We start from the raw sequence: 54,260 nt of genomic DNA, 5'->3' as shown, positions 1-54,260 counted from the left end.
GTCGGCTGCTCCCATGGTCCACCACTGCCCCACGATCCCCCGGACCGTCTCTCGCGGCGGGTCTTCGGCCAGCAGCAGGAAGCTGTCCCGCAGGTCCTTCTCCGGGACCGGTGCCTCTCCGCCCCGTCTCTTCAGGCGGCCGAGCAGCCGCCGCACGGCGAACAGCGCCCGGACGATCGGCCCCCACCCCTCGCCGCCGGCCTGCTCCATCTCCTGCCACGCCGACCACACCGTGTCCAACGGGGCCGGGATGACCGTCTGGTGCCGGGAGCCGAAGTCCGGGCGGGGAACGAACGTACCTGCAAGTCCACTCATACCTGTGACTCTACATTTGTAGAGTGCATGGGGCCGGGCGTTCGGCAAAGTCAGCGCGGACCCGCCTGGATCAGGGAATGGGGTGGAGGAAGTCTGGGGTCCTGCGCGTCGGCAGATCGCGTCCCGGCCGAGCTGACCTCGTGGCCCCGCGGAGGCTTCTTGGGGTCATCTCGACATGACCCCGACCCTTCCCGCACCGTCCGAGCCGTCGACACCGCTCAGCTCCTGGTCCTGCTCCAAGAGGCCGCCATGCACGGCTTCAGCCAGCGACTTCCGGTCGACCGGCTCCAAGAGCACCTCGCCGCAGAGGCGACGCACTACCTGTTCTCCACGCTCGTGCAGCGGCTCACGCACCGTCCCGAGGTGCTGCTCCAGGGGATGTGCCAGCAGCTGCTGACCGTCAGCACCGGCGAACAGATATGGGGTCTCCTCGACGTCCTTCCCGGCACCTTCGACAAGATCCCGGAGACCCTGGACACAGCTCCAAGGCTGACATCGCCCAGCGCATGGAGCGAGCACAGGCCCTGCGTGAGTGGGCAGGGCCCGGCGACCAACGCCTGGCCGTCACGGCCGGCGCGCAGGGCAGGGTTCAGTCGCCCCAGCCTCCCCACGGCCTCCGACAGGCGCAGGTCGACCCGGGCAGGGCTGTTCGGATAGATCTGGACCATGGACGAACCTTTCGAGTCGCTTCTGCCCACTACGGAACGGGCCCTGTTGCACCGTATGGCCATCGCTCAGTCCGAGGGCCGCGTCCCCTCCCTGATCGGGGCGGTGACTCGGGACGGACGTCCCGTCTGGCGCGGCTCGCGAAGCAGTACGGAGGGCCATACGCCCGACGCCGACACCCAGTACCGCATCGGATCCCTCACCAAGATCTTTACCGCCGTGCTGGTAATGCGGTTGAGGGACGAAGGGCTGCTGGAGCTGGACGATTCGCTGGAGAAGCACCTCCAGGGCACCGGTGTCGGTCAGGTCACCATTGCCCAACTGCTCTGCCACGGCGCGGGGCTGGCCGCCGAGAGCCCCGCCCCGTGGTGGGAGCGCACACCGGGCACGCTTCGGCCCGAGCTGAGCGATGTACTGGGAGAGCAGCCTCTCCGGCACTCCCCTGGCCGACGCCACCACTACTCCAACCCCGGCTACACACTGCTCGGTTCCCTGGTCGAGGCGGTCCGGGGAGAACGCTGGGAGGACGCGCTCCGGCGTGAAATCCTTGAACCGCTGGGCATGAGCCGTACAACAACCCGGCCACGGGCTCCCCATGCCCAAGGGTGGGCGGTGCACCCCTGGGCGGATGTGATGATGCCCGAGCCCATGGAGGATCTGGGTCTGATGGCACCGGCCGGACAGCTCTGGTCGACCGTCACGGACCTCTGCAGGTTTGCCGGTTTTCTCGCCGAGGGGGATGACCGTGTGCTGGATTCGGATTCCCTGCGGGAGATGCGGACGCCCTCCGTGCCGCCGGAGGCCGGGGAATGGGACAGCGGATATGGGCTGGGCCTTCAACTCGTACGCAAGGACGGACGCACGCTCGTTGGCCACACGGGGTCGCTCCCGGGGTTTCTCGCCTGTCTGTGGATGAGCGTGGATGAGCGTGTCGCTGCGGTGGTGCTCGCCAACGCCACCTCGGGGCCGCTCACCTCCGTTGTGGCCGCAGACCTTGTAGGCATCGTGGCCGACGCCGAGCCGCCCTTTCCCGAGCCCTGGCGTCCGATGGCGGAGTTCGATGAAGAACTGCTGCACCTGGTGGGGCTCTGGTACTGGGGCACGTATTCCTTCGGCCTGAAGCTGGTGGAGGCCGGGGGGCTGGAGCTGTATCCGTTGAAGGGCAGTGGCCGTGGTTCGCGGTTCCGTGCGTCCCCGGACGGCACATGGATCGGGCTGGACGGTTATCACGCGGGGGAGACGCTGCGTGTGGTGCGGGGGGCCGATGGGACGGTGAGCCATCTGGACCTGGGCTCGTTCGCCTTCACACGGGAGCCCTATGATCCGGGGGCCGATGTGCCGGGTGGAGTGGACGAGGGCGGCTGGCAGGGTATGCAGCCGTAGGGCCTGGATGCGAGAGCGCGCCTCCCGTCCGGGACTCCCGTGGTCTGCCTGTTTCACGTGAAACGGGCCAGGCTGTCAGTCCGTCGGCTCACGATCCGGCGGCATCCAGGAGCGCGGCGTGACTCGTGGCTCGCCGAGCCGGGCCGGGAACGGTGAGGCTTCCGCCTTGACAGCGGCGGAAGCCCCTCGCTCAGGAGCCGGGAGCAGCCGCTGGACGATCCGTCTGCGTATGCGGGCGCGGGCAGCGGTGTTGCCCATGTGCCGGAGCAATCGCTCCGGCCGCTCGGTCTGGGCCTCGGCGGGGCGAAGGGCCGGCCAGGGTTCGCTCGTGGGTCCAGGTCAACCGGTTCGAGGTCCAGGAGCCTTACGGACCTTCGGCGGATGTGTCCCTCGGCGGCGGCCACCCGGGCGACAGAGGTGGAGACGCCCTGCACGGTCTCGTACTTCTTGCGCCGGGAGGAGGTCAGAGTGTGCGCTTGAAGCCCGTGTGCGAGGCCTCGAAGCCGAGGCGCTCGTAGAAGCGGTGGGCGTCGGTGCGAGAGACATCCGAGGTCAGCTGGACCAACTGGCAGTTCTGGCGGCGGGATTCGTCGACAGCCCATTCGATGAGCTGAGTGCCCAGCCCGCTGCCCCGTTCCTCGCTGTGGATCCTCACGCCCTCGATGACCGAGCGGGTGGCGCCGCGTCGTGAGAGGCCGGGAATGACGGTGAGTTGCAGGGTGCCCACGACGCGGCCCTCGCGCGCGGCGACCATCAGATGCTGGTTTGGGTCATCCGCCAGCCGCTCGAATGCCGCCGTGTACGGGGTGAGGTCGTCCGGTGACTCCCGCTGAGCGCCCAGCGGGTCGTCGGCGAGCATGGCCACGATTGCGGGGATGTCGGAGAGGGCTGCGGGCCGTATCTGTAGATTGCTCATGATCGACAGCCTATGCGGTCGTGTTGCTCGGCTGCCCTTCACCTTCGTCGGTCCTCAAGGCGCTCGCTTCTACGAGGAAACGCTCGTCGGCGACGCCGGGACCCCCAGTTCCTCGACCGCCCTGACGAGGGGGGCCAGTTCAGGGTTCTTTGCGGCCTCGCCCAGTGCCTCGCGCAGTGCTGCGTTGCTTGTGGGCCTGGCCTCGGCAAGCAGGGCCAGGCCCGCTTGCGTGACATCGGTGTAGATGCCGCGCCGGTCGGTGACACAGAGGTAGCGGCTGAGCAGTCCACGGTCCTCAAGGCGCGTGACCAGGCGGGTGGTGGCGCTCTGGCTGAGCACCACGGCGTTGGCGACCTGCTTCATCTGGAGATGGCCGCCCGGGCCGTTGTGCTGCCGGCTGAGGACATCCAGCAGTGAGTACTCGCGCACGCTCAGGTCGTGCTTCGCCTGGAGGGCACGCTCGAGATGGGCCTCGATCCGGCCGTGCAGCAGGGAGAGTGCGCACCAGCCCTGGGCGAGGGCGGTCAGTGCCGGTTCCGTCGCTGTCATCGCTCTCTCCTTCGTTCCGACGCGCCGTGGCCCCAGCGGGCCGTGTGGCCCTGCACAGGTGACGGGATCCAAGGATAGACCACCCCTGCAATAGCCCGCGCTTGCAATTAATCGGCGTCTGCAATTATTGTGGACGCTCGTAAGGCGCAGATGCAATCTTCTGGGAAAGGTGAAACCCATGCCGCTCGCGCTCCTCGCCCTCGCCATCGGGGCCTTCGGTATCGGCACCACCGAGTTCGTGATCATGGGGCTGCTCCCCGAGGTTGCGGACGACTTCCAGGTGTCCATCCCGACCGCCGGGTATCTGGTCACCGGCTATGCCCTGGGAGTCGTCATCGGCGCCCCGCTGATGACGGCCCTGGGCACCAAGGTGTCCCGTAAGCGCATGTTGATGCTGCTCATGGCCCTGTTCATCGTCGGGAACGTGCTCTCCGCAGTGGCCCCGGTCTTCGGCGTGATGCTCGTGGGCCGAGTAGTGGCCTCGCTGGCGCATGGCGCATTCTTCGGCATCGGCTCAGTGGTCGCGGCCGATCTGGTCGCGCCCGAGAAGAAGGCAGGTGCCATCGCGATGATGTTCACAGGGCTGACCGTCGCCAATGTGGTGGGTGTCCCGCTGGGCACGTACATCGGCCAGAGCGTCGGCTGGCGAGCGACCTTCTCCATCGTCGCCGGGCTGGGGGTGCTGGGTCTCGCCGGAGTGGCCAGGTTGGTGCCGGAACAGCCCAGGCCCGAGGGCGTACGGCTGCGTCACGAGCTCGCTGCCTTCCGCAATGTGCAGGTCCTGCTGGCCATGGCGATGACCGTGCTCGGCTTCGGCGGCGTCTTCGCCGCGATCACCTACATCACGCCGATGATGACCTCGGTCGCCGGCTTCGCCGACTCCTCCGTGACCTGGCTGCTCGTCCTCTTCGGCCTGGGCATGGTCGGAGGCAATCTGGTCGGCGGCAGGCTCGCGGACCGTGCGCTGATGCCGCTGCTCTATGTGTCGCTCGGCGCGCTCGCCCTTGTGCTGGCGCTGTTCACGTTCACGGCCCACAACAAGATCGCGGCAGCCATCACCATCGTGCTGATCGGGGGACTGGGATTCGCCACCGTCCCGCCACTGCAGAAGCGGGTCCTGGACCAGGCGTCCGGTGCTCCCACGCTGGCCTCTGCCGTCAATATCGGCGCCTTCAACCTCGGCAACGCACTGTCGGCCTGGCTCGGCGGCGTGGTGATTGCGGCCGGCCTGGGGCTCACCGCCCCGAACTGGGTCGGTGCGGTTCTCGCAGCGTCAGCGCTCGGGCTCGCCGTGCTCTCGGCTGCTCTCGAGCGTGGCTCTGCCCGTCGGAAGAGCCAGATCGTGGCAGGGGCAGGGGCAGGGGCGAGGGAGACGGCATCCGCACCAGTGGCACGGCGCTGACCTTCTGGTTCAGCCCGCAGCGACCGTCAGCGGTGCGAAGCGCCGGGTCCAGTCTCCCGGCAGGGCCGAGATTCCAAGAGTCATCACGGCATTGAAGGCGATCGGTTCCAGACCGTTCGCCTTCAGCCAGTTGAGGAGTTCCTCGTGTCGCACGTCGATGTCGGTACGCAATGGGCGGTCCGTGCCCGAGGCGAGCGAGGCGATCAGAGACTTCGCCGTGTCGGTGTCGCGGGCGATGAGAGGGCCGACGACATGGGTCTCCATATTGGGCCAGGCGGCCGCATACCCCGTGATGACACCGCCGGACTCCGCAACCCTCAGCTGGTCGGCGAAGGCAGGAAGGCGGGTGATCATATGGGTGCGGTCCAGGCCGAAGACCTCGGCGTCGAGACGGAGGATCTCGGGGAGGTCCTCGGCGGTCGCAGGCCGCGTGCCGACCGGAGAGGCGGGGCCGGCGGGCCGGAAGCGGCCGCGGACCATTTCGACGCGGCCGACGTTGGCGAAGCCGAGCTCCTCGTATAGGGGCTCTCCGTACGGCGTGGCATGAAGGGTGAGCGGTGTACTCCCGGCCTCGGCCAGTACGTGTTCCATCAGGCGGCGCCCCACGCCCTGGCGTGCGTACCGGTTGGCCACGAGCACCATGCCGATGGCTGCGAGACCGGTGTCCTGTGTCAGGCCCTGTCCGTACGAGGTCACGACGCAGGCAGTGACGAGACCCTTGCCCGAGGGATCGTCGATGCCGTATCCCGTCCCCGCCGCGAGCAGCAGACCCCATTTGTGCTCCTCGCGCGGCCAGCCGCGGTCCTCGGAGAGATCGGCGCAGGCAATCAGGTCTGTCCTCGTCAGACGCCGGATGGGCAGATCGCTGAGCGGTGTTGACATGAAGTTCAGGCTGTCGGATGCAGTGATCGTTCGTCCAGCGCTTTACCGGAAGTGGCCGAGACCCGCAGGCGGCGGCCACGCCGCGTCATCCCCCACGGTTTCAGGACCGAGATCGCAGTCATGAAGAGATATGCGGACAGGGACACGATCGGGGCGGCCAACAGGCCGGACGGGTCTGTTGCCGGCAGTCCCGCGGCGGCCTCCTCCGCAGCCGTGTTGATCCCTGGCCTCAGCGAGAACACCGTGAGTGCGGTGGTGGTCAGCGTGAGCCAGAACTTGGTCCAGACCCAGCGGTGACGGGCCAGCCCCCATGGCGTACCGAGGGACAGCATGAGTCCGCTCCCAAGAGTCAGGAGAGCAACAGGAATCATCAGCCAGTTCGCGAAGACCGCCATCGAGCGATACGAAGCCTCTGCTGCATCAGGGGATCCGGAGGCGGCTGCGGCGACACTCAGCCCGAGGAGTCCGAGCGAGAGCCCGAGCCAGCCTGCCGATGCGGAGACATGGACGACGAGGACGGCCTGCCGTGCTGGACGCTTGAGTGGTTTCACGTGAAACACCGTCCCGCGCAGCTGTCTCTTTGCGCGTCTGACGGCGGGAGTATCCGTTCGTACTAGCCTCGGCGTACAGGGCGAGGCTGTGCCATTCGGATCCAGATGCTCGACGCGTTCGGCGAAAGTGAAGATCGCGAACCGACACTGTGCAGAGCGCGAGGTGAAACTCGGTTCCGTGCGTTGTCCGGGGGGATTCCTTGCCCGATGCGCAGATCTTCGTCGTGGTTCCTGTTGCGGTGGCGATGAATGCGGACCATCATCTGTCCCGGCTCGCTGCGCATGTCCAGGCGGGAAGCCATCTGCGGGATGCCGGCGAACTGCTGTGATTCCCTCGGTAGTTCGAGGGCCGGGTACAGCCTCGGGATCAGGGCCCGGCCGCGACTACGGACATGGGGCAATGGAGCCTAACGGGAAAGCGGGCGTGGATACCCGGACTTTCTGCTCTTTGTCCGACGCGGAGGCGCCGACTGGCATGCTGCGACGAGAGGTGTTGCGGGCAGTGTCACAATTCAGTCCCACTCGTCCCGATTCCCCCATTGGTAAAGGTTAGTGTGGCCGGGCAGTAGTCCTGAGACAGCGCGAGGAATTGACGGCACGTTCCGGACCAGCGGAAGTGCGTAGACCGACCGAAGATGCTCGAGGCGAGGCACACAATGGACGCTCCGACCACCACGTCGGCGGACAATGGCACTTCAGGCGAGAACGGTGCGAACGGTGGGGGTGACTGGTTCGCCCCTCGTAAGCAGAGTGGCGCAAGCCGGTCCGCGCCTCGTGCGGCGGATGGTGGCAGAAGCGAGGACGGCGAGGGCCGAATAGTCTCGCCGAGCCGTCCCGTGGCCGCGATACGTCCAGTGGGCACCGGAGCCGAACGAGCCTCCGCTGCGGCATCGCCGAACGGTGTCCAGGCTCACCCCGAGCAGACTGGATGGGAACCGCTCACCCCCCGGTCCCATGACCTCCACGCGCCCATGGCGCCGGCTCCCGTCCCCGAGGCGATCAGCCATCAGCCCCCCCGCCCGGGACCTACGGATCACACGACCGCGTACCGGCAGCGCACCAGCGCGTCTCCGGACGCGATTCTCGTCCGGCGGACCATGGCAGAGATCGGGCCCGTCGCCGACAAGGTCACCTCCTACTTCTACGCCTTGCTCTTCGTCCGGCATCCCGACCTGCGCTCCCTCTTCCCCGCCGCGATGGACACCCAGCGCGACCGTCTTCTCAAGGCTCTGCTCACCGCCGCCGAGCACATGGACAACACTTCCGTGCTCGTCGACTACCTCCAGCACCTTGGCCGCGGCCACCGCAAGTACGGAACCCAGCCCGCGCACTACCCCGCCGTCGGTGAGGCACTGATCGGGGCGCTCAGCCGCTACGCCACGAGCACCTGGAACGCGGAGACCGAGGCCGCGTGGGTCCGCACTTACACGACGATCTCCCAGATCATGATCGACGCGGCCGCGGAGAACGAGCGCCACGCGCCTCCCTGGTGGCACGCCGAGGTCGTCTCGCATGATCTGAGGACGCCCGACATCGCGGTCGTCACCGTGCGTCCCGATCAGCCGTACCCGTTCCTGGCCGGGCAGTACACGAGCCTGGAGACGCCGTGGTGGCCGCGGATCTGGCGGCACTACTCCTTCGCCGGTGCTCCGCGCTCCGACGGGCTGCTGTCCTTCCACGTCAAGGCCGTCCCGGCCGGCTGGGTCTCGAACGCCCTGGTGCACCATGCCCGACCCGGGGACGTGCTGCGCCTCGGCCCGCCCGCAGGATCCATGACCGTCGACCACACCACCGACAACGGCATGCTCTGTCTGGGCGGCGGTACAGGCATAGCGCCGATCAAGGCGCTGGTCGAGGATGTCGCCGAGCATGGTGAACGACGGCCGGTGGAGGTCTTCTACGGGGCGCGCAGCGACCATGATCTCTATGACATCGACACGATGCTCCGGCTCCAGCAGAGCCACCCATGGCTCCAGGTGCGACCTGTGGTCGACGGCAGGGTCCAGCTGCCCGATGCAGTCCGCGAGTACGGTCCGTGGAACGAGTACGACGCGTATCTCTCCGGCCCGATCGGGATGATCCGCAGCGGTGTGGACACGCTCCGAGGCATAGGTATCCCGTTCGAGCGGATCCGCCATGACTCGCTCGAAGAACTGGTCGCCGCGGCCGACTAGGTCCTCTCCGGGCGGTCCTTGAGGATCGGACCTTCGGATGCATGGGGTCTCCCCAGGCCCGCAGGGCCGAGGAGGAAGCATCGCAAGGCTGTGGGGCCCTCGCCGGACCGGCGCGGAGCAGGCAGGCTGTCCGCACCACCTGCTGCCGTCCGGCCGGACCTGCGGGGCCGGCCCGAACGCGAGGTGTGCGGCGGACGGTCGGTGCCGGCCGGGAGCAGGGGTCAGCCCAGATCGGGAGCGTGCATCGCACGCACGCCCTCGATGTTGCCGTCGAGATAGTGCCGCAGCGACAGCGGTACGAGGTGGACGGCGGCGATCCCCACGCGGCTGAAGGGCACCCGGACGATCTCGTACTCGCCGCAGGGCTGCTCCACCTCGGGGCCATGGCGCCGCGTCTCGTCCATCGCCGCCAGCCGGCAGACGAAGAAATGCTGCACCTTCACACCCGAGACCCCACCGTCCACGATGTGCTCGACGGTGTCGACGAAACAGGGCACGACGTCGACGATCTTGGCGCCCAATTCCTCGTCCACTTCACGGTGGAGTGCTTCGACGACGGTTGCGTCCTCGGGCTCGACCCCGCCGCCCGGGGTCACCCAGTACGGATCCATGCCCGGCTTGGTGCGCTTGATCAGGACGAGATCGTCGCCGTCGAGCAGGATGGCGCGTGCGGTGCGCTTGACCACTGGCCGTTCGGTCATGGCAAGAGAGTGGCCCACGACGCCCTTTCTGAAACGCCCGACCACCCTGCTGTCTCCCGGCGTCACCCCCCATCACCCGCCCGTCACCAATTCGCCGCCGCACGCAGGAGTTCTTCGTGCGCTCGTGCGATGTGCGGCAGCGCGAGCGTTCCTGTGCGTACGGCGAGGACGTATGTGCGCAGGGAAGGAACGGGGGGGTCGAGCAGCGCCACCACCCGACCACTCGCGAGGTCGCTCGCGCACAGATAGCGCGGCAGCACGGCCAGACCGGCACCCGATGCGGCGGACTCCAGGACGGCCCGTAAGTCGGGCGCTATGACGGTGGCGGCGGCGGCCGGCCGGCGGTCGAAGACGGCGGTCCAGTACCGGGACACGAACGGCAGGGATTCGTGGACCTCCACCACCGGAAGTTGTTCGAGGACCAGGGAACCCTTGTCCCGCAGCACACCGGGACCCAGCCGAGCCGCCCAGCGCGGTGAGGCGACCAGGACATGCTCCTCGTCGCAGAGCGGAGTCGACGTGAGCAGTCCGCCGCGCGGGCGGGCCGTGGCGATGGCCAGATCGTGATGTCCTGCGGCCAGGCCCTCGAGGGTCTCCTCGGCGTTGCCGACGAAGGACGTACGCAGGGCAAGCCCCTGCGCGATCAACGGGGTGAGGGCAGGGAGCACGCGCAGGGAGATGAATTCGGGCGGCCCGGCAAGATGCAGGGTGCGGACGCCCGACTCCTCGTCCAGACCGGCCTCGGTGATTTCGACGAGGGCGTCGAGATGCGGGGCGGCCCGGTGGGCGAGCTCGTCGCCGACGGTCGTGGGGGTGACGCCGCGCGCCTGGCGCAGAAAGAGAGGCCGGCCCAGCTGCCGTTCCAGGGTCCGGATCTGGCTGGTCACCGCGGGCTGGGAAAGACCCAGCAGCGCGGCGGCGCGGGTGAACGAGCCGGCCCGGTGCACCGTGATGAATGTGCGCAGCAAGGCCAGGTCCATCGTCCAACTATAAATAAGTCGATAGGCCGCTGTCGCTAGCGTGATTGGACACTGACGGAGAGTCAACTAGCCTTGTTCGAGCGGTTGTCCGCTGCGTGGAACCGGGACGGTCCGAGCCATGAGGGGGGAGGCTCGGACCGTCCTTCTGGCCTACCCCGCTCAGCTGCAACTGCTTGGCGGGGTAGGTCTTCCAGATCAGCCCTGGGGAGTCTGTGGGGAGAATCAGAATCCGGGGGGAGCTCCACGGCGCGGCGGGGGTGAGGAGCTTGTCGATCGCCGCGGCACCCTTCTTCCCAGACTGCGGCATGAAGTGCGCGTAGTGCTCGAAGGTGATGGTCGGCGTCTCGTGGCCGAGCCAGTGTGAGAGCGTCACCACGTCCTCGCCACCCTGCAGCGTCGTGGAGGCGTACGTGTGCCGGGTGACGTGGAACCCATTGCTCCGGGACTCACCAAAGGCCCGCCGTCCGGCGCCCGGGGCAGGCTTTGCTATGACCCCTGCCTTTGCGAGGGCCGGCTTCCAGGTGCCGACATTCCAGTTCTTGAAGTTGCAGGCGTTCCCTGCAGCGTTGGTGAGCACCAAGGCGTGCGTCTGCTTGGCGGCGGCATCGGCTGCACCCCACGGCAGCTCGATCTTGACGGGGCCGTACTCGTGCATGTGGCGCCGTAGCTCGGCCATCACCGAGTCGGGCATGGGTACGACGCGGGTCTTCTCACCCTTCGGCAGCTTGAAGAGCATCTTGTTGCCGTCGAGCTGAACCTGGCGTCGTACGTGAAGAACGGCCGCCTCGAAGTCGATGTCGGCCTCTGACAGCCCGAAGACCTCGCCCTGGCGCAGACCGCAGCCCACGCCGAGCACCACGGCGATGCGGTGCCGCGGATTGATCGCCTCCAGGACAGCCCGCACGACATGCGGCTGCCACGCCTCGCGCTTCTCCTTGATCTTCCGCGAAGGCCAGGCAACGGTCTTCGACCGCATGATGTTGGTCCGAAGGCGCTTGTCCTCGATGGCCGTGTCCAGGATGGCCGCGAGGGTTGAGCAGATGGTGTGGCCATAGCTGCCGGCTACGGTCTCCTTCAGGTAGGCGACGAACTTCCTGCCCACGGCGACGGTGATCTTGTTGAGGGGAAGCTGGCCGAGCTGCCCCCGTATGTGCTTGAGGCAGTCGTTGAGGTTCTTCCGGCTCTTACCGGTCTTCGGCTTGCCGGGCAGCCAGTCCGCGTCGATGTACGCGTCGAGCGTGATGTCCCCGTCGCGGGGGTCGACGAACTCCCCCTCGGCCGATTTCGAGGCCGCGCTGTTCAGCCACGCCTTCGCATCGTCCAGCGTCGCGAACGTCTTGGCGCGGACGCCAGGGATGCCGGCGACCTTGTAGCGCTTGCCCTTGCCGTATCTGGCGGTTCTCTTGCGCTTGCCGGTCTCGGGATCGGGGCGTTTGGTCAGCCACCGGTCCTCGATGTATCCAGCCACTCAAGTTCCCTTCTGCGGATGCGGAGTCGGACGCGGAGCATGTGTTCCGTGACGTTGAGCTCTTGGGCGGCTTCCTCATGGGAGGTCGCCCAGTTCAACGCCCCTTCGAGGTCGACAGCCGGCATCAACTTGCGGGCCGCCGCTTCATCGGCTCGGATCTCTTGTCTGCGAGCCCAGACGTGTTCGACGGGCGAGGTGTTGCTGCATTCGTCGTCGTGGCTGATGGCGTGCTCGACCTCGTGGGCCAAGGCGCAACGTTCCTGTACGCGGGTGAGGCGTCTAGCCATGACGACCAGGCGGCGGGACGGAACCCACCATGACCATGAGTCGCGGAGAGGGGCGTAGCGGATGTTCAGGCCCATCTCCTCGGCTGAGTCCCAAGGGTTGTAGGGCTCGGCGAGGGCCTCCAGAGCGCGGCGCGGGGACAACAGGTGCGGGCGGCGCACCGCGTCGGTGTGCTCGGAGGCGTGTGTGGTCAAGGCGTCCTCGTTTCACAACGTACAGAACGTTTGTTCGATCCTGTGAGTATAGCCGTTCCGTACGCAACTGGTTACTTAGAGTAACGAGACTCTAGCCCTCTCGCTGTTCGGCGTCGAACTGCCGGACCGCCTCGTCGACAATCGCCCGGTCCGACTTCGGCCCGCCGTCGCCTCGTGGTGAGTGGGCCACCGCCGCAAAGTGGTCCTGCGTGAGCGCGCCTGCCCCGGTACTTGCGGCCATGGCCGAGGCGAGAAGATCTTCCGCCGCGGCGTCGAATCGGGCGATGGCCTCGGCGCTGGCGCCCATTTCTTCGCAGATGCGGCTGAACGCCACGGCCTGCCGGAGTGCGGCAACCGCGCGCCCTGACGGATTGATGGCTACGGGACGGGTTGCCGTCGGTGTGGCCGCCGTCGGCAGGGGTGCGGTGATCGGATCGCCGCCTTCGAGGATCTTCTCGACGCTCCCGTCCGCCCAGTCGAGGGCGGTCGCGATGCGGTCGATCGTGGGGGGCATCCGGGTCGGCGGCTTGCCGGATTCGGCGGTGACGACGCTCTTCGTTGACGTGCCGGCGCGTGTCGCCAGGTCGGATTGGCTCCAGCCCTTGCGTACGCGGTGGGCCCGGATGAAGTCGCCGAGGCGCCGCCATGCTGCGGGGTCTCGTTGCACCTTGTCTCCCGCTCGGGATTTGCAACGTTACAACGTTGCGTTGTAGGGGTCTGGCTGAGTGTGCAGCATTCTGACGCAACATGCAACGGCATGAAACGCATGGAGTGAAGCGAAGGGAAAAGATCGTTGTTTCGCTTCACTTCGTTACCTACTCTGTAGCCCTCGCTACGCATCTGGCATATGCCGCTGATGTTCGGGAGGGGAGCTACATGTCCACGTCCACGTCTTCGACTCCACACACCTCACGCTCGGTCCAGGGCAGAACGGTCGTCACGCCCGCTGTCCTAACCACGCGGGAGGCCGCCGTCTACCTGGGCGTGGCGGTACCGACGCTGCGTGTCTGGCGGCATCGACGGCGCGGCCCGAAGTCCTTCCGTATGGAGGGACGTGTCGTCTACCGGCGCAACGCGCTGGATGAGTACCTCGATGCGTGCGAAGCCGCTGATTCACGCTCCAACGAAGAGCTGAACCCGCTGAACGCCGCCCCGGAGCTCAAGCAGGGCCGGAAGGAGGCAGCGTGATCACGGTCCGGCTCAGCGAAGACGGCCGACGGTTGGTCGTGGACGCACCGGAGTTCACCGAGCTTGTCGTCGGAGCCGTGGCAGCGGAGCACGCCGAGGGCCCAGAATCCGTCGCCGCCTGGTTGGACGAGATCGCCGGCCGACATCGCACGTACGAAGGACTGGCGGGCCTTAAGGAGGTTCGCGATCTGCCGGAGTACGTGGTGGAGGGGGCTGCTGCTGCGCTGGACGCGGCACGCGCCGAGTTCGTCTCCAGCCTTGCCGCTCCGATCGAGTTCACGGTGAGCGAGCGAGATGCGCGGCGCCTCGCTGTGGATCTCGCGCGGCACGCCGGGCTCGCCGCGGCGGCGCACATCCGAGCCGGAGGCGTCCGATGACGTTGATACGGACCGACGCCGGGCGAGGCCATCGCTACACGCTCGATGGCGAGCCGGTGATGGGCGTGACCACGCTGATCGGCGGAGGCTTGCCGAAGCCCGCGCTGGTGGGCTGGTCAGCCAAGCGGGCAGCCCGGTACGCCGTGGACAACTGGCGCCGCCTCGCGCCGCTGGTCGCCTCAGGCGAAGCGGACTCGGCGTACGACGAGATCCGGCGAGCGCCGGCGCGGGAGGCCAACGAGGCGGCAGCGAGGGGCGTTGAGGTGCATCGCTTCGCCTCGTCACTGGCCCGCGGCGAAGCGGTGGATGTGGCCGACGAACTGCGCGGCTACGTCGCATCGTGCGCGGACTTCCTGCACGACTGGGGCGTCGCTCCGTTGCTGGAGGAGGTCGTGGTCGGCTCTCGTGTGCATAAGTACGCCGGCACGTTCGACCTGGTCGCCAAGCTGCCGAGTGGACAGGTGGCGCTCTTCGACTACAAGACCGGTGCGTCCGGCGTGTGGCCGGAGGCCGCTCTGCAAGCCGCCGCCTACCGCTATGCCGACTTCTACCTCGGTGACGGCGGAGCCGAGGTGCCCATGGCGGAGCTAGACATAACCGCCGCCTACGCCGTGCACCTGCGGCCCGACGGATACGCCGTGCACCCGCTCGACGCGGAGGAACAGACGCTCCACCGCTTCCTCGATGTGGCCGCGGTCGCCCGGCATGCCAAGCACCTGCCCGATCTTGTTCTTGACCCGGTGGCCCCCGCCCAATCGGCCCCGCCGGCCGAAGCCCATTGACGGAGGACCCCTTGAGCCTGGAAGCCATGGAGTGGGTGTGGGAGCACTCCCGCGCCCGCGGTGTGGCCCGCCTCGTGCTGCTCGTCATCGCGGACCGCGCGCCGGGGGTGGACTGCTCCGCCTACGCGGGAACCACCATGCTCGTCCGCCGTACCCGCGCGTCGCGGTCGGCAGTGATCACCGCCGTCGACAAGCTCGAAGAATCCGGCGAGCTGGAGATCGTCCAAGGCCGGACCGGCCCGCGCGGCGAAACCCGCTACCGCCTCCCGCACGCCGCCACCCACGTCCGCGCCATGTCCGAGTCCAGCGGGTTTGGTGGGCCGATTACGAGCGGTCCGGCCAACGGACCGGTACGGAATCCGGACCACCCGTCACCGGACCCCAGGGGTACGGCACCGGGACCGCAGGGGTACGGAAGCCGGACCGATGGGGGTACGGAGCCCGGACCCCCAAACCAGTCTGAACACAACCACCAAGACAAGAGCAGCGCAGCTCCGCGCACGAGCCGACAGACGATCCCAGCAGATGCCTGCCCTCTTCTGGGCTCGCTTGCCGAGGTCGGCATCGACGTGGCGTGGAACCTTGCGCCCGGCGAGTGGGCAATCGTGCTCGCCGCGGTCCAGCGGTGGGGAGTCGAGGCGATGGCGCAGGTCGCGGCCGAACGGACCTCCGGGCGGGATATCCGCTCCGCCCGCTACCTGCTGGCCATCTGGCGCGACTTCAGCAACTTCAGCCACGCGCCAACCCCGCAAGCCGCTGGGGAGGGCACGAACGTCGTGCCGCTGCGCCGCCCGCCCGGCTCGCATAGCGACAACCTGCTGGCTGGCCTCGCCCTACTCGAAGAACGGGAGAACGCGCGTTGAACCGCCGAGAAGCCGCAACCCTGCTGCACTTCGTCGCCACTCTCGACGGCCGGATCCGCCGTACGCTGACCGACCCGCAGCAGTCCGCGCAGACCATCGACGAATGGGCCGAGGCCCTTGCCCATGTCCCGGCCAGTACCGCCGACGGCAGTTGGGACGTGGCGAACGCGGCCCGCCGCTACTACGAACAGCACCGCGGCGATCGCACCGCGCGCTACTACGCGTACGAGCCGCACCACGTGCTCGCCGCATGGGCCGAACAGCGCGGCGACAGGATGCGGCGCCACATGGATCCCGTGCCTACCGCCGACCCCGACGACGTACGGGCTTACCAGGCCGAACTCGCCAGCGCGCGTGCGGCCGTTGCATGCGGCCAAGCTCCCCCGGCCGTCTACCGCCCGGCGGTCGATGCGGCCGGACAGCACCGCCTCGCCGCTCTAACCACTGCCATCGGCTCCGGCTCGGCCTCGTACGTTCCCGAAGCGATCGCCGGCCAGCTTGCAGCCCACCGGCCCAACCGCGCGGCGCGGAAGGCCGGTGAGCCGGATCCGCTGAGTCAGCCGTGCACCTGGTGCGGCGCTGCGGAAGGGCAGCCGTGCCGCGGGGGCTTTCGGCCGCGGGGGAAGGGGCGAACCGTGCGAGCGGAGCCGCACCCCGGCCGACTGGAAGCCGCCCGCGGAGCAGGTGGTGGGGATGGCCGCTGACGTTGTCGCCGCTCTCGTGGTCTTGATCGTCATTGCGTCGGGTTTGCCGCTCGGCCCGTTGGCCGCCCGCCGTGACCCAGGCCCATTGCGCCAGCACCCGGCGGACACCCGCGGCGCGTGTCCCGTCCACTGCCCCACTTGCGCCGCCATTGCAACGGAGGAACCGCTTTGAGCACCGAGAGCGATATCGCGACCGTGCCCTGCCCGGCATGCGGGCAGCGGCACCTGTCCATCACCTACCGGCTCGCTGTCCGGACGGTCGCCTCGCTCGCTGGAGGCCAGCCGATGATGGCGGCCACCTCGCGACCCTGGCTGATCTGCGGCGCCTGCGGCCTGGAGGCCGAAGGGAAGCCTGCGATCCCCTGAGCAAAGCACGAAGGGACGCGCCCAGTGTCGGCCAGACAACGATGGGCGCGCCCCTTGATCGGTGAGACCACCGTACCGCCGACTGCGTCCGGAGCGCTCACCATGAACCACCTCGCCCGTATCAATGCCGAGACCACCGCCGCCCTTCGCCGCATCCGCGAACTGTGGGGCGAGCTCCTTGTCGCAATCGAAACGCCGCCCGCTGATGTCTGGCCGCCGCGTCAGCTTGCCCACACGCTGCGGCCGGCGGTCGACCCGGGCGAGCCGCTGAACACGCGGCTGCCGCTGGTGCTTCGCGAGTACGAGGCACCGGTGAACCTGACCGCGCTTGATGCCGGACTCGTCATCGAGGAAACCTTGTTCGACCTCGCCGATGTACTGGCTTCGGTGTGCCAGAAGGCGGCATCGGGCGACATACGGCGGTGGGAGCTCCGCGCAGCCTTTTCCCCGGGCAGCCGTCGCCATGGCCTGCACTGGGCTTGCGTCTGGATCGAGGGCCGCGTTGTTGGCGAAGACACCGCGCCGGAAGCTCAGGCGGACGGCACGATGAGTCCCGCCCCGTTCCTCCCGCTACACGAGCGGCATCTATTGGAAGCCCGCAGGGCGGTGCGGGAGTGCGAGCACCGCCTTCTGCGTACCCTCGGAATGGACTACCGAGACACCACGATCCCGGACCGGCCGTGCCCTTGGTGCGGAGCCGAACTCACCCTGCATACCGGCCCTGACATCCCGCCCGCGGTCACATGCGCAACAGGTCGCTCTTGCACAGCTCCCGTACTGACAGATGACCGTGGTCGGCGGATCTGGCGGTGGCGTGAACTTCCAGAACTTGCCCAGGCCTTGAGCGCGTTGGCTCATTGGTAGGCACGGCGACGGCTGGTCCTCGGGGGTGCCAACGGGCTGACGATGGGCACCCCCGAGGGTTGAGTCAGATGCCTCGCCGGCCCTCGAAGACGACGAGGAACGGGGAGACGTATCCGGAGGCCTCAACGGCAGAGGTACGCCCGGAGAGGACCAAGGCCAGGCCGGCCGCGAGGGCGCCGCCGTACATCACGGCGCGCACGATCTCGGAGCGCCCCGTCTCCTTGGCGTCGGAGCTTCCTTCCTTGCCGGACGCGGGAGCCGTGTCACCGGCTCCTTCTTCCTGAAGATCGGAGAGCTCGCCGCTGTGGGAATCGGACATACTGGTGCCTGCTCCTGTTCTGTGAAAGGGCTGAGAGCTGGGCCACCCGCGGCGCCTAGGAAACCCGCGGGTGGCCTGTTATGTCTGCGGTGATCTACGACCGTGATGCTGAGCGCACTGTCGTCGCGCTCAGCTATGCGCGTATCCATCCCCTTCCGGCCATATGGCTGTGACCTGCACAGATGTGCACAGGTCAAGCAGATCCTCCTCGGGCTTGGAGGGCACCAGAAGCGCGAGGGCAGGCTCTGGCGAGATGTGACGGCGGTAATCGAAGAGCTGGCCGATGGCCATGCGCAGGGCATCGCGGTTTACGGTCCCCTTCGCTTCGATGAGCACTTCGTCGGTGGCGTCGAAGATGTCGGTAAAGAGAGGCTTGAGTACGCCACTCGGGGTGATCTTGTGGCGCATCACCTCGTGCCCCAAGCTGCGCAGATGCTCCACGTAGTCCCGGACGAGAGCGGCTTCCCGTCGTTCCGCCTCGTAGGGCTCGCGCGACGGGTCGACCAGCGCCCGCTCGGTGTGCTGCTGCTCCACATCTACGTTGGTGACGGTTGTCTCCCTGGTCGGCGTGTGGGGCAGACGGGCGCCCATGTGCGCGGCGACGGTCACCGGGCTGAGGCGGAACATGATCACGCTGCGCAGCTCACCTTCGGTGTCAGGCGCATCGGTGCGGTACCAGGGGTCTTCCTTGGCGAGGGTGAACTCGCCGAGATACTGAACGGTGCCGGAAGCGACGACTTGGAACAGGCGGAGCGCGCGGCCGTCTTGCTTGTGGGTCAGGATGGCCAGGTTTCCCTGCGTCATCTTCTGGTCGCCGCTCTGGCCTTCGCCGGAGTAGTGGTAGTGGCCGTCGTTGCCCCAGCCGTCGAAGTAGCCATGTCGGGCACCCTTCGAAGGGTCGGTGAACAACAGGATGTTGTCCGAGACCCGAGACGGGCCGATGCCGCCCTGCCGGCGTCCTCCGTACACCTCGTGGACGTCTATCCGCTTGAGTTGCTGCCCCTCCTCGATGCTCCACTCCGCCACTCGCGGCTCCAATTTTAGGTACGAATCTGACCCTAAAACTATAGCCTACAGTTTCGTGGCGTGTCGCAAGGGTGGTATTTCTGCCGGAAGTTGGGGCGACCAGCCGCGGGGAGTGGGAATCAGGGAGTGCTCTCAGCTGGTGGCTCTCGGTGTACGCCGAGAGCCACCAGCGCCGTCCGTCGCTACGGTCTGACGTTCACGGAGACGCCTGCTCGGTAACGCACAGTGGATTCACGCACGTCGGTGGAGCGTGCAGCGTGGGCCATCCGGGCATGACGGCGACTCCTGGGCCGAAGCCAAGGCTGATTCCGGATCCGGGTTCCATCACACGAGAAGGCACGTCAACTGGCTCGGTGTCGATCATGGTCCATCGGACACCGGTGATGCTCTCGGTGAAGTCCATGCAGACCGCGTCCGGTTCAGAGTCCTGCCAGGAGCGGACGCTGTGCACGTGGCTCACAAGCGTCTCTGAACATGCGTCGCGGTGGGTCGGCCGCCACGGGATTGCAGTTCCCCCCGAAGGCCAGTTGCCGGACCAGTTCGGAACGCCGGGCCAGCCTTTACGGAAGTAGGTGTACCGACTCCAGCTGGCTTCCACGTCCTCCGCAAGTTCGCCTGAAGCCGCTTCTACGACCGTGCGGTGATAGGACAAGTCGGCGGTAGCCAGCGTCACCCGGCGGCGCCCGCGCGCGCTTCGTACCGTGCAGTGCAGGAAGCCCCAGCCTCCAGGTACCGGGACGAGGCTTGTCCCCGCGCACCATGCTTCGTACGTTAGGCCGATCTTGCGGGCTGCGGCGGGGTCTATCTCCGAGTACTCGCTGACGCGTGTGTCTACAAGGTGAGCGCTCACGGCCACGGGTTTAGGGCCCTGGTCCTGCACGGCTCGCCACCGGTCTCGGCCGGCGGCGTCCTCCGCTTGAGCGAACTGGGCGAGCCTGGCCTGCCGGCTCAGTGGTTTCGACTGCATGCCCCAAACGCTGCCGCAAGCCGAGACGGGCAGGCCAGTCGGGTGACAACGGCCGTGGGGGGCTCTTTGGAAGTCGCTCCCGACGCCCGTGACCTGTGCGAACAGTGCTGGTGGGTCGCATCGCGTAGGTGGGAGGTGATTCACCCGAACGGAGTAGTTCGTTATCTTCGCGTGACCTGTCAGGTGTTGTGCAGGCCGGCCCGAGGGCTCGCGGTGATTGCGCATCTGGATTCGGGCAGACCCCTCGCTGAATGCGACTGTAATCATTACAGTAACTATTACTGCATTCATTGCAGGGCTGGACCTCACCCAGCACTCTCCAGCGAAGGGAAGAGACCCCATGCGCTACGCCACCACCACCCCGAACGGCACGGAACTCCACCGACAAGACCGCGGGCTGGTGACCGCATGCTGCGGTGTGGAGGCGCCGTACGACACTGACACTGACGCGTCCGTCTTCGGCCTCATCTCCGGTGCCCTGACCGCCTGTCTTGCGTGCGAGAACGTCGTCGCCTCCCGTCCCGTCGACAACAGGCACGGCCACCTGCCCGAGGATGTCGGCCATGTCGACACCCGGATCGCGGTGCTTCTCCTGGCCGCTGCGGGTAACGAAGCGGCCCACGTCGATGGCGACATCAAGGAGGACGCCCGAGGCTTCCTCGTGCAACCGTGGGGGCGCGACCGGATCGTCGTCTACCCCGTGCTCGGCGGACAGATCGCCGTGACTATGGACGCTCAGGCCATGGCCTCGGCGTACGAGCGTGCCCTGATGATCGCCGGATGGGACACGGACCGACCCAAGCCCTGGGCCGTCGTCGCCCGGCGCCCCGCGGATGGTGGGAACACGTTCACTAACGTGGTGCCTGACGTACCGGCCGAACGCCCGGCACGCTGACCCGCATGCGTCGGCCGGGCATCTCTGCCCGGCCGACGCGCTGGCCTGGAACGAGGGATCACTCGATGGACGATGCCGAGCAGCTGACTTACGAAGACGCTGTACGCATCCGCCGTGAAGCCGAAGAGCTTCAGCGGCAGCTCCCGCGCATCATCGTCGAAGCCCGCGCCATCAAGTCCGCGGCCGTCATTGCGCGTGAACTGAAGCTCACGGAGGGGCGCGTCCATCAGATCCTGCGCGCGCAACGGGACGCGGAGTCGGGTAAGTGAAACGGGCTCGCCTCGGCGACCTCACCGCCGGACGAGCCCTGACCGGACGGGGAAGAGACCCTCGTCCGGGTGCCCTCACCCTACTGATGACTCGCGGCGCCCCGCGTCGGTGACCCATCGCGTCGGCTCGCTTGTCAAGCGCTTCGGCCGAGATCCTCGATTCCGCCTCCCGAGTCAGGCGGCCTGGGCATGATGAGCCTATTTCTCCTATCTGGGGGCTCAGTTGTCGATTCACGTCTGTACGAGCACGATCGACGAGCTTGAGGCTCGAGTCGACCGTGCCGAGGGTATCGCCCGCATTCAGAACACGACCGTGCGCAGCCTTGAGGGCAAAGAGCGCCTTCGGCTGCCGCGTCTGCGTGCCGTCTACCGTCTCTTGGGCCGCCGGGGCTTGGACTGCTACCCCCGAGTGCCTTACCACTCGGAAGAGGGCTGGTCCTTCCTGGTGTACCGCCGGGAGTTGACGGCCGTCGACTTGAGGATCGTGGGTCCTGAAGTGCGAGACTCCCTGATCCGGGTCCACGAGGAACTGCACAAGCCTCAATGGGGGCCGGGATACGCCTTCGAGCGTGCTCTGCGGAAACTGGCCGCCGCGCATCAGCCTGCCGACCGGTCTGGTGGCACTCGCCGGGCGGCCGCATAGGGGCTTGCTCCGTTAGCGTTCCGTGATCTAAAGTCAGTGGCGCTTCCGGTGTGCCCGGAAACAGCCGCCAACTTCAGACACGAGCCCCGCCACGCATCCCCCGTCGTGGCGGGGCTTCGTCATGTTCCGCCTCGGGAGGTGATCGCATGCCGACCAGTTCCCCGGGCCTCTTCGACGACGCGGCGCCCGCGCCGCCGACGCTCGGCCCCCTGCCCGGCATCCATCCGTTCTCTGTCCTGCGTACCGAACTCGGCCCGTGGCGCGAGCGTCGCCGGGCCTGGAACGACCTGGGGCTCGCCAGCCGCTCCGGGCGCGAGCACGTGAGCACGTACGCCAGCAGCGGCGAGTTCGCACGGAAGCATCTGACCACCATCAACGGCGGCCTCTCCACCTTCGATCCGGTCCTCGCCGAGGTGTCGTACGAGTGGTACTGCCCGGAGGGCGGTTCGATCCTCGACCCGTTCGCGGGCGGTTCGGTGCGCGGGCTCGTCGCCGGCAACGGCGGCTACAGCTACACCGGCATCGACCTGTCGCCGGTCCAGGTGGATGCCAACGACGATCAGGCCGCCGACTGGGCCGCGCGCGACCTGCTCGCTGCCGATCCTCGCTGGCTCCTTGGGGACGCCGCGGATGTGCTGCCCACGCTCGAAGCCGGCTCGTACGACTACGTGTTCACATGCCCGCCGTACCACAACCTGGAGAAGTACTCCGATCACCCGGCTGACCTGTCAGCGATGCGGTGGAAGGAGTTCGCCGAGGTCTACCGCGAGATCATCGCGGCGTCTGTGCGCTGCCTGGCTGATGACCGGTTTGCCACTTGGGTGGTCGGCGAGGTCCGCAACTCGGCCGGCGCCATCCGCGGGTTGATCCCGCTCACTATCGCAGCCCACGAGGCCGGCGGCGCCCGCCTCTACAACGACGCCGTGCTGATGAACACCCTCGGCACGGTGCCGATGCGGCTGGGCAACCAATGGCGCGCGAGCCGCAAGATGGGTCGCCACCACCAGTACGTATTCACTTTCATCAAGGGCGACCCGAAGCGCGCTACCGCGCGCCTGCGTGGCGAGGCCGCGTGAACGGCTACAACCTGCTCGCCCGCACGCTTGCAGTTCCCGACTTCACACCAGCGGTGACCCCGGTGGAAGAGCACGGCGGCGTGCTAGTTAAGCGTGAGGACGCATGGTCACGCGGCGGTGCCTCCGGCGCGAAGGCCCGCGCCCTGTTCACCGCGGCCAACGGAATGGCCGGCATCGTGAGCGCTGGCGCCCGCATCAGCCCACAGCTGGAGCGTGCCGCCCTCGTCGCCCGTGCCCTTGGTATCCCGGCCCGCCTCCACACCGGATACGGCGCAGACACGGACGAGACTGGTCTCGCCTTGGCTGCCGGCGCCGAAGTGATTCGGCACCGCCCACCCCGCATGTCCGTGATCCGCGCCCGCTACCGTAGCGACGCGGAAGAGCTCCGCCAGCGGGACTGGGCTTCCATCCCGTTCGGGATGGAGCACCCGGCCTACCTTGCACAGGTTGCGGAGCAGGCGGCGCTGCTTCCGTGTCTCGGTGTCGAGCGCATCGTCGTGCCGGTCGGTTCCGGCATCACGCTTGCTGCGATCCTCTGCGGTCTTGCGACCGCCGGCCATACGGTGCCGGTCCTCGGAGTCCGGGTGGGCGGTGATCCACGCACCCAACTCGATCGCTATGCGCCGGGCTGGCAACGTCGTACGGAGCTGGTTACCAGCCCGGTTCCGTACGCCGACACCGTTACGAACGTCTTCGGCGCGCTCACCCTCGATCCCCACTACGAAGCGAAGGCTCTGCCTTATCTCCGGTCTGGTGACTTGCTATGGACAGTGGGGGTCCGATCATCTGCAATGTGATCGATCCGATGGTGGCGTGACTCGGCACCCCACTGGGGGAGTCTGGATGGCGGGGTACAGAGACATCGCTGTCTGCCGGTACGTCAGACAGGCGGTGGGCGGCGCTGCCAGGATGTGACCATGTCTACGCCGATGGACTGGGCGATGCCGATCTTTATCGTTTCGGCTTGTTTGGTGTTGCTCCTAAGAGCACTGCAACCGATGGTGGCCAAGCGTCTCGAAGCAGACGTTGAGAAGGAACGACAACGGTTAAAGGCCGGACTTCCGGCAAGCGGAGAGCCTCCGGCTGACCGGACGTCTGCGCAGCAGGAGAAGTTCGGCAACGTTCTGATCGAGTACTACGTCTTCGGGCTTGTGCTGGCGAAGCGGAGCTTCTCGGTCAGTCTGATGTGCTCGGTCATTGGCGGATTGGTGCTCATCTGCGGCGTCGCCATGGGCATCTATAAGGCCGAAACCAGTGGGGACCTCTATCTAGCGATCGTCACCGGTAGCGCAGGTCTCGTTGTGTCCGTTATCGGTGCTCTGTTCCACCGTCGCGCGGACCTGTCGCTGAGGCACATGCAGGAGCAGAGCAAGGGGCTGCGCCTGGATATGAAGGCCGAGCGGGACGCAGGACAAGCCGTCCGGCTGCTCAATGACGTCGACGAAGATCACTTGAAAGCGCACCTTCAGGCCGCACTGATCCTCAAGTTCTCCGGCGCCGAGCTGCCCGACCTGACCAACGTCGTGCCACCGATCGACCTCACAGAGCGACACATGAACGGCGCGGCGACGCCTTCTGTCATTCCCAGCGTGGTCACTGGTCCCGACAAGCCGACGACGGGCTGATGCCGACGGAGGTGATCGGTCATGCCTCACCTCCCAGCCAGCCGTTGCGGCAGCTGCGGCAACCGCCGTGACATCAGAGGCAACTGCCCTGCCTGCCGACGGACCACCGACCGGAAGGCCCGCCGGACCCAGGCCGAATGGCGCTGGGTCTACGACGACCGTCGATGGCCGCCCCTACGTGACCAGGTTCTCTCCGAAGAACCCATTTGCCGCGGAGCCTGCGGCCGGCCCGCGACCGTGGTCGACCACATCCGTCCCCACCGCGGCGACGAACAACTGGCGTTCGATCGTTCCAACCTGCAGGCAATGTGCAAGGGCTGCCACGACGCGAAGACCGCACACGAGACCGCCTTCGCCGGAGGAGGCACCAGGCGGGCCGGCCGAGCACAGGTGACCCTGGTGTGCGGGCCACCGTGCTCCGGTAAGACGACGTACGTCCGCGACCGTGCCGATCCCGGCGACCTGGTCGTGGACTGGGACGCGCTTGCCCAGGCGCTCGGCTCCCCCCACCCCTGGGCTCACCCTCCGTCCCTGACACCGTTCATCGCCGAGGCCCGCGACGCAGTGGTCGCCCGCCTCGCCCGCCGTCACAACCTGAACCGGGCCTGGATCATCGCCACCGCACCGCGTGAAGCGGACCGCCAGCGCCTGGCCCCCGACGCGCGCGTGGTCATCCTGGCTACGCCGGAGGGCGAGTGCCTGCGACGGGCCCGAATCGACGAGCGGCCAGCTGATACTGCCGAGGCCATAGAGTCCTGGTGGCGTACCTACCGGGCTGACCAGCACACCCAGCCGACGTGATCCGCCCCCGGGGAGGGGGATGACGATCTTGCCGGTGGGGTGGATCCCGCGCGCAGGCGGGGGTGGTGCGGCCTCGACCGCGAGTTTCGGCCGGTTTCATCACCAGAGGCAGCAGGTGGGGGTGTTGATCGTGGGCGCTCGCGGACCCGTTCCCCAGCCGGACAACGTCCGTACGCTGCGCGGCAACCCCGGCGGTCGCTCGACTCCTGCACGGGTCAAGGCGCCGCCGAAGGCGCCGAGCCCGCCGACTTGGCTGGACACCGAGGCGAAGGCGGAATGGCGCCGCGTCGTCCCAGATCTGGACCGGCTTGGCGTGCTGGCCAAGGTCGATCGAGCGGTCCTCGCTACCTACTGCTCGGCCTGGTCCAAGTTCGTGGCCGCCGAGCAGGCGATCCAGCGCGACGGACTGACCGTGATCGGGCACCGCGGCGCCGAGCGCAAGCATGTGGCCTGGCAGCAGTGGAGGGAGGCCGCCGGCGTGGTCGCCCAGCTGAGCCGCGAGCTGTTCGCCTCGCCGAACGCGCGGCTCCGCTCCATCAAGCCGGAGGGTGACGACGATGGGGAGGACGACATCCTCGACTGAGTCTCTACGGGCGGCGCTGACCGAGGAGATTGACCAGGCCATCGCGGTCTGGGTGATCGAGGGTCTGGTCGACGCAACGGAATGGATGACAGAGCAGCGCAGGCCACTGCTCGTGACACCGCTCCCGGCGGCACCCGGTACCTGGTTTGACCGGCCCGCAGTCGAGCGGGTTCTGAAATTCTTCCTGCTGCTGAAGCAGCTGATCGGCTGCCACGCCGGGCGTGAGTTCCGGCTGATGGACTGGCAGGTGCGCTACCTGATCGCGCCGGTGTTCGGACTGAAGCGGCCGGATGGGTATCGAGTCATCCGCACCGTCTGGTTCGAGATCCCCCGGAAGAACGGCAAGAGCACCATCTGCTCGGGGCTCGGCCTGCACCTTGCATTCGCGGACCGCGAGCAGGGCGCCGAGGTGTACGCGGCCGCCGGCGACCGCGATCAGGCGAACATCGTGTTCCGCGCAGCCGCCAACATGGCTGCCGGGTCGGGGCCGCTGAAGAAGAAGCTGGGGCGTCGCGGTATCCAGCGGAAGCTGCTGGAGCACCCGGTCACGCACTCCATCTTCCGGGCGCTGTCATCCGAAGGTCTGCGCGCGCACGGTCTCAACGTCCACGGCGGTGTGATCGACGAGGTGCATGTCCATCGGAACGCGGATGTGGTGGACGCGCTGGAGACCGGTACCGGCTCCCGCGCCCAGCCTCTGATCATCTTCATCACCACCGCGGACGACGGCGCGGAGACAGGCAGCATCTACGCCACGAAGCGCGAGGAGATCGAGGCGCTGGCCGGCGGTCACGCCGAGGACCCCACGGTGTGGGGTGTCGTGTTCGGCGCGGACGACACCGTGGAGGACTTCGACCCGTTCGCCGAGGACACACTGCGGACCGCAAACCCTGGCTACGGGGTGACGGTGCTGGCGGACTACTTGCAGGGCAAGGCCGCACAGGCGAAGCGGTCTCCGCAGCAGTTGAACCGGTACCTGCGGCTGCACCTCAACGTCCGGACGAAGCAGACGACGCGCTGGCTGTCGATGGACGACTGGGACGCTTGCGCGCGGACCAGCACTGGCACACCCGTCTCGGTATCGCTGGCGGAGTTGGAGGGCAGGGACTGCTACGGAGGCCTGGATCTGTCCAGCACGACGGATATGACCGCGTTCAGCTTGTGGTTTCCGCCGGTATCGGACGATCCGGCCGAGCCGCATATATGGGTGCCATTCTTCTGGCTGCCTGAGGACAACGTGGCGGCGCTCGAACGGCGCACGAAGGTTCCGCTCCAGCGATGGGCCGAGACCGCTGGGCACGCAGGCCCAGCGCTCCGCCTGAGCGAGGGCAACGTCGTCGACTACCGCTCCGTACGCCAGTTGATCACCGAGCAGCTGGTGCCGCGGTTCCACATCAGGGCGATCGGCTACGACCGATGGAACGCCACCGAGACAGTGTCCGAGCTGATGGACGACGGCCTGGAAATGGAGCAGGTCTCCCAGGGCTATGCCGGGCTGAACCAGCCGTGCCAGCAGCTGGAGCGCTTGGTTCTGTCCCGGCGGTTGGCACACGGCGGGCACCCGATTCTGCGCTGGCACATCGACTGTGTCGGCATCAAGACCAACACCGATGGCTACGTCAAGCCGGTCAAGCCGGAACGGCAGCAGTCCTCAAAGCGCATCGACGGTGTCGCGTCCGGACTGAACGCGCTCGCGATGCACCTAATCCGGGCCGAGCCGGAGGAACCAACCGAGCCGAACATCCGCATCATCGGTGCCTGACTCGAAGGGGGCGCGGCCATGCACGAACGCGCCCAGTGGGTGTGTGAACTGGCCGGACTCACGGCCGGCACGGCCGGAGTGGTGATGGTCGGCGCCGGGTTTGGCGGGCTCATCGGATCCGGCCTTGCGCTTCTCGCTCTGGCCGTGCTGCTCATCACCGTGGGGAATCTGCGCGCCGGAGGTGACGGCTGATGCCGCTCGTACGCAATCTCCTCCGCGGCCGCCCAGCGCGAGAGCGCTTGGAGCGCGGTCGCAAGACCCTGCCACCACTTACCGCCCGGACCACGGCGGCCGACGTCACGGTGACACCGGAGCGGGCGCTCCAGGTCGCCGCGGTGTTCTCGTCCGTGCGGCTGCTCGCGGAGACCGGCAGCATGCTCCCGGCAGGACTGTTTCAGCGTTCCAGCTCGTCCCGGACGCGGCTGGACGACCATCCGATTGCACCGGTGCTGACGCACCAAGCCAACCCTGGCACGCCGGCCGGGGAGTTCTGGGCCCAGATGCTGGGCTGGATGCTGATGCGCGGCAACGCTGCCGCGTACATCGAGCGATCAAACGGCGGCACTCCGGTCGGCCTGTGGCCGATCGCGTGGACCAGTGTCGAGCCGCGCCGGGTGAAAACGACCGGCGAACTCGTCTACAAGATCACGCTCGACGACGACGAGTGGGCGCCGATCCGAGAGGCCGATGGCCTGGTACGTGCCGAGAACCTGCTGCACTTCCGCGCCTTCGGCATAGGCGGCGTGGAAGGACTGTCCCCGATCGGCATGGCTCGCCAAGCGGTCGGCACCGGGTACGCCGCTACCGCCTACATCGGTTCATTCTTCGCCCGTGACGCGAGCCCGGGCGGCATCGTCTCCGTCCCCGGCACGCTGGGCGAGGCCCAGTACGAACGGCTCGTACGGCAGTGGCAAGACCTGCACGAAGGATTCGACAAGTCCCATCGCCTGGCAGTGATGGAGGGCGGCGCGAAGTGGGAGAAGACCACCCTCTCCCCGGCCGATGCGCAGTTCCTGGAGGTCTACAAGCTCACTCGAGCGGAGATCGCCGGCATCTTCGGGGTACCGCCGCACATGATCGGCGACGTCGAGCGGTCCACATCCTGGGGATCGGGCATCGAGCAGCAGTCGCTCGGATACGTCATCTACTCGCTGCTGCCGTGGCTGACCCGACTTGAACGCACCGCGCAGCAGCTGCTCGGAGACCCGAGCCTCTACCTGAAGTTCAACCCGGACGCGCTGCTGCGCGGCGACACCACCCAGCGGTACAGCGCCTACGCGCAAGCTCGGCAGTGGGGATGGATGAGCGTCAACGACATCCGCGCCAAGGAGGACGAGGCGCCGATCGAAGGCGGCGACGAGTACCTGCAGCCGCTGAACATGGTCCCGGCCGGGCAGGCGCCGCCGCCCGCCCAACGTGCGCTACCGGCACCGCACCGACGGGCGGAGGACAGTGCAGAGTCCCCTGCGGCCGAGGAACTGCCCGCGTGGATCGAGCGGCACTACGAGGCAATCTCGGCGTTCTTCGCTCAGCAGGGCGATCAGGCCTTGGCCGCGCTGAACGTCAACCCCGACGCCTCCGCGGAGGACCTGATCGACCTGGCGGCGGATAACGAGATGCTGACGGAGCTGCTGCTCACGCTGGCCCGCGGCCTGGCTGCCCAGGTTGGCAGTGCGACCGCGGCCGCGCTCGGCGGTGCCTTCGTCGCTGAGGAGACCACGGCCGCGCTCGCGGCGAGCGCTGCATCGACGGCAGCGAACATCAACGACACCACGGTCACGGAGCTGCGGCGCACGGTCAACGTCGATCAGGCGCCGGCCGAGGTCCGCCGTGCAGTGCGGGACATATTCGACGGAATGACCGCAGCCCGCGCCGAACAGCTCGCCAAGGCACGCGTCACCTATGTCGCCAATTTCGGCGCACACGAGGGCGCCAAGCACGCCGGCGCCAAGACGAAGACCTGGCGCGTATGGGGCCCCAACCCGCGCAAGACCCATGCCCGCGCGGACGGTCAGACCGTCGGCGTCCGGGAGGACTTCGTCATCGGCGGCCGCCGCGGCCGCTGGCCGCACGACCACAGACTCGGTGTCGACGAGATCGCCGGGTGCACCTGCCGTCTGCAATTCAACCTGGAGGACCCCGATGCGGACTCGTGAGGTGCGGGCTTTCCCGCTCACCGACCTGCACATACGGGCCGCCGACGACACCGCGGCCCGGCTTCGGTTCCGGGGTCGGGCCATCACCTACGACTCGCTGTCCGAAGACATGGGCGGCTGGCGCGAGCGCATCGTGCCCGGCGCCGCGACCCGCACCCTAGGTCAGAAACCCGACGTGCGGTTCCTGATCAACCACGACCCGAACCTGCTGCTGGCCCGTACGGCGGCCGGCACCGCCACCCTCACCGAGGACAACGCCGGGGTGATCGTCGAGGCCGACATGGCGGACGTGTCCTACGCCCGGGACCTGGCCGTATCGCTGGAGCGCGGCGACATCACACAGATGTCATTCGGGTTCTGGGTCACCGCGGACGGCTGGCAGGGCAATACCCATGAGGTATTCGGCATCGACCTCGACGGTGGCGACGTCAGCGTGGTCACCTACCCAGCGTTCGCTGCTACGTCCGCCGAACTCCGCTCGGCCGCGGCCCGCCGCACTGGCCAGTACCCGGCCTCCCCGGAACCAGAAGCCGTCACACGGGCGCTCGCCGAGGTCCGAGCGGGCAAGGTCCTGTCCGCCGCAAACCGGCAGCTTGTCCAGGATGCCCGGGACGCTCTGGATGCCCTGCTGACCGCCGCCGACCGGTCCGGCCCAGCGCCGGCGACGTACCCGCTGGAGCGGGCCAAGCGCCGGCTGCACGAGTACGAGCTGCTCGTCCAGCTGTAACCCGACATCCTTTCCCGGCCGACCGGCCCGGGACGCACCACACCCCTACCAGCAGTGAGGAGCACAGCCATGCCTACGAGCGTGGAGCTGCGCCAGCAGCGGGCCGGCGTCGTCGAGTCGATGCGGGCCATCACTGAGCACGCAGAGTCCGAGGACCGCGGCCTGAACGCGGAAGAGCGCCAGAGCTACGACCTGCACGAGGCTGATTTCACCACCCTGACCGAGCGCATCGAGCGCCAGGAAGCCGAAGAGCAGCGCGCCGCGCGGATGGCGGAGCCGATCCGCCGCGGAGCCGACCGCCCGGACGATGGCGGGGACGGCACGGGCGAGGCCGGTGCGAGGCGGCGCCGAGCCGCGTTCTTCCAGGCCCTTCGGCGCGGTGCCCGGCTCGCCCCCGAGCAGAGGGCCCTGGTGGAGAACACGGCAGGTGAAATCTTGGTCCCCGAGGACCTGGAGGCAGAGATCCTACGGTCGCTGCCGAAGCTGACCGTGGTGCGCTCGCTCGCCTCGCAGCGGTCCGTCACGTCCAACCGCATCCGGCGCCGGTCGCTGTCGGAGGTGACCGTCGGCTGGGGTGCGCTGGAGACGAACGAGCAGACGCTCACCGACTCCATGCCGTCCACTCCAACCGAGGAGTTCACTTACGTCGAGGACCTGTACGGCCTGGCGAAGATCGGTGAGGACGAGCTGGACGACTCCGACGTCAATCTGGAAGCGTTCGTCCGTGACTCCTTCGCCCGTGCGATCGGAGAGAAGGAGGACACCGCGTTCACCGTCGGGGCCGGGCATGCCTCGAACCAGCCCGTCGGATTCATGACCACGGGCGGCGGCGTGCCGGTCGTGACCGCCGCGAGCGGCAACACCACTGTCAAGGTGGACCTGTTCAAGCAGCTCATCTACGCCGTTCCGGCGCAGTACCGCCGCAACGGCGCCTTCGGTATGGCGTCGTCCACGGAGCTGGCGCTGTCGCAGCTGAAGGACAACAACGGCCAGTACCTTTGGCAGCCCTCCAACCAGGCCGGCCGCCCCAACACGTTCATTGGCTATGCGATCCACAACCAAGAGGACATCGCCGCGCCGGCCGCCTCGGCGAAGGTCGCGATCTTCGGAGACTTCAACGCTGGATACCGCGTCTACGACCGACAGGGCATGACGGTAAAGGTCCTCGACCAGCTGTACGCCGAGCAGGGCATGATCGGCTGGAAGGTGAAGATGCGTGTCGGCGGCGACGTCGTACGCGAGCAGGCCCTGCGGATCCTTCAGCTTTCGGCGACGTGATGCGGATCCGGATCATCGCGGTCACGTCCGTCGCGGATGGGGCCGGACATAACTACCGCTCGGGCCAGGTCGCCGACGTCGACGAACCACTCGCGGCTGCATGGATCGCCGCCGGCCTCGCCGCGCCCGCAGACCAGGACCAGGCCGATGCGCCACCGCCGAAGAAGCAGGCGGCTGCCCGACGAGCCTCACGCACCACCAGGCGCTGACCGCAGGGAGACACAACCGTGGCAGCCACCTGGGCGAGCCCCGAGGAGCTGCGGCTCCACCTCCGCCTCGCCACTATCGACACCGCTCAGGCCGACGCGGCGCTGACAGCCGCCGAGGCGGTCGTCCGCGGCGAGCTCCAGCAGACCATCGACGCCTTCACCGCCGACACCGCCCACCTCGTCGGCAACGGCCGGCGCATCCTGAACCTCCCCGAGATGCCCGTCACCGCCATCGCCTCGGTCACCGAGGACGGCGTGCCCTTGGTGACCGGCACCGACTACCACTGGAACCGGTACGGCATCCTCACCCGTCTCGGCGCGTGCTGGCCCGTGGATGTCGCCCTAGCGGTCGTCTACGACCACGGCTACACCACTGTTCCCGCCCCGGTGAAACAGGTCTGTCTGCAGGTTGCCGGACGGGCCTGGGTCAACCCACACGGCGTGGCTGCGGAGTCTCTCGGCGACCGCTCCGTCACCTACGACCGGGGCCGTACCGGGCAGGCACTGACCGACTACGAGCTAAGAATCCTCGCCCCGTACGCCAAGGGACCGGAGGACAGATGAGGAGCACCCATGGCGATTCTGAGCGTCCAACCCATCCCCGTCGGTGGCCTCCGGCCGACATACGCCGCCGCCTCGACGGGCGGCGACTCCGCGCCGGTCGGAACGGGGTTGCTGCTGCACGTCATCAACGACTCGGCGACCTCCGTCACCGTCACCCTCGCCACCCCCGGCACCGCGGGCGGCCTCGATATCGCCGAGACCACCCAGACCATCCCCGCCGATGGCCACGCCGTCGTACCACTCCGCCCGGTGTACCGCAGCCCGGTCACCGGCCGCGCAGCAATCACCTACAGCTCGGCCACCTCGGTGAAGGTGGCCGTCCTTCAGATGCCGTGATCGGGCATCTGCTCAACCGACAGCTGGTGGTCTGGCGGCCGGCGACCGTCGACGACGGCGCCGGAGGACAGCAGACCAGCCTCGTGACGCAGGGCACCGTCGCCGCGAAGGTAGACCAGCCCTCGGCATCGGAGCGCCTACTGGCGCAGCAGGCAGGGGCTGAGCACACCCACAGCATCTACCTCTCCCCGGCCGCCGACGTGCGCCGCGGTGACGAACTGCGTGGAGACGGCCAGACGTTCGTGGTGCTGGCCGTGGCGGAGCCCTCGGTGCCCGTCTACCGCAAGGCGGAGTGCGAGCTCATCGAGCGAGGAGGCTGACTCGATGGCGAGACGGCGCGCGCGCATCCGCGTGGACATCGAGGGGCTGGCCAGGCTTCGGGACCAGCTGGAGGACCTCGGGCCGGAGATCCTTGAGGCCGCCCGACGGACGGTGCGGGAGTCCGCCGAGGCCGTCCGCGACGAGACCCGGCAGGCCGTGCGCATAGACACCGGCAACCTGCGTGACAGCGTCGGCATCCGCTACAGCGACGATGGACTGACCGCCGAAGTCGGCTGGTGGGACTCCGACGACTTCTACGCCACCTTCCACGAGCACGGCACCCACAGCCTGCCCGCGCAGCCCTCGCTCGGGCCAGCGCTGGAGGCCGAACGGGCCCGGCTGCGGGACCGACTCACCGCCGAGGTGCGGAGGACCGTGCAGTGACCGCGCCTTTCCCGATGTTGCCTGTGCATCAGGCGGTGTACCAGCGCCTGACCGGCGACTCGATACTCATGGGTCTCGTGACCGGGGTGTTCGACTACGTACCGGAGACCGCCGCCTATCCGTACCTGGTGCTCGGCGAGGCGGTCGAGAGCCCGGACAACCGGCACGGCGCGTTTGGCCGCCAGACGGTGCTCACGCTGCACGTGTGGTCGCAGTACCGCGGCTTTCGCCAGGCGCTCGGCATCGCCGATCGGGTCACCCGGCTGCTCGACCATCAGCCGCTGACCATCCCCGGTCTGCACCACGTCGCCACACGCTACGAGTTCGGCCAGACGCTCACGGACCCTGAACCACCCGGCGACATCCGGCACGTAGTGCTGCGCTTCCGAGTAGTCACCGAGCAGCCGGCTTGACCCCGGATAGCCCTGCCCCGCGCCCGCAATGGGTGCGGGGCCTCTTGCTGTACAGAACAGGAGATGACCCATGGCCGGTATGGACGGCTTCGGCGTCCAGCTCAAGCGCGGCGACGGCGCCACCCCCACCGAGACGTTCACCGCGATCGCCGACATCACCAACCTCGGCGGCCCGGGCCTGTCGCGGGAAACCATCGACGTCACGAGCCACGGCTCCCCAGACGGCTGGATGCAGTTCATTGGCGGGCTGAAGGACGCCGGCGAGGTGTCCGTCGACATCAACTACCAGCCCGTCTTCCACGACTTCCTGGTGGCCGACTTTGAGGACAACGACCCGCGCAACTACAAGATCGTCTTTCCCGACGATGCGGCCACCACCTGGACCATCAAGGCCATCCTCACCGCCTTCGAGCCGGAGATGCCCTACGACGACAAGGCCGCGGCGTCGCTGACGCTCAAGGTCTCCGGCAAGCCCACCCTTTCGTGATTGGACACCGCCCCATGGCTCTGCTGACCAAGGACCAGATCTCGGCCGCGGACGACCGCCGCCACGAGGACGTCGCCGTGCCCGAGTGGGGCGGCACCGTACGCCTGCTCGGCCTGTCCGGCACCGAGCGTGACGCCTACCAGGCTTCGCTGGTTGTCCTCGGCCCCAATGGCGCCGTACAGCGCATGAACATGGTCGACGCCAGCGCCAAGCTGGTCGCCAAGTGCCTCGTCGGCGACGACTTCCAGCGGCTGTTCACCGACAAGGAAGTCCGCGATCTCGGGGCGAAGAACGGGGAGGTGCTGCAGCGCCTGTATCGGGCAGCGCAGCGTCTGTCCGGTCTGGGCAAAGAAGCGCTCGAGGAGAAGGCGGGAAACTCCGAAGCCGCCCCGAACGGCGGTTCTATTTCCGCCTAGCGGCCCACCTGGGGATGACAGTCGGTGAGCTGCTCGCCCGGTGCAGCTCTGACGAGCTGACCGAGTGGATGGCCTATGAGCAGGTCACGGGGCCACTCGGCCAAGAGCGCGTGGACGTCCTCAACGCCATCACCGCAGCGACCGTCTCCAACACCGCTCGCGGCAAGGGCCGCAAAGCGTCCGTGAAGGACTTCCTGCCAAGGTGGGACCGGGGCGGCAAGCAGGCCATGGGCTGGCAGGAGATGCTCGCCGCGGTCAAGGCCATGAACCGGCGCATGGGCGGCAGTGACATGACTGACCGGGGGTGATGGCGATGGCGACGCTGGCGGAACTCCTGGTCGCGGTCGGTATCGACGCTAGTGACCTGACGGGTGGCGCAGAGACGGCGGCAGATGACGTCGAGCAGGCACTGGCCGGGATCGGCGACGCCGCCGACGGCGCGGCAAAGGACGTCGCTCAGGCCGCCGACCAGGCGTCGTCGGCGCTGGCCGATGTCGGTACTTCTGCCGAGGCCGCCGCCGACGGCGCCCAGGATGCGGCCGCTGGCGTCGAGGGGAACCTGCGCGGCATCGCCGCGGCGGCCGCGGGCGCGGCGGTCGGCGCCATGTTCGTGCAGGGGCTGACCGAGGCCATGGATGCCTCGTCAGCAAATGCCAAGATCGCCAGCCAGCTGGGCCTGAGTGAGGCGGAAGCGTCCCGAGTCGGACACGTCGCCGGCGACGTGTTCTCTGCCGGGTTCGGCGGCGGGATCGACGAGGTCAACGCCGCGCTCGGCGCGATCGTGCAGAACGTCGGCGATATGGGCAAGACCTCTGATGCCGAGCTGCAGCGGATGACCAAGTCCGCACTCGCCCTGGCGGACACGTTCGAGTTCGACGTGAACGAGGCCACGCAGGCCGCGGGAACTTTGATGAAGGCGGGCCTGGCTAAGGACGGCACCGAGGCCCTCGACCTGTTGACTGCGGCGGCGCAGAAGCTGCCGCCGATGATGCGAGATGAGCTGCCTGCCGTCGCGTCGGAGTACTCGATGTTCTTCGACCAGCTCGGGTTCACAGGCCCGCAGATGTTCGGGCTCCTTGCCCAAGCCGCACAAGATCCCACGTTCCAGTTGGACAAGCTCGGCGACGCGGTCAAGGAGTTCACCCTGCTCCTGGCCGACACCGACGCGGTCAAGGAACCGCTGAAAGAGCTCGGTCTGAACGTCGCGGAGATCCAGAGCCTCGTCAACACCGGCAAGGGCACGCAGGCGTTCGACCAGGTAACCGCCGCACTCAAGGGCGTTGAGGACCAGACCACCCGCACCCGTCTGCAGGCTGCCCTGTTCGGTGGGCCGGGTGAGGACATGGGCAATAGCTTGCTCAGCCTTAATGCCACCGCCGCGGCCGCCGCAACGGGCATGGACAACGCGTCCGGCGCCGCGCAGCGGGTGACGGAGAACATGCAGGGCTCGCCGGCTCAGCAGTTCGAGAGCATCATGCGGACCCTGTCCTCGACCCTGGGTGAGTTCCTTGCACCCGTGCTGGCCGCCGTGTCCGGATTCCTGAAGGAGCACCCCGGCCTAGTTCAGGTCCTCGTTCCAATCGTCCTCGCCCTAGCGGCTGGCCTGGCTGTCGCCGCGGTGGCTCAGTGGGCGATGAACTCGGCCATGCTTGCCTCCCCGGTCACCTGGATCATTGTGGGGGTCATGGCGATGGTCGCCGTGATCGTGCTCATCGCCACCAAGACACGCTGGTTCCAGGACATCTGGAGCGCGGTCTGGGGCTTCATCCGTGGGGCCGCCGAAGCCGTCGGCCGCTGGTTCACCGGAACCCTGTGGCCGTGGATCCGAGGGGTCTGGGACAACATCGCTGGCGGCGCCGGTGATATGTGGAAGAAGATCAAGTTCTGGTGGGATGTTCTCGTCGCGTACGTCACGGGCATCCCCGGGCGCATCGCGCGCGCCGCCTCCGGCATGTGGGACGGCATCAAGAATGCGTTCCGTTCCGCGGTGAACTGGATCATCGGCAAGTGGAACAACTTCAGCTTCACCATCGGCGGCGGCAGCATCCTCGGCGTCGACATTCCCCAGGTGCGGCTGGACACCCCTGACATCCCCTACCTCGCCACTGGTGGCCTGGTGCAGGCGTCCGCGGGCGGCACCCTCGCTGTGATTGGTGAAGGTCGCGAGGACGAAGCAGTACTGCCGCTGTCCCGCCTGGACGGAATGCTCCGCGGCGTAGCGACAGCCGTCCGCGGTACCGGCGACGACAACCAGACCACGCGTGTCGTGCTCGATGTCCAAGGGGGCTCGGACGAGCTCGTCGACGTCATCCGCGCATGGGTCCGCCGTCAGGGAGGCGGAGACGTTCAGTCCCTGGCGGGATAGGAGGCAGCCGGCATGGTGTTTCCTGACCACCGCGTCGAACTTCGCATCGATAACGCGTGGACCGACGTCACCCCTGACGTCTACAACCGTGACCCGATCCGGATCCGCCGCGGCCGCTCGGCGGAGGGCAACCGCGTAGAGCCGACCCGCTGCAACCTGACCCTGAACGATCGCGACGGCAAGTACAGCCCCAGGAACCCGGCGTCGCCCTACTACGGGAAGATCGGCCGCAACACACCGATGCGTGTCACGCTGCCGCTTGATGACACCGTCATGGCCATGGCCGGCGGAACCGGCAACGGAGTCACCACCCCCGACCATGCGTCGCTGGACATCACCGCGGATCTGGACATCCGCATCGACGCCAGTTTCGAGAACTGGCTCGACTCCACCTCGCTCGATTACATGGATGTGGCGGGCAAGTACCTGCCGGCGGGTGACCAGCGATCTTGGTTGCTGTCCGTTGGGCCCGACGGAGACCTGCGGCTGGTGTGGACGACCAACGGCACCCTCGGCACGGCGCAGACCCGGGTCAGTACTGCCACGATCCACGTACCCGCATCCCAGAGGATGGCCCTCCGAGTCACTCTCGACGTCAACAACGGCAGTGGGGGGAACACGGCCACTTTCTACACCGCCGCGAGCATCGCAGGACCGTGGACCCAACTCGGCCAGCCTGTCATCAGCGCGGGCACGACGTCCGTGTACGCGAGCACCGCCAGTCTCCAGGTCGGCTACATCACCGGCACGCCACGCGCCGCCCTCGGCAGCGTGCACGCGTTCGAGTTGAGGCAGGGCATCAACGGCTCCGTCGTGGCCGACCCTGAGATCCGCACCCGTACCCCCGGCACCACCAGCTACACCGCAAGCAATGGGCGGGTGTGGACCATAGGGGCTGGGGCAAAGCTCACCGACCGCATCACGCGGTTCGAAGGCGAAGTTAGCAACTGGACCGTGCGCTGGGACGCGTCCGGCAAAGATGTCATCGCAGAGGTAGAGGCCGCGGGACTTCTGCGCCGGCTACGGCAGGGCCCTCCGCCGCTGCCGTCTGCGCTGCGCCGTACCGTGCCCGCGCTGACCCCGACCCCGTCCGGGTACTGGCCATGCGAGGATGGCGAGACCTCTCGGCAGGCGGCCTCAGGCCTCCCAGGCGGGCCCGCCATGAAGGCCGACGGGAACGTCGCCTTCGGCGCCGAAGGCAGCGTCATCGGGTCCGATGGCGCAGCCGACCTCAGCAACTCAGGCACCCTCACCACCACGATCCTGCCAGCAACGGGGCCCGGCTGGTCCGTGCTCTACATCCTCGATCTGCCGTCAGGGTCTACCGCTCGCCCCTCTGTCGTCGTCCAGACCCCTGGATCGGTGTGGCAGGAATACCAGATCTCACCGAGCAGCGATGGCAACACGATCAGCGTCACAGCCGTCTCCACCGACGGAGCGGCCACCCTCGCGGTGTCGTCTACCGGCCTCGGGCTTGCTGGCGCCGGTCCGCGCCTGGTGTGGCTGAACGCCACCCAGAGCGGATCTAACATCCAATTCGCTCTGACGGTCTTCACCGCCGGAGCCACCTCCTGGGGCAGCCAGACCGCCACCATCACGAGCGACACGGCCAACCCCATCACAGCCGTCGGCGTCAACCTGAACAAGCCGGCAGTGGCTACGGCCGGGCACATCAGTCACATCATTGTCGGTGTGCCTCTAAGCACCGGCCTGGTCACCCAGATCAGTACGGCTGCCGCCGGCCACGCCGGCGAGAGAGCAGGCGCTCGCCTGCTGCGGCTGTGTTCCGAGTCCGAAGTCGACGCTCGCGTTCAGGGCCGCGTCGCCGAGACGGAGCTGACAGGTGCCCAGGTCTCAGACACCCTGAACAACCTGCTCAACGAGTGCGCAGACGCCGACGGCGGGATCCTCTATGAATGGCGGCGGGGCCTGGCGCTGCGCTACCGCAGCCGCGTCATGTCCTACAACCAAGATCCCGCTCTGGTGCTCGACTACGACGCCGCTGGCGAGGTGCCGGCACCGCTGGAACCGGTCGACGATGACCAGGCCACGCGAAACGACGTCACCGTCCAGCGGGCCCGAGGGTCAACGGCCCGCATCGTACAAACCGAGGGCCCGCTGTCCATCCAGGCGCCGCCCGCCGGCGTCGGACGCTACGACGAGAGCGTCACGCTGAACCTGGCCAGCGACGACCGCCTTGAACAGATCGCAGCCTGGAAGGTGCATCTGGGCACGTGGGACGAGGCTCGGTACCCCACCATCCGCTTGAGACTGCACGGTGCTCGGCACCTCATACCCGCCGTGCTCATCCTCGACGTCGGGGACAAGATCGTCATCCGGAATCCGCCGCTGTGGCTTCCGCCCGACGACATCCAGGTCATCGTGCAGGGCTACACCGAGAGCATCAGCCTGTATCAGTGGGAGCTCACTCTCTCCTGCACACCAGCAAGGCCGTGGACCGTCGCCATGGCTGACCAGGCACGGGCGGATACCGGCGGGTGCATCACCAACGGCTCGACGTCCTCTTCCTCCGGCATCGTCAACGTCGTCACCTCCGTGGGCTCCAGGCGCTGGATCGACTCAGCCACGTACCCGTCCGAGTTCCCCTTCGACATCCGCGTCGGTGGAACGGAGGTGATGCGGGTGAAGAGCTGCTCGGGCACAGGCCTGAGCCAGACCTTCTCCGTCACCCGCGGCATCAATGGCGTCACCAAAGCGCATCCGTCCGGCAGTGACGTCCGGCTCGCCGAGCCCGCCTACGTCGCCCTCTAGGGAGGTAGCTTGCCGGTCCCCCGAACTGCGTGGCTTGCCGGAATGCGGATCACCGCAGACCGCCTCATCGCCACCGATCACCAGTGCGGCGTCGTGTCGGTGTCTTTCACGAGCGCGACCTCGCATACCGTCGCCGTGGCGTTTCCCGAGCCCTACCCCACAGCGCCTGTCGTCCACACAGAGATCACCTCGGGCGCGGGGCCAACAGCACGGTGGGGCTCCCGCGCCATCAACATCACGACGAGCGGGTTCACCCTGTTTCTGTTCGTTACCGATGCTGCGAACACGGCCGCCACCTGGTCCAGCCAGCCCGTGGCTTGGACCGCCATAGCCATCTGACCCCTCGTTATCCCCGCCGCCCCGTAGCCGTCTCGGCCGGGGCTTTCTTGTTGCCCGGGAGGGCTTATGAAGCTCGTTACCCGCGCCCAATGGGGCGCCCGCCCGTACCGGAAGCCGAACGGGGCGATCCCGTACGCCGGACCTCCTCGGGGCGTGAAGGTTCACTACCTCGGCACCGCCTACTCGGACCGCCCGCACGAGCAGTGCTCGGCCTACATCCGCAAGCTCCAGAACTCCCACATGGACGGGAACGGCTGGTCTGACATCGGCTACTCGTTCGTCGTCTGCACCCACGGCTACGTGTTCGAAGGCCGCGGTCTGAAGCGCCGCAATAGCGCGAACGGCAACACCGGGCTGAACGAACGTGACTACGCGGTCTGCGGGCTTGTCGGCTCCTCGGGGCTGACCCAGCCGACCGACGCTCAACTGCACGGACTCCGGGACGCCATTGACTACTGCCGCCGCGAAGGACCGGCAGGCTCCTGGCTCGGCGGCCACAAGGACGGCTACTCCACCAGCTGCCCCGGCGATGCCCTGTACCGCTGGGTACAGAAGGGCGCGCCCCGTCCGAAGGACGGGGTCGAAGAGAAGCCGGGCAAGCCGCCGGCCAGGCCCGTGGTGGACCTGTCGCGGCTGATCGCCGCGGCCAAGACCGACCCGCCCAAGTCCGGTAACCCCGTCTCCTACGAAGGCGTGCGCGTTGTGGAGGACGCGCTCGTCGCCGAGGGCCTCCTCGATCGCGCGCTGGCCGACGGCCACTACGGCACCGCGACGAGGAACGCGTACTCGGCCTGGCAAGAGCAGCTCGGCTACAGGGGACGCAAACCGGGCCAGCCCGCTGACGGCATCCCCGGCAAGACCACTCTCACCCGCCTCGGCGCCCGCCGCGGCTTCGTCGTAAAGGACTGATCACATGACCACTACCGGATTCTGGAAGGCCACCGCGGAGCGCGCGGTCCGCACCTTCGCCCAGGTCCTCGTCGCTACCCTCGGACTCGACGGCGTCGGCGTTCTCCGCGCTGACTGGGGCGACGGCCTATCCCTCGCCGCCGGCGCTGCACTCCTCTCCGTGCTCACCGCCATAGCGACCAGCGGCGCGGGCGGTACCGGACCGGGCATCACCGAGAGCGTCGCCGGTGGCAAGGGGTGAACAACGAATCCGTCCCGGTCGTGACGATCACCGCGGCGGAGATGTACGGCGAGCTGCGCGCGACCCGTGAGAGCGTCAGTCGTATCGAGGGCAAGCTCGACGGGCTGGCCGGCATGACCGAACAGCTCGATGACCACGAGGAACGCCTTCGGCGCATCGAAGCGAATCGGTGGCCGATCCCCACTCTCGCCGCGGTCGCCGCCGTCACCTCAACCCTGATCACTGTGTGGCAACTCGCCAGATCCTGAACACACCACGCCCCCGTTCACCGGCTCTGCGCCGGTGAACGGGGGCGTCTCTTGTCGTTGATGGCGATCGCTACGCCGCGGCGACCAGCTCGCGGGCCCGTTCGTTGAAGTCGGCGACGAGGCGGTGGGTACCAAACGGCTGCATCTGGCGCTGCAGGTCCTGCACGGCCTCGATGCAGCGCGAACTGTTGACCTGCCGGGACAGCGTCAGCGTCCGCAGCCCCGCAGCGTGAGCCGCTTCGAGGTCGCGCCGCTGAAGATGCGAGGCAGCGAGAGCAGCCTGCGACATCGCACCACGGCGCGCGCGTCGCTGCTTGCGGGCATGGTCGATGGACTGCCGGGCGTGCTGCTCTGCGGTCGCTGCCTCTCCAAGGTCCCGGAAGGTGTTCGCGTGCTCGCCATGGAGGTAGGCGGGGTCGATGAAGGCCGCCCACTCCTGCTCGTCCTCCAGGCGCACCCGGCTGTACGCCGCCTCGGAGTTCGCCACGGCCCGCGCCGCTTCGGCCTTCTCCCCGAGCTTGGCGTGGGCTCGCGCCTCAAGCGCCCACAGGTCGGCAAGGCAGGCCGGTGATGTGTTCTTGCCGAGCCCGGCGCGGCCGGCCTGCGCCAGCCGCCTTCCCTCCGCCGGATTACCGAGCAGCGTGGCCTGGTCGGCCATGCCCGCCAGGACGTGAGCGCCCAGCGCTGCGTTCTTCGATTCCTCGGCAAGGCGGAGCGACTGAATCAGGTATCGCTGAGCGGTCCCATGCGCCCCGTTGTCGTAGCTCATCCACCCGAGCAGATACGTCTGCTCGGCGGCGGCTTCGCACAGTGCGCGCCGGACTTCCTCCGTGTGCGTACGGCGCAGCAGGGGGTAGACGTGCTGGTTCATGTACGCCGCCAGGACGAGTCGACCGGAGCCGCCCCCCTGGAGAACATCCATCTTCTGGAACTCACCGAACATGTTCTTGACGGCAGTCACATCTTCGAGGCGCACACGAGGCCCTGGTTCGGGCTGCTGGTCAAGCGTGTTGAGCAGCCAGTCTCGCGACGGGCCGACGGCAGCAACGGCGGCGAACGGTGCCGCGGCCAAGAACTTACGACGGTCCACGTCGGCCCTCCCCAAGTCGGCAACGGCTTCCACCGTAACGGCGAACGAGGAGTTGTAGGCGAGCGATCGGTCCCCTGTTCCGCACTCTGGGAAGCCAAGGTCGTACGTCGTGACCCGAAATCCGACCTTGGCTGAGATGACGTCGGCGATGATCTCAGGCACGGGCATCCGCGGCTGGAGCCCGTTCAGCCACCGCCGCACCGCCGTCGCATCGGGCTGGATGTTGGGCTGCCCCCACAGCTGAGCTGCGGCTTTGATCTGGCGGGCCAACTCCTTGTTGCTCAGGCCGGACCGCTCCAGCCAGCGCGCAAAGTCCGTGTTCGGCGACGTCATGTTGAGTTCCTACCCCTTCACCACGCGTGGTAGTTCAAGTGCCACCCTTTGCCACCGCCTCCGACGGTACCCCTGGATCCGGCGCAGCGGTTGCCTGGTTGAGCGAACCAACCGCGGAGGCAAGGGAGTTGCGCTCATGCCGAGACCGGTGGGGCAACAGTTCCCACGAGCCGACGCTTCGGTGCCCGAGGCGCGTTCCTTCTTACGTCGCTGGCTCAGCGAGTGGGGGATCACCGACCGCTCCGACGATGCGCTGATCTGCGTCTCCGAACTCGCCACGAACGCGGTCCGCCACGGCTTGCCCACGGGCGGCCCCTTCGCGGTGAGGGTCTCCTTTGACGACGGCTGTCTGCGCGTCGAGGTGCACGACGGCACGCGACGCGAGCCGCAGATGAAGCAGCCGACCGCAGACGCCACTGCCGGGCGGGGCCTGCTGCTTGTGAACGCACTCGCGGACGGATGGGGGGTGGAGCCGCACGCCGCGTGCGGCAAGACCGTATGGACGGAGTTCAAGATCAGCACCCAGCGGGAGCTACCGAATGGTGCAACCCGATGCTGACTCGGTCCACCGACTCCCGGCCCACTGCCGGCCTTCTCGCCTCGCTTGCGCTCTGGTACTGGATCGACCTCACAGAGGTCGGCCACGTTGCCTTCCTCCTGCTCGCCCATCCGCCCGAGCGGCGGGAGAACGAGTCACCCGAGGTGATCGAGGGGCGAATGCGCGGACTCGCCCGCGCACTTGCGCTGGCTGAGCCGGGCGCGATCCTCCCCGACATCGGACCGCGGTTCTACATCAAGCAGGAGTGTTACGCCGTGCTCAGCCTCGACGGCTGCGACTTCTCATTGTGGGCACCGATCGGGGCGGACTGGGCGAGGTTCGTTGCCGATGGCGCAACCGTAGCCGTGGCGGTTGGTCTGGACTCCCTGCCACCACACGCACCGATGGGTGTGGTCAGGCCATACGTGACCCGCGGGGTCATGGAAGGGCGGTTGTTCCTCGGGAAGACCCAGGCCCGGCACCCGTGGCAGTTCACCGCGTAAGGGGGCCCGCCTGTGTGACGCCGAGAGAGTGCGCACGAACAACATTCACTAGGCCCCGGCGGCCGATGGCACGGCCGCCGGGACGCCAACAGCTGTCTGGAGCTGATGACGCAATGCGTGACTTTATCGCGTGCCTCTGTATCTGGTTAGGTCCGGGAATGGGGCGTGCCTGGCGCGACTTAGTTGCCCGGGTCACGAATCGATATGCCCCCGTCGTGGCGCCGATGGGGCGGCCCGTTCTCCCCGAGCCGCCGCCGTACGCGCGCCGACCGCTGCCAGAGCACGTACTGGAGCGCCGCCGGCCGATAGACGTGACCGACCTCCCGCTCGTACGTCCGTACGTATTGGCGATGAGCCATGGATAGAGCATCCGAGCTGTTCCGGTGCGGCCTCTGCAGATGTCTCGTCCCCTTCTCGACGCTCCGGTCCGAGTCATTCCTCTGGCGGGACGCCGAGCAGGGCGAGCACGCGACACAGCGCCACGTCTGCCTCGATGCGGCCGCCTGCTTCCTGCGCACCGTGGACCCGGACACCTGGACTCGGCTGGGGGCCGCGGTCCCCATCGGCCACGAGCCCGCGCCACTCGCTGCGCTCGCTCAGTGCCAGCTGTGCGAGATCGCCGCGCGGGTCGAGGACCTCGACATGGCCCGAGAGCTGGACGACATGGATCTTGAATGGTTCGAGTCCGTGATCTGCACCGACAGTGAGGCGTGCGCCGCCCGGTCGAGCGTCTACCGGCGCGTACCGCCAGACCACCACCCATGAGCTCCTGCTCCTGCTTCGGGTAGCGGAGGGCTCGTCAACACAAACCGCTGCCTGGAGCGGGGCACCACCACACCCCGCCATCCGCGGGCCCATGGCGACCGTTGGGTCAGGGTCGCAGCCCAGAAGGTGTCCTCGTCAACGTTGGGAGGCCCCCATGCATCAACTGATCGTTGCCCCGTTCCTCGGCAACTACTTCGTCTTACGCCCCGGCAGCGCGAGCGGGATGAAGATACCGGCGCACCGGTACCTCGAACTCCAGCACGTCGTCACGACGGCTGCCGAGATTCCTGTCTGGCTGCTCGGCCCTGCACGGCGGCAGTGGGGGCTCGGCCTGGAGGGGCGCAGGTCGAATGAAGCGTTGCTCGTCCGCAGCCCGTCCCCGTACGGCCACGGCCGGGCTTCGTACGAGCTGAACCTGGGCTGCAATTTCGCGTGCAAGCACTGCTATCTGGGTTTGAAGGAGTTCGCCGGCCTCGACTGGCCTGAGCGCGAGACGCTCCTGCATATCCTCCGCGATGCCGGCGTCGTCTGGCTTCAGCTCACCGGCGGCGAGCCGACGATCGACCGGTACTTCGGAGCGGTCTACTCGCTCGCCTACGAGCTCGGGATGATGATCGAGGTTCTGACCAATGGATCTCGCCTCCACAACCCGTTGATCCTCGACCTTCTCACCGGCCGCCGCCCGTATCGGCTGACACTCAGCGTCTACGGCGCAACCGAGGAGACATACGACGGGCTTACCCAGCGCCGAGGAGCCTGGAAGCAGTTCAAACGGGGGCTGGACGCCGCGCACGAGGCCGGGCTGCCGCTGGAACTGACCGTCATCGTCACCGAGGAAAACGTCCACGAGGTCGAGGCGATGCACGCCCTCGCCGAGCGGTATGGCGCCGTGATGCGCGAGTACTCGCACATGTCACCCACTATCTACGGCGGAGCGGAGTCCCTGCCCTCCCAGGCCGCGGCCTATCTGGGCGAGCGGAAACCGTTCACCGGCTGCGACGCCGGCCACACCTCCCTGCACGTGGATCCCCACGGCATGGCCAGCGTCTGCAAGGTCTCCCGCGACGATCCGATCCCTCTTGTGACCGAAGGAGTCGCGGGACTCGCCCGGCTCGGAGGCATCGCCGACCGGGCGCTGGGGCGCCAGGGCGGATGCGCGGGCTGCACCCTGAGCGAGAAGTGCAGCACGTGCATGCCGCTCGTGGCCCTGTACCGCAAGGCCAATGCGCCCCTGAACCGGTACTGCCAGCACACCGAGAAGGGGAGGAGGTAACACCCACCATGTCCATCGTCGCAGTAGAGATCACTCCCGGGCCGCAGGCCGAGGAGGAGATCGAGTTCGTTGACGACCTCGACGCCATCGCCGGCACTGAGGTCATGCTCGGTTGTGGGGAAGACAACCCGTACTAATCCACAACCTGTGGGCCGCCCGCGCCACGCGGGCGGCCCACCGCTCTCCTGCCCCTACACTCCCGCCGTGGTGACCATGAGACTGCACTGGAACGACCTCCCCAGCGCCACCCGCGACGCCGTAATCGCCCGTACCGGACCTATCTACGCTGCGACGACGGCGGACAAAGGGCTCAACAGCGAGATCGCAGCGATCCTTGAGACGGGTGCCGGCCGTGTGTTCGTAAAGGGCTTGCGCTGCGATCACCCTCGCGTCTGGACCCAGCAGCGCGAGGCCGCCATCAACCCGTACGTCGCCCCGCTCGCCCCGCGCCTCCTCTGGCGGATCGACGACGGCGAATGGAACCTCCTCGGCTTCGAGCACCTCGACGGCCGAGCCGCCAACTACAGCCCCTCATCCTCAGACCTGCCGCTCGTCGCCGAGGCGATCATCGTGCTCGCTTCCGTCCGCGCCCCGGCGGACATCGAGCTGAAGCAGATCGAGCAGCGGATGGCCGACTACCTCGACACACCAGACGACGCCGAACTCCTGCGCGGCGACACCCTGCTGCACACCGACTGGACCCCGGACAACGTCCTCATTGCCGACAACGCTGCCCACGTCGTCGACTGGGCCTGGCCCACCCGCGGCGCGGCCTGGATAGACGCCGCATGCTGGGTTGTCTGGCTGATCGCCTCCGGCCATACCCCCGAGGGCGCCGAGCAATGGGCCGCCAATGCCCCGGCCTGGGCTACCGCGCCCACCCGAGGACTCGATGTGTTCGCCACCGCCCAGCACCGCCTCTGGGAGGGCATCGCCGCGGACGCTCCCGACGTCCCGTGGAAGCAGGCCCTCGCCAACGCCGCGGCCCAATGGTCCGCTTACCGTCGCGACTGACACGGGGAGACCCGATGGCAACAGACCCGCCCGTCCACTCCTTCGAGACGCTCACCACCCCCGAGGGAAAGCAGGCGGACATCGATGTCGAGATGATTGCCGTTGTTCGCGAACTCTGGCGCCTCGGCTTCGCCACCACCGCCTGCTGCCAAGACGTTGGCGAAGCCACCGCCGGCGTTCGCGCCGAACGTGCCACCCCTCTCGGCTACGGCGGGGACGGGTTCATCGCGTATCACCGCGGCTACGCGCTACTGAAGATGCCGACCACCGACGCCCAGCGGTTCGTGGCACTGCTTGCCAATACCGAAGCCTTCGGCGACCGGATACGCAGGCCCTGGAGCGTCGGCTCATGGAGGATGAACGTCCCTCTCGAAGCGGACGGCCTAGCCGCCGCCGCCCTCCTGCACTTTCCTCGAGCCCAGATCCCCGAAGTTGTCTCGATCCTTCGTCACCGATGAGGGATCTCGATCCAACGCAGCGGCCACGCTTTGCTCTTGGTGACGGGACACATGGAGGCCGTTCCTGCGTTTCCTGGCGTCTGGTCTGCAGATGGTGCCAGGCTGGAGTACATGAACGAGCAGTCTGAAGCTGAACGGCGGCTTGCTGCCCGAGGCGTGCCCATCCGAGACGACGACTGGCCAGACTCCGCCCGGCCAGAGCACGACGGCTACGCGAAAATCAAGGACCCAGGGGATGGGAGCCTAGTCGTGTGGCTCATGGTGCGGCCGGGCATTGACGCGCACGCGCGCGCGGCGTTTGCGGACTGGGCCGAGTCACGAATTGATCGTTTCTTCGAGTATGGGGCTGATCCGGACGGCTGGCAGTGGGTGCCGGCGGATGAAAGTTGGCAGATGTGGGTACGGCAGATGGAGCTGCCGGACCTGTAACCGGCGACTGCCGTCGGCGCCGGGGCTCACATGGATTGGCCAGTTCCTTCGGCCGTTTCGCTCACATGCCAGGACCTGGAGGCAACTAGAAGGCTTGTGCAGATTCTGATTCCTGGACGAGGACAGGAACGCCTTCGATCTTTTGAGGGATGTGGCTAACGCTGCAGCCAGGCTCGACGTAGACGGTGATAGCCGGGCGGCCCCGAAGACGGGCTACTCCGACGCCACTGACGCCCTTCAGCGCAAGGAGCTCTATCGCGTGCCGCTCCTTGGCGATGCGCGCTTCCTTGAGGCTCTCGTGGCGCTTCATCTCAGCAACGATACTCCGAGCTCATCCAAGACGTAGGTGATCCGGTTCACAATGGATCGACGAGCGGTGCCTCCGCAAACCATGCCAACGGGGCGACGTGTCTCGGCCTCAACCACCAGAGCACCTGAATCACCACGCCAGCTGAACGTCCCCCCATCAACAGCCTCAACCCCAAGCTGCCGCACCATTGCTACATCGCCGCGGGCGAGCTCGACGGGGACATCCAGCCAGAGGTCGCTCACCCTGCCGGTGGTGACCCCGGTTGTCCGCCCGGATTTGCGGACCACGAGGCCCAACCGTGGGATGTACGGCTCTGATTCCAGCGGTCCCACGCCGTAGATGAAAGGCGAGACTCCACCATCGGAGACCTCGGCAACGGCAGCATCTATCCGATTGGGTCCGCCCAGAAAGTCCAGGTTCTGCCAGGTGGCTAGCTCGGCAATGCGATCGGCATCAGTCCCACTGTCGGCTGATGCTGGCTGTAGAAGGGCATCACGCGCCTGCGCCTGGTTTTCGCAGGCGATCACGTGGTTACACCCGACGCCACATAGATCACCTTCGCGCCGTCCGATCAACCCGAGTGTTCCGGTAGTGCCCGAAACGTGTCCGAACGACAGGCCGATGACAGCAGGGCGGTAGCGGTCCCGTTCCCCAAAGGCTACGAACGGACCATCATTTTCAATGAGCTGAAGGGCCACGCCGGCCACCTTCCCAGGTATGGCGCCCTCATTGTCGACGAACTCCTTGCCGATCACGTAAACAGCCACGCACGCCTCTCCGGTGCCGTGGCCGTTGAGCGTCTGCTCTCGAATCCCGACGCCTACGACGTTCCCCGAGCGCTCGATACCTCGGCCAACGCGCACACCAAAACCTACGGGAGCCAGCAAAAGCTCCTTGGCCTCTTCATGTGCAGCCAGTACGCGATCAGTGACCTCTACGCCCATATATCCACCATAGGAACATATCGGGCATATCTGCCTGATGGTGGCCGTTTGCTCTAAGTCACCCTCAGTTCACGATGCGGCATGACATGGGATTGTCTAGCGGAAGGCCGTGGGAACTGCCCTCCCGCCCAGGTCGAGCTGGGTGGGAGGGGCCGTTTCAGCGCGTTTCCTGGGGAGAATCCGGGGAGTCTGGGGAGCCTCCGGGGAGCGCGCGCCCGATAGATCGAGCACCGAGGGCAACGCCATGAAACGCACATCTTCGCAGCTCATGGCCCCGCAGGGCGGATCTGACCCGGATCACCGGGGGAGGTCCGAGTTAAGAGGGGGGAGGCTCGGACCGTCCCTTCGCGTGCGGCAGGCCATCGGCCCGCGGCGGGGCGCCGCCGGTGCCCCCGCCGCGGGCCGGCCCGGGACGCGATCGATGACGGCCCCGCTTCCGATGTCAGACAACAGCCGCGGCCTCCAGAGCGCGCAGCACATCCGTCACCAGATCATCCGGATCCTCCGCGCCGACCGAGAACCGGATGAATCCTTCCGGGACGGCGTCACCGCCCCAGCGGCCCCGGCGCTCGGCGCTGGAGCGGACGCTTCCGAAGCTCGTCGCGTCATCGACGAGGTGGAGCCCGGCCAGGAAGCGCTCCGCGTGTCCGCGATCGGGCAGGGTGAAGGAGACCACCGAGCCGAAGCGGCGCATCTGCGCCGCGGCGATCTTGTGCGAAGGGTCCTCCGGCAGCCCGGGGTAGCGCAGTCCCGTCACCTCGGCGCGCCCGGCCAGTGCACGAGCGAGAGCCAATGCGTTCGCGCACTGGCGGTCGTTCCTCAGATGCAGCGTGGCCAGCGAACGGTGTGCCAGCCAGGCCTCCATCGGGCCCGGGATCGCGCCGACGACCTTGCGCCAGTGGCGTACACGGGCGGCGAGTGCGGGGTCCCGGCAGACCACATAGCCGAGCAGCAGATCTCCGTGACCGGTGAGTCCCTTTGTGCCGCTGGCCACGGCGAAGTCCGCGCCCAGCTCCAGCGGACGCTGGCCGAGGGGCGTCGCGAGCGTGTTGTCGACGGCGACCAGGGTCCCTCCTGCGTGTGCCGCGTCCACGAGCCGCCGCACGTCGCACACGTCGAGGCCCGGGTTCGAGGGCGTTTCGATCCACAGCAGCTTCGCCCCGTCGATCACGGACAGCTGTGCGTCGCCGCCCGTCGGCGCCACCCGGACCTCGACGCCGAAGGCCTCCAACTGCTCCCGCACCAGCGGCAGCGCCTGATAGCCGTCGTCCGGCAGCACAACCACGTCGCCCGTCTGCACCTGGGAGAGCAGCACCGCGGAGACTGCGGCCATCCCGGAGGCGAAGGCGACGGTCTCGGGACGGGAGTCATCCCCCGCGCCATCGCGGCCCGCATACGCCCCGGGGGCCTCCAGCTCCCCGATGGCCCGCTCCAGGAGGGTCCAGGTCGGGTTGTCGTCGCGCCCGTAGGCATAGGGACCCGTCGGCTCGCCCGGCAGGTGGTAGTGCGCGGCGAAGACCGGTCCCGGCAAGGCCGGTTCGTACTTCCGCGCCTCGGGCAGCCCCGCTCTGACCGCCCTCGTGCCCTCGCCCATGCCCGGCCTGCCGCTCGTCGCCGTCCCGCCGCTCATGTCGCCCGTCCTTCCGCCTGTCATGCCGCCTGCTCCTCGACAGCATCCCGGACCGCGGCGAGCAGACCCTCGCTCGCCGCCTCCACCATCTCCAGACATTCCTCGAAGCCGTCGATGCCGCCGTAGTACGGGTCGGGGACATCGAGATCGTCGTGGACGACCGGATCGTAGGAGCGCAGCAGTCGCACCTTCGCTGCGTCCGCCTCCGTCGGCGCGATCCGCCGGAGTTCCCGCAGATGGCTCTCGTCCAGGGCGATCACCAGGTCCAGCCCGGCGAACCAGGCGGCGCGGAACTGCCGTGCGACATGGCCCGACTCGTAGCCGCCCGCCTGCAGGACGGCGACGGCCCGGTGATCGGCGCCGTCGCCCTCGTGCCAGCCGCCCGTGCCGGCGCTGTTCACCGTGACGAGACCGTCCAGCCCGGCCTCCTCGAGGCGTGCACGGAAGACGGACTCGGCCATCGGTGAGCGGCAGATATTGCCGGTGCACACGAAGCAGATGGAGAAGGCATGGGGGAGAGACATGGGACGCTCAGTCCTTGTCGTCCGGGAGGACGATGTTCAGCGCCCACGACACAATCGAGATGATCAAGCCGCCGAGCACGGCCGTCCAGAAGCCGTCGACATGGAAGCTCAACCCGAGCTCCCCGGCGAGCCACGAGGTCAGCAGCAGCATCAGGGCATTGATCACCAGGGTGAACAACCCGAGCGTGAGGAAGAAGAGCGGAAGCGTCAGCAGCTTCGCGACGGGCTTCACAAAGAAGTTCACCAGACCGAAGAGCAGGGCGACGAGGACCAGCGTGAGCACCTTCTTGCCGGTGCTGGTGCCGGTGAGTGTTATGTCTTGGATCAGCCAGATCGCCACGGCCAGGGCCCCGGCATTCGCGATCGTCTTGACGAGGAAATTCATCATGTGTCTGATCGTGGCAGACGTGATCGGGCCAAGTGCAGGGGCGGACGGACGATGAAAGCATTTCGACTGGACGAGCTGGAGGCGGAGCGCGCCGCCAACGACGGTGCGTATCTGCAGTTCCTGCGCGAACGGAACATGTCGGCCGGGTTGTACGCGCTGAACGCGGGCGACCTCGACACCCAGAAGCCGCACGGTCAGGACGAGATCTACTTCGTGGTCAGCGGCCGGGCCTCGATCACGGTCGGGACGGAGACGACCCAGGTGGGGCGCGGCAGCGTGGTCTATGTCCCGGCGGGTGCGGCCCACAAGTTCCATCACATCACCGAGGATCTGCGGGTCATGGTCGTCTTCTCTCCCCCGGAGAGCTGACCTGTCGGTCGGGTTTCCCTAGGGGTCGGGTCAGGGGAGTTCAAGGGCTGCGGAGGCTCCGCGGGCCTCCGTGCGCCCCTAGCATCGATGGCGGAGGACAACCCATAGAAGCGAGGTAGGAACGATGGCGGTGCAGGAGATATTCGCGGGGATGCCCTGGTGGGTGAAGTGGGTCGCGATCCCCTTGATCGCCATCGTCGTGTTCGGCGGGCTCATCGCCACCGTGATCGGGATCGTCATCGGACTGCTCTTCAAGGTGCTGGTGTTCGTGGCGCTCGTCGGTGGACTCGTGTACGTCGTACGCAAGTTCACGGGGTCATCGTCGTCGCGCGGTGACTGGTAGCGCGTACGTACGTTAGCCCGCGCGGGGGAACGGTGAACGCGAAACCATACGGCCGAACGGAGGCTGCCATTAGAGTGGCGAGCGCCTGCCGTCCCCTGGGAACCAGGGGTCGACAATCGCCGTGAACAGCGGTTCGTGCGATCTCCTGGGTCGTTCCCGCGCTTGAACCCAGGCGCCTGGACCTGCTCAGGAGCTCGGCAGGCGCGCGGGGGCGGCCCCCGCAGGCGGGCTTGCCGCCCGTCACCACGCCCGGGGGTGACCTTTGGCCACAGCTACGGCTCCTGCTCCTGACCTTGCGCCTGCCACGACGGCACAGGCCGCTCCCGCTCCGGGCGCGGCGTCCGCGGCTTCCGCACCCACCCTGATCGGCTCGGTTCAGCGCGCGCTGAGACTGCTCGAGGCCGTGGGTGCGCACCCGGGCGGAGCTCCCGCCAAGCAGCTCGCGCGTGAAGCCGGCCTGCCCCTCCCCACCGCCTACCACCTGCTGCGAACCCTGACGTACGAGGATTATCTCCGGCGCGAGAACGGCCTGTTCCTCCTGGGCGAAGCGGCTGTGCGGCTCGCGGTCGGCGGAGCGCTGCAGAATCGTCGTGGCAGGATCGAGGACGCGCTGGTCCACTGGCGGGACGCCATCGGCGCGCCTGTGTACTTCGCCGTCTACCGAGAGGGCGAGATCGAGCTCGTCGCCTTCGCGGACAGCCGGTACACGCACGCCGTGGAGGCGTCGGCCGATATCCGTGAGACGGGTCATGCCCATGCAATCGGGCAGTGTCTGCTGAGTCAGCTGGACGAGAAAGCCCGCAATGACCATCTCGACCGCCACCCCGTTCAGGCGATCACTCCCTATACGGTCCGCAGCCGGCGCGCGCTGCTGGAACGCCTCGAGCAACTGGACCAGCTGGATGCGACGGGCCGGATGAAACCGGTCGTCGAGAAACAGGAATATGCGGTCGGCACGGTCTGTGCGGCAATTCCGGTTGCCCCTGCGGCTGGTACCACGGCTGCCGCCCTGGCGATTTCCCTCCCGCTTCACCAGGAAGAACGGCTGCTCCCCGCAATTGATCAACTGCGCGTCGGGATGGAAAGCCTGCTGAGCCCCTTCGCGCTCTCTATCAGTATCTGAAAAATCACTCCTTGTGATCTGCTAGTGGGTGCAGCACGATGGCGTCAAGAGGGCCTTGGGTGTTCATTCCCGGCCGTTTCATCCACTGCGGGGTTACTGATGCGCGAGTCGGTTCAGGCCGAGGTCCTGATGAGCTTTCTGGTTTCCGAGGAGCTCTCGTTCCGGATCCCGGTGGAACTCCGGTACGAGACGGAAGATCCGTATGCGGTCCGGATGACCTTCCACCTGCCTGGCGATGCGCCCGTGACCTGGGCTTTCGGTCGTGAACTGCTCGTCGACGGCATCAACGGACCGAGCGGGGAAGGCGATGTGCGCATCACGCCGACCATGTCCGAGGGCCTGCCCGATGTCTCCATCCGGCTCCAGGTCGGCGCGGACCGGGCACTGTTCCGGGCGAGCTCCGCGCCCCTGGTGGCCTTCCTCGACCGCACGGACAAGCTGGTTCCCCTGGGGCAGGAACGCACGCTCGGTGATTTCGAGGACCA

Annotated in this window: 70 protein-coding genes (2 of these 70 running past the window's edge); 51 read left to right on the top strand and 19 right to left on the bottom strand. The window is 67.6% G+C overall.

The genetic code is table 11. The annotated features are described in order from the left end of the window. Positions 1-315 carry the 5' portion of a hypothetical protein gene (locus tag AC068D_RS08940; protein ID WP_478822281.1) on the bottom strand. Its footprint begins 255 nt before the window's first position, so 315 of the gene's 570 nt are visible here — the first part of the coding sequence; the start codon lies at positions 313-315; its stop codon lies beyond the left edge, outside the window. Positions 316-474: 159 nt separating this feature from the next. Between AC068D_RS08940 and AC068D_RS08935 the strand changes: the two genes are divergently transcribed. Together AC068D_RS08935 and AC068D_RS08930 are read left to right on the top strand one after the other, a co-directional pair. After that, positions 475-972: a hypothetical protein gene (locus tag AC068D_RS08935; RefSeq protein ID WP_478822280.1), complete on the top strand. Its 498-nt coding sequence runs from the start codon at positions 475-477 to the stop codon at positions 970-972. A gap of 9 nt (positions 973-981) precedes the next feature. Continuing rightward, positions 982-2,364 carry a serine hydrolase domain-containing protein gene (locus AC068D_RS08930; RefSeq protein WP_478822279.1) on the top strand — a complete coding sequence of 461 codons (1,383 nt, stop codon included), beginning with the start codon at positions 982-984 and terminating at the stop codon, positions 2,362-2,364. A 463-nt stretch (positions 2,365-2,827) separates the two neighbouring features. On the opposite strand, the gene AC068D_RS08925 is transcribed toward AC068D_RS08930, so the two are convergent. Then, positions 2,828-3,280 carry an N-acetyltransferase family protein gene (locus AC068D_RS08925; RefSeq protein ID WP_478822278.1) on the bottom strand — a complete coding sequence of 151 codons (453 nt, stop codon included), beginning with the start codon at positions 3,278-3,280 and terminating at the stop codon, positions 2,828-2,830. 69 nt (positions 3,281-3,349) lie between these two features. Continuing rightward, a complete protein-coding gene (locus tag AC068D_RS08920; protein WP_478822277.1) occupies positions 3,350-3,829 on the bottom strand; it encodes a MarR family winged helix-turn-helix transcriptional regulator in 480 nt (159 codons plus the stop codon). Between the two features lie 178 nt (positions 3,830-4,007). Between AC068D_RS08920 and AC068D_RS08915 the strand changes: the two genes are divergently transcribed. Continuing rightward, the gene (locus AC068D_RS08915; RefSeq protein ID WP_478822276.1) at positions 4,008-5,231 is read left to right on the top strand and encodes an MFS transporter; all 1,224 of its coding nucleotides are present in this window, start codon (positions 4,008-4,010) and stop codon (positions 5,229-5,231) included. 9 nt (positions 5,232-5,240) lie between these two features. Here AC068D_RS08915 and AC068D_RS08910 read toward each other — a convergent pair whose 3' ends face one another. Continuing rightward, positions 5,241-6,113 carry a GNAT family N-acetyltransferase gene (locus AC068D_RS08910; protein ID WP_478822275.1) on the bottom strand — a complete coding sequence of 291 codons (873 nt, stop codon included), beginning with the start codon at positions 6,111-6,113 and terminating at the stop codon, positions 5,241-5,243. A 5-nt stretch (positions 6,114-6,118) separates the two neighbouring features. Next, positions 6,119-6,664: a DUF2269 domain-containing protein gene (locus tag AC068D_RS08905; RefSeq protein ID WP_478822274.1), complete on the bottom strand. Its 546-nt coding sequence runs from the start codon at positions 6,662-6,664 to the stop codon at positions 6,119-6,121. Between the two features lie 200 nt (positions 6,665-6,864). Here AC068D_RS08905 and AC068D_RS08900 point away from each other — a divergent pair, with 200 nt between their 5' ends. Both AC068D_RS08900 and AC068D_RS08895 read left to right on the top strand, forming a co-directional pair. Beyond that, entirely contained in the window at positions 6,865-6,993 is a 129-nt protein-coding gene (locus AC068D_RS08900) for a hypothetical protein (RefSeq protein WP_478822273.1), read from the top strand. Between the two features lie 306 nt (positions 6,994-7,299). Continuing rightward, positions 7,300-8,838: a globin domain-containing protein gene (locus AC068D_RS08895; RefSeq protein WP_478822272.1), complete on the top strand. Its 1,539-nt coding sequence runs from the start codon at positions 7,300-7,302 to the stop codon at positions 8,836-8,838. 221 nt (positions 8,839-9,059) lie between these two features. Here the strand turns inward: AC068D_RS08895 and AC068D_RS08890 are convergent, their stop codons facing one another. The 5 genes from AC068D_RS08890 to AC068D_RS08870 form a co-directional block, all read right to left on the bottom strand. Then, positions 9,060-9,539: an NUDIX domain-containing protein gene (locus tag AC068D_RS08890; RefSeq protein WP_478822271.1), complete on the bottom strand. Its 480-nt coding sequence runs from the start codon at positions 9,537-9,539 to the stop codon at positions 9,060-9,062. Between the two features lie 83 nt (positions 9,540-9,622). Beyond that, positions 9,623-10,519, bottom strand: a complete 897-nt coding sequence (locus tag AC068D_RS08885) for a LysR family transcriptional regulator (protein WP_478822270.1) — start codon at positions 10,517-10,519, stop codon at positions 9,623-9,625. A 7-nt stretch (positions 10,520-10,526) separates the two neighbouring features. Further along, positions 10,527-11,987 (bottom strand): tyrosine-type recombinase/integrase, encoded by a 1,461-nt coding sequence (locus AC068D_RS08880; protein ID WP_478822269.1) that lies wholly within the window; start codon positions 11,985-11,987, stop codon positions 10,527-10,529. Then, positions 11,957-12,466, bottom strand: a complete 510-nt coding sequence (locus AC068D_RS08875) for an ImmA/IrrE family metallo-endopeptidase (protein WP_478822268.1) — start codon at positions 12,464-12,466, stop codon at positions 11,957-11,959. Before AC068D_RS08875 ends, AC068D_RS08880 begins: the two co-directional genes overlap by 31 nt. 91 nt (positions 12,467-12,557) lie before the next feature. Further along, positions 12,558-13,133: a helix-turn-helix transcriptional regulator gene (locus AC068D_RS08870; protein WP_478822267.1), complete on the bottom strand. Its 576-nt coding sequence runs from the start codon at positions 13,131-13,133 to the stop codon at positions 12,558-12,560. A 209-nt stretch (positions 13,134-13,342) separates the two neighbouring features. Between AC068D_RS08870 and AC068D_RS08865 the strand changes: the two genes are divergently transcribed. From AC068D_RS08865 to AC068D_RS08835, 7 genes are all read left to right on the top strand, one after another. Further along, entirely contained in the window at positions 13,343-13,654 is a 312-nt protein-coding gene (locus tag AC068D_RS08865; RefSeq protein ID WP_478822266.1) for a helix-turn-helix transcriptional regulator, read from the top strand. Continuing rightward, positions 13,651-14,031, top strand: a complete 381-nt coding sequence (locus AC068D_RS08860) for a hypothetical protein (RefSeq protein ID WP_478822265.1) — start codon at positions 13,651-13,653, stop codon at positions 14,029-14,031. Before AC068D_RS08865 ends, AC068D_RS08860 begins: the two co-directional genes overlap by 4 nt. After that, positions 14,028-14,813, top strand: a complete 786-nt coding sequence (locus AC068D_RS08855) for a hypothetical protein (protein ID WP_478822264.1) — start codon at positions 14,028-14,030, stop codon at positions 14,811-14,813. The genes AC068D_RS08860 and AC068D_RS08855 overlap by 4 nt, the downstream gene beginning before the upstream one ends. A gap of 11 nt (positions 14,814-14,824) precedes the next feature. Further along, entirely contained in the window at positions 14,825-15,676 is an 852-nt protein-coding gene (locus AC068D_RS08850; RefSeq protein ID WP_478822263.1) for a helix-turn-helix domain-containing protein, read from the top strand. Beyond that, entirely contained in the window at positions 15,673-16,380 is a 708-nt protein-coding gene (locus AC068D_RS08845; protein WP_478822262.1) for a zinc finger domain-containing protein, read from the top strand. The genes AC068D_RS08850 and AC068D_RS08845 overlap by 4 nt, the downstream gene beginning before the upstream one ends. Positions 16,381-16,548: 168 nt before the next feature. Beyond that, on the top strand, positions 16,549-16,746 hold the full coding sequence (locus tag AC068D_RS08840) for a hypothetical protein (RefSeq protein ID WP_478822261.1): 198 nt from the start codon (positions 16,549-16,551) through the stop codon (positions 16,744-16,746). A gap of 102 nt (positions 16,747-16,848) precedes the next feature. Then, positions 16,849-17,610: a hypothetical protein gene (locus tag AC068D_RS08835; RefSeq protein WP_478822260.1), complete on the top strand. Its 762-nt coding sequence runs from the start codon at positions 16,849-16,851 to the stop codon at positions 17,608-17,610. A 64-nt stretch (positions 17,611-17,674) separates the two neighbouring features. Here the strand turns inward: AC068D_RS08835 and AC068D_RS08830 are convergent, their stop codons facing one another. Together AC068D_RS08830 and AC068D_RS08825 are read right to left on the bottom strand one after the other, a co-directional pair. Further along, the gene (locus AC068D_RS08830) at positions 17,675-17,929 is read right to left on the bottom strand and encodes a hypothetical protein (RefSeq protein WP_478822259.1); all 255 of its coding nucleotides are present in this window, start codon (positions 17,927-17,929) and stop codon (positions 17,675-17,677) included. Between the two features lie 129 nt (positions 17,930-18,058). Continuing rightward, a complete protein-coding gene (locus AC068D_RS08825; RefSeq protein WP_478822258.1) occupies positions 18,059-18,955 on the bottom strand; it encodes an SRA domain-containing endonuclease in 897 nt (298 codons plus the stop codon). 1,307 nt (positions 18,956-20,262) lie between these two features. Here AC068D_RS08825 and AC068D_RS08820 point away from each other — a divergent pair. The 27 genes from AC068D_RS08820 (at position 20,263) to AC068D_RS08690 (ending at position 41,741) form a co-directional block, all read left to right on the top strand. Then, positions 20,263-20,817, top strand: coding sequence for a hypothetical protein (locus AC068D_RS08820; protein ID WP_478822257.1), 555 nt, complete (start codon positions 20,263-20,265; stop codon positions 20,815-20,817). A gap of 65 nt (positions 20,818-20,882) precedes the next feature. Further along, the gene (locus tag AC068D_RS08815; RefSeq protein ID WP_478822256.1) at positions 20,883-21,086 is read left to right on the top strand and encodes a hypothetical protein; all 204 of its coding nucleotides are present in this window, start codon (positions 20,883-20,885) and stop codon (positions 21,084-21,086) included. A 313-nt stretch (positions 21,087-21,399) separates the two neighbouring features. Next, entirely contained in the window at positions 21,400-21,729 is a 330-nt protein-coding gene (locus tag AC068D_RS08810; protein ID WP_478822255.1) for a hypothetical protein, read from the top strand. Between the two features lie 146 nt (positions 21,730-21,875). Next, on the top strand, positions 21,876-22,805 hold the full coding sequence (locus tag AC068D_RS08805) for a class I SAM-dependent methyltransferase (protein ID WP_478822254.1): 930 nt from the start codon (positions 21,876-21,878) through the stop codon (positions 22,803-22,805). After that, complete coding sequence (locus AC068D_RS08800) at positions 22,802-23,602, top strand: pyridoxal-phosphate dependent enzyme (protein WP_478822253.1); 801 nt, start codon at positions 22,802-22,804, stop codon at positions 23,600-23,602. Before AC068D_RS08805 ends, AC068D_RS08800 begins: the two co-directional genes overlap by 4 nt. 120 nt (positions 23,603-23,722) lie before the next feature. Further along, complete coding sequence (locus AC068D_RS08795; protein WP_478822252.1) at positions 23,723-24,430, top strand: TRADD-N-associated membrane domain-containing protein; 708 nt, start codon at positions 23,723-23,725, stop codon at positions 24,428-24,430. Positions 24,431-24,451: 21 nt separating this feature from the next. Continuing rightward, the gene (locus AC068D_RS08790) at positions 24,452-25,231 is read left to right on the top strand and encodes an AAA family ATPase (protein WP_478822251.1); all 780 of its coding nucleotides are present in this window, start codon (positions 24,452-24,454) and stop codon (positions 25,229-25,231) included. 130 nt (positions 25,232-25,361) lie between these two features. Further along, positions 25,362-25,814, top strand: coding sequence for a phage terminase small subunit P27 family (locus AC068D_RS08785; RefSeq protein WP_478822250.1), 453 nt, complete (start codon positions 25,362-25,364; stop codon positions 25,812-25,814). Further along, entirely contained in the window at positions 25,789-27,576 is a 1,788-nt protein-coding gene (locus AC068D_RS08780) for a terminase large subunit (RefSeq protein ID WP_478822249.1), read from the top strand. Before AC068D_RS08785 ends, AC068D_RS08780 begins: the two co-directional genes overlap by 26 nt. Before the next feature lie 18 nt (positions 27,577-27,594). Then, a complete protein-coding gene (locus tag AC068D_RS08775) occupies positions 27,595-27,768 on the top strand; it encodes a hypothetical protein (RefSeq protein ID WP_478822248.1) in 174 nt (57 codons plus the stop codon). After that, positions 27,768-29,732, top strand: coding sequence for a phage portal protein (locus AC068D_RS08770; protein WP_478822247.1), 1,965 nt, complete (start codon positions 27,768-27,770; stop codon positions 29,730-29,732). The genes AC068D_RS08775 and AC068D_RS08770 overlap by 1 nt, the downstream gene beginning before the upstream one ends. Continuing rightward, positions 29,719-30,459 carry an HK97 family phage prohead protease gene (locus tag AC068D_RS08765; protein WP_478822246.1) on the top strand — a complete coding sequence of 247 codons (741 nt, stop codon included), beginning with the start codon at positions 29,719-29,721 and terminating at the stop codon, positions 30,457-30,459. Before AC068D_RS08770 ends, AC068D_RS08765 begins: the two co-directional genes overlap by 14 nt. Positions 30,460-30,528: 69 nt before the next feature. Further along, positions 30,529-31,737 carry a phage major capsid protein gene (locus tag AC068D_RS08760; protein WP_478822245.1) on the top strand — a complete coding sequence of 403 codons (1,209 nt, stop codon included), beginning with the start codon at positions 30,529-30,531 and terminating at the stop codon, positions 31,735-31,737. A 227-nt stretch (positions 31,738-31,964) separates the two neighbouring features. Next, on the top strand, positions 31,965-32,510 hold the full coding sequence (locus tag AC068D_RS08755) for a hypothetical protein (RefSeq protein ID WP_478822244.1): 546 nt from the start codon (positions 31,965-31,967) through the stop codon (positions 32,508-32,510). 9 nt (positions 32,511-32,519) lie between these two features. After that, positions 32,520-32,846: a hypothetical protein gene (locus tag AC068D_RS08750; protein ID WP_478822243.1), complete on the top strand. Its 327-nt coding sequence runs from the start codon at positions 32,520-32,522 to the stop codon at positions 32,844-32,846. Continuing rightward, positions 32,843-33,166, top strand: a complete 324-nt coding sequence (locus tag AC068D_RS08745; protein WP_478822242.1) for a phage head closure protein — start codon at positions 32,843-32,845, stop codon at positions 33,164-33,166. The genes AC068D_RS08750 and AC068D_RS08745 overlap by 4 nt, the downstream gene beginning before the upstream one ends. A gap of 4 nt (positions 33,167-33,170) precedes the next feature. Next, the gene (locus AC068D_RS08740; RefSeq protein ID WP_478822241.1) at positions 33,171-33,551 is read left to right on the top strand and encodes an HK97-gp10 family putative phage morphogenesis protein; all 381 of its coding nucleotides are present in this window, start codon (positions 33,171-33,173) and stop codon (positions 33,549-33,551) included. Positions 33,552-33,565: 14 nt separating this feature from the next. Further along, positions 33,566-33,964: a DUF3168 domain-containing protein gene (locus tag AC068D_RS08735; protein WP_478822240.1), complete on the top strand. Its 399-nt coding sequence runs from the start codon at positions 33,566-33,568 to the stop codon at positions 33,962-33,964. Between the two features lie 70 nt (positions 33,965-34,034). After that, positions 34,035-34,451, top strand: coding sequence for a phage tail tube protein (locus AC068D_RS08730; protein WP_478822239.1), 417 nt, complete (start codon positions 34,035-34,037; stop codon positions 34,449-34,451). 14 nt (positions 34,452-34,465) lie between these two features. Continuing rightward, positions 34,466-34,867 (top strand): hypothetical protein, encoded by a 402-nt coding sequence (locus AC068D_RS08725; protein WP_478822238.1) that lies wholly within the window; start codon positions 34,466-34,468, stop codon positions 34,865-34,867. A 14-nt stretch (positions 34,868-34,881) separates the two neighbouring features. Further along, positions 34,882-35,175 carry a phage tail assembly protein T gene (locus AC068D_RS08720; protein ID WP_478822237.1) on the top strand — a complete coding sequence of 98 codons (294 nt, stop codon included), beginning with the start codon at positions 34,882-34,884 and terminating at the stop codon, positions 35,173-35,175. Between the two features lie 5 nt (positions 35,176-35,180). Then, positions 35,181-37,232 carry a phage tail tape measure protein gene (locus tag AC068D_RS08715; protein WP_478822236.1) on the top strand — a complete coding sequence of 684 codons (2,052 nt, stop codon included), beginning with the start codon at positions 35,181-35,183 and terminating at the stop codon, positions 37,230-37,232. Between the two features lie 12 nt (positions 37,233-37,244). Further along, positions 37,245-40,004, top strand: coding sequence for a hypothetical protein (locus AC068D_RS08710; RefSeq protein WP_478822235.1), 2,760 nt, complete (start codon positions 37,245-37,247; stop codon positions 40,002-40,004). A gap of 42 nt (positions 40,005-40,046) precedes the next feature. Further along, entirely contained in the window at positions 40,047-40,343 is a 297-nt protein-coding gene (locus tag AC068D_RS08705) for an H-type lectin domain-containing protein (RefSeq protein ID WP_478822234.1), read from the top strand. Between the two features lie 153 nt (positions 40,344-40,496). Next, positions 40,497-41,252 carry an N-acetylmuramoyl-L-alanine amidase gene (locus AC068D_RS08700; protein ID WP_478822233.1) on the top strand — a complete coding sequence of 252 codons (756 nt, stop codon included), beginning with the start codon at positions 40,497-40,499 and terminating at the stop codon, positions 41,250-41,252. Between the two features lie 4 nt (positions 41,253-41,256). After that, complete coding sequence (locus AC068D_RS08695) at positions 41,257-41,493, top strand: holin (protein WP_478822232.1); 237 nt, start codon at positions 41,257-41,259, stop codon at positions 41,491-41,493. Beyond that, complete coding sequence (locus AC068D_RS08690) at positions 41,490-41,741, top strand: hypothetical protein (RefSeq protein ID WP_478822231.1); 252 nt, start codon at positions 41,490-41,492, stop codon at positions 41,739-41,741. Before AC068D_RS08695 ends, AC068D_RS08690 begins: the two co-directional genes overlap by 4 nt. A gap of 70 nt (positions 41,742-41,811) precedes the next feature. Here AC068D_RS08690 and AC068D_RS08685 read toward each other — a convergent pair whose 3' ends face one another. Next, complete coding sequence (locus AC068D_RS08685; protein ID WP_478822230.1) at positions 41,812-43,164, bottom strand: transcriptional regulator; 1,353 nt, start codon at positions 43,162-43,164, stop codon at positions 41,812-41,814. A gap of 136 nt (positions 43,165-43,300) precedes the next feature. Here AC068D_RS08685 and AC068D_RS08680 point away from each other — a divergent pair, with 136 nt between their 5' ends. Then, positions 43,301-43,723: an ATP-binding protein gene (locus AC068D_RS08680; protein WP_478822229.1), complete on the top strand. Its 423-nt coding sequence runs from the start codon at positions 43,301-43,303 to the stop codon at positions 43,721-43,723. Then, on the top strand, positions 43,717-44,205 hold the full coding sequence (locus AC068D_RS08675; RefSeq protein WP_478822228.1) for a hypothetical protein: 489 nt from the start codon (positions 43,717-43,719) through the stop codon (positions 44,203-44,205). The genes AC068D_RS08680 and AC068D_RS08675 overlap by 7 nt, the downstream gene beginning before the upstream one ends. Positions 44,206-44,384: 179 nt before the next feature. Here AC068D_RS08675 and AC068D_RS08670 read toward each other — a convergent pair whose 3' ends face one another. After that, positions 44,385-44,564, bottom strand: coding sequence for a hypothetical protein (locus AC068D_RS08670; protein WP_478822227.1), 180 nt, complete (start codon positions 44,562-44,564; stop codon positions 44,385-44,387). On the opposite strand from AC068D_RS08670, the gene AC068D_RS08665 reads away from it, so the two are divergent. From AC068D_RS08665 to AC068D_RS08640, 6 genes are all read left to right on the top strand, one after another. Further along, entirely contained in the window at positions 44,563-44,970 is a 408-nt protein-coding gene (locus AC068D_RS08665; protein WP_478822226.1) for a hypothetical protein, read from the top strand. The two genes, AC068D_RS08670 and AC068D_RS08665, sit on opposite strands and share 2 nt — an antisense overlap. Positions 44,971-45,124: 154 nt before the next feature. Beyond that, entirely contained in the window at positions 45,125-46,243 is a 1,119-nt protein-coding gene (locus AC068D_RS08660; RefSeq protein WP_478822225.1) for a radical SAM protein, read from the top strand. Positions 46,244-46,251: 8 nt separating this feature from the next. Next, positions 46,252-46,380, top strand: coding sequence for a hypothetical protein (locus AC068D_RS08655; protein ID WP_478822224.1), 129 nt, complete (start codon positions 46,252-46,254; stop codon positions 46,378-46,380). 76 nt (positions 46,381-46,456) lie between these two features. Next, complete coding sequence (locus AC068D_RS08650) at positions 46,457-47,257, top strand: aminoglycoside phosphotransferase (protein WP_478822603.1); 801 nt, start codon at positions 46,457-46,459, stop codon at positions 47,255-47,257. A 14-nt stretch (positions 47,258-47,271) separates the two neighbouring features. After that, a complete protein-coding gene (locus AC068D_RS08645; protein WP_478822223.1) occupies positions 47,272-47,715 on the top strand; it encodes a hypothetical protein in 444 nt (147 codons plus the stop codon). A 111-nt stretch (positions 47,716-47,826) separates the two neighbouring features. Next, a complete protein-coding gene (locus AC068D_RS08640; RefSeq protein ID WP_478822222.1) occupies positions 47,827-48,144 on the top strand; it encodes a hypothetical protein in 318 nt (105 codons plus the stop codon). A gap of 85 nt (positions 48,145-48,229) precedes the next feature. Here AC068D_RS08640 and AC068D_RS08635 read toward each other — a convergent pair whose 3' ends face one another. The 5 genes from AC068D_RS08635 to AC068D_RS08615 all read right to left on the bottom strand — a co-directional run bounded on the left by AC068D_RS08635 (position 48,230) and on the right by AC068D_RS08615 (position 51,940). Continuing rightward, positions 48,230-48,454, bottom strand: a complete 225-nt coding sequence (locus AC068D_RS08635; RefSeq protein ID WP_478822221.1) for a hypothetical protein — start codon at positions 48,452-48,454, stop codon at positions 48,230-48,232. Continuing rightward, entirely contained in the window at positions 48,451-49,398 is a 948-nt protein-coding gene (locus tag AC068D_RS08630) for a Nal1-like putative serine protease (RefSeq protein WP_478822220.1), read from the bottom strand. The genes AC068D_RS08635 and AC068D_RS08630 overlap by 4 nt, the downstream gene beginning before the upstream one ends. A gap of 442 nt (positions 49,399-49,840) precedes the next feature. Beyond that, on the bottom strand, positions 49,841-51,028 hold the full coding sequence (locus AC068D_RS08625) for a cystathionine gamma-lyase (protein ID WP_478822602.1): 1,188 nt from the start codon (positions 51,026-51,028) through the stop codon (positions 49,841-49,843). Positions 51,029-51,048: 20 nt separating this feature from the next. Further along, positions 51,049-51,552 carry a low molecular weight protein-tyrosine-phosphatase gene (locus AC068D_RS08620; protein WP_478822219.1) on the bottom strand — a complete coding sequence of 168 codons (504 nt, stop codon included), beginning with the start codon at positions 51,550-51,552 and terminating at the stop codon, positions 51,049-51,051. A gap of 7 nt (positions 51,553-51,559) precedes the next feature. After that, positions 51,560-51,940 (bottom strand): phage holin family protein, encoded by a 381-nt coding sequence (locus tag AC068D_RS08615; RefSeq protein ID WP_478822218.1) that lies wholly within the window; start codon positions 51,938-51,940, stop codon positions 51,560-51,562. A 51-nt stretch (positions 51,941-51,991) separates the two neighbouring features. Here AC068D_RS08615 and AC068D_RS08610 point away from each other — a divergent pair, with 51 nt between their 5' ends. From AC068D_RS08610 to AC068D_RS08595, 4 genes are all read left to right on the top strand, one after another. Further along, entirely contained in the window at positions 51,992-52,309 is a 318-nt protein-coding gene (locus AC068D_RS08610; RefSeq protein WP_478822217.1) for a cupin domain-containing protein, read from the top strand. A gap of 130 nt (positions 52,310-52,439) precedes the next feature. Further along, positions 52,440-52,652, top strand: a complete 213-nt coding sequence (locus AC068D_RS08605; RefSeq protein ID WP_478822601.1) for a DUF5326 family protein — start codon at positions 52,440-52,442, stop codon at positions 52,650-52,652. Positions 52,653-53,013: 361 nt separating this feature from the next. Continuing rightward, positions 53,014-53,775 (top strand): IclR family transcriptional regulator, encoded by a 762-nt coding sequence (locus AC068D_RS08600; protein ID WP_478822600.1) that lies wholly within the window; start codon positions 53,014-53,016, stop codon positions 53,773-53,775. Positions 53,776-53,874: 99 nt separating this feature from the next. Continuing rightward, positions 53,875-54,260: the 5' portion of an SsgA family sporulation/cell division regulator gene (locus tag AC068D_RS08595; protein ID WP_478822216.1), read on the top strand. 49 nt of this gene lie beyond the right edge of the window; the window shows 386 of its 435 coding nt (coding positions 1-386); the start codon lies at positions 53,875-53,877; its stop codon lies beyond the right edge, outside the window.

This window comes from Streptomyces sp. NPDC043861, assembly GCF_056435905.1.
The sequence above is the reverse complement of the archived record's forward strand: the minus strand, read 5'-3'. Positions and strand labels throughout refer to the sequence as shown.

Coding starts and splice junctions, on each gene's coding strand:
- AC068D_RS08695 (WP_478822232.1), top strand. CDS start 41,257: ATGACCACTACCGGATTCTGGAAGGCCACCGCGGAGCGCGCGGTCCGC.
- AC068D_RS08895 (WP_478822272.1), top strand. CDS start 7,300: ATGCTCGAGGCGAGGCACACAATGGACGCTCCGACCACCACGTCGGCG.
- AC068D_RS08610 (WP_478822217.1), top strand. CDS start 51,992: ATGAAAGCATTTCGACTGGACGAGCTGGAGGCGGAGCGCGCCGCCAAC.
- AC068D_RS08795 (WP_478822252.1), top strand. CDS start 23,723: ATGTCTACGCCGATGGACTGGGCGATGCCGATCTTTATCGTTTCGGCT.
- AC068D_RS08885 (WP_478822270.1), bottom strand. CDS start 10,519: ATGGACCTGGCCTTGCTGCGCACATTCATCACGGTGCACCGGGCCGGC.
- AC068D_RS08775 (WP_478822248.1), top strand. CDS start 27,595: ATGCACGAACGCGCCCAGTGGGTGTGTGAACTGGCCGGACTCACGGCC.
- AC068D_RS08660 (WP_478822225.1), top strand. CDS start 45,125: ATGCATCAACTGATCGTTGCCCCGTTCCTCGGCAACTACTTCGTCTTA.
- AC068D_RS08710 (WP_478822235.1), top strand. CDS start 37,245: ATGGTGTTTCCTGACCACCGCGTCGAACTTCGCATCGATAACGCGTGG.
- AC068D_RS08915 (WP_478822276.1), top strand. CDS start 4,008: ATGCCGCTCGCGCTCCTCGCCCTCGCCATCGGGGCCTTCGGTATCGGC.
- AC068D_RS08720 (WP_478822237.1), top strand. CDS start 34,882: ATGACAGTCGGTGAGCTGCTCGCCCGGTGCAGCTCTGACGAGCTGACC.
- AC068D_RS08705 (WP_478822234.1), top strand. CDS start 40,047: ATGCGGATCACCGCAGACCGCCTCATCGCCACCGATCACCAGTGCGGC.
- AC068D_RS08650 (WP_478822603.1), top strand. CDS start 46,457: ATGAGACTGCACTGGAACGACCTCCCCAGCGCCACCCGCGACGCCGTA.
- AC068D_RS08765 (WP_478822246.1), top strand. CDS start 29,719: ATGCGGACTCGTGAGGTGCGGGCTTTCCCGCTCACCGACCTGCACATA.
- AC068D_RS08835 (WP_478822260.1), top strand. CDS start 16,849: ATGAACCACCTCGCCCGTATCAATGCCGAGACCACCGCCGCCCTTCGC.
- AC068D_RS08725 (WP_478822238.1), top strand. CDS start 34,466: ATGGCTCTGCTGACCAAGGACCAGATCTCGGCCGCGGACGACCGCCGC.
- AC068D_RS08625 (WP_478822602.1), bottom strand. CDS start 51,028: ATGAGCGGCGGGACGGCGACGAGCGGCAGGCCGGGCATGGGCGAGGGC.
- AC068D_RS08770 (WP_478822247.1), top strand. CDS start 27,768: ATGCCGCTCGTACGCAATCTCCTCCGCGGCCGCCCAGCGCGAGAGCGC.
- AC068D_RS08890 (WP_478822271.1), bottom strand. CDS start 9,539: ATGACCGAACGGCCAGTGGTCAAGCGCACCGCACGCGCCATCCTGCTC.
- AC068D_RS08790 (WP_478822251.1), top strand. CDS start 24,452: ATGCCTCACCTCCCAGCCAGCCGTTGCGGCAGCTGCGGCAACCGCCGT.
- AC068D_RS08670 (WP_478822227.1), bottom strand. CDS start 44,564: ATGGCTCATCGCCAATACGTACGGACGTACGAGCGGGAGGTCGGTCAC.
- AC068D_RS08615 (WP_478822218.1), bottom strand. CDS start 51,940: ATGATGAATTTCCTCGTCAAGACGATCGCGAATGCCGGGGCCCTGGCC.
- AC068D_RS08640 (WP_478822222.1), top strand. CDS start 47,827: ATGAACGAGCAGTCTGAAGCTGAACGGCGGCTTGCTGCCCGAGGCGTG.
- AC068D_RS08815 (WP_478822256.1), top strand. CDS start 20,883: ATGGACGATGCCGAGCAGCTGACTTACGAAGACGCTGTACGCATCCGC.
- AC068D_RS08920 (WP_478822277.1), bottom strand. CDS start 3,829: ATGACAGCGACGGAACCGGCACTGACCGCCCTCGCCCAGGGCTGGTGC.
- AC068D_RS08780 (WP_478822249.1), top strand. CDS start 25,789: ATGGGGAGGACGACATCCTCGACTGAGTCTCTACGGGCGGCGCTGACC.
- AC068D_RS08855 (WP_478822264.1), top strand. CDS start 14,028: ATGACGTTGATACGGACCGACGCCGGGCGAGGCCATCGCTACACGCTC.
- AC068D_RS08635 (WP_478822221.1), bottom strand. CDS start 48,454: ATGAAGCGCCACGAGAGCCTCAAGGAAGCGCGCATCGCCAAGGAGCGG.
- AC068D_RS08740 (WP_478822241.1), top strand. CDS start 33,171: ATGGCGAGACGGCGCGCGCGCATCCGCGTGGACATCGAGGGGCTGGCC.
- AC068D_RS08630 (WP_478822220.1), bottom strand. CDS start 49,398: ATGGGCGTAGAGGTCACTGATCGCGTACTGGCTGCACATGAAGAGGCC.
- AC068D_RS08760 (WP_478822245.1), top strand. CDS start 30,529: ATGCCTACGAGCGTGGAGCTGCGCCAGCAGCGGGCCGGCGTCGTCGAG.
- AC068D_RS08925 (WP_478822278.1), bottom strand. CDS start 3,280: ATGAGCAATCTACAGATACGGCCCGCAGCCCTCTCCGACATCCCCGCA.
- AC068D_RS08730 (WP_478822239.1), top strand. CDS start 34,035: ATGGCCGGTATGGACGGCTTCGGCGTCCAGCTCAAGCGCGGCGACGGC.
- AC068D_RS08865 (WP_478822266.1), top strand. CDS start 13,343: ATGTCCACGTCCACGTCTTCGACTCCACACACCTCACGCTCGGTCCAG.
- AC068D_RS08675 (WP_478822228.1), top strand. CDS start 43,717: ATGCTGACTCGGTCCACCGACTCCCGGCCCACTGCCGGCCTTCTCGCC.
- AC068D_RS08830 (WP_478822259.1), bottom strand. CDS start 17,929: ATGTCCGATTCCCACAGCGGCGAGCTCTCCGATCTTCAGGAAGAAGGA.
- AC068D_RS08655 (WP_478822224.1), top strand. CDS start 46,252: ATGTCCATCGTCGCAGTAGAGATCACTCCCGGGCCGCAGGCCGAGGAG.
- AC068D_RS08805 (WP_478822254.1), top strand. CDS start 21,876: ATGCCGACCAGTTCCCCGGGCCTCTTCGACGACGCGGCGCCCGCGCCG.
- AC068D_RS08680 (WP_478822229.1), top strand. CDS start 43,301: ATGCCGAGACCGGTGGGGCAACAGTTCCCACGAGCCGACGCTTCGGTG.
- AC068D_RS08645 (WP_478822223.1), top strand. CDS start 47,272: ATGGCAACAGACCCGCCCGTCCACTCCTTCGAGACGCTCACCACCCCC.
- AC068D_RS08910 (WP_478822275.1), bottom strand. CDS start 6,113: ATGTCAACACCGCTCAGCGATCTGCCCATCCGGCGTCTGACGAGGACA.
- AC068D_RS08685 (WP_478822230.1), bottom strand. CDS start 43,164: ATGACGTCGCCGAACACGGACTTTGCGCGCTGGCTGGAGCGGTCCGGC.
- AC068D_RS08620 (WP_478822219.1), bottom strand. CDS start 51,552: ATGTCTCTCCCCCATGCCTTCTCCATCTGCTTCGTGTGCACCGGCAAT.
- AC068D_RS08750 (WP_478822243.1), top strand. CDS start 32,520: ATGGCGATTCTGAGCGTCCAACCCATCCCCGTCGGTGGCCTCCGGCCG.
- AC068D_RS08735 (WP_478822240.1), top strand. CDS start 33,566: ATGTTGCCTGTGCATCAGGCGGTGTACCAGCGCCTGACCGGCGACTCG.
- AC068D_RS08715 (WP_478822236.1), top strand. CDS start 35,181: ATGGCGACGCTGGCGGAACTCCTGGTCGCGGTCGGTATCGACGCTAGT.
- AC068D_RS08665 (WP_478822226.1), top strand. CDS start 44,563: ATGGATAGAGCATCCGAGCTGTTCCGGTGCGGCCTCTGCAGATGTCTC.
- AC068D_RS08820 (WP_478822257.1), top strand. CDS start 20,263: ATGCGCTACGCCACCACCACCCCGAACGGCACGGAACTCCACCGACAA.
- AC068D_RS08930 (WP_478822279.1), top strand. CDS start 982: ATGGACGAACCTTTCGAGTCGCTTCTGCCCACTACGGAACGGGCCCTG.